Origin of the sequence: Pseudoalteromonas sp. H103 (genome assembly GCF_001469205.1) — a bacterium.
Classification (GTDB): Bacteria; Pseudomonadota; Gammaproteobacteria; order Enterobacterales; family Alteromonadaceae; genus Pseudoalteromonas; species Pseudoalteromonas carrageenovora.
Genome location: NZ_LOFG01000002.1, coordinates 57672 through 115342, shown reverse-complemented (window position 1 = coordinate 115342; position 57671 = coordinate 57672). Strand labels below are relative to the sequence as shown.

At 39.0% G+C, this 57671-nt stretch carries 51 protein-coding genes (2 of these 51 cut by a window edge); 44 read left to right on the top strand and 7 right to left on the bottom strand.

The genetic code is table 11. The annotated features are described in order from the left end of the window. Positions 1-90, top strand: partial view of a bifunctional aspartate kinase/homoserine dehydrogenase II gene (gene metL, locus ATS74_RS03760; RefSeq protein ID WP_058547614.1) — the 3' portion only. It extends 2256 nt beyond the left edge of the window; 90 of the gene's 2346 nt are visible here — the last part of the coding sequence; its start codon lies beyond the left edge, outside the window; its stop codon occupies positions 88-90. A gap of 64 nt (positions 91-154) precedes the next feature. On the opposite strand, the gene ATS74_RS03755 is transcribed toward metL, so the two are convergent. Then, on the bottom strand, positions 155-2647 hold the full coding sequence (locus tag ATS74_RS03755; protein WP_058547613.1) for a penicillin-binding protein 1A: 2493 nt from the start codon (positions 2645-2647) through the stop codon (positions 155-157). A gap of 131 nt (positions 2648-2778) precedes the next feature. Here ATS74_RS03755 and ATS74_RS03750 point away from each other — a divergent pair, with 131 nt between their 5' ends. From ATS74_RS03750 to ATS74_RS03710, 9 genes are all read left to right on the top strand, one after another. Next, positions 2779-3858 carry a pilus assembly protein PilM gene (locus ATS74_RS03750; protein WP_058547612.1) on the top strand — a complete coding sequence of 360 codons (1080 nt, stop codon included), beginning with the start codon at positions 2779-2781 and terminating at the stop codon, positions 3856-3858. Next, positions 3846-4418 carry a PilN domain-containing protein gene (locus ATS74_RS03745; protein ID WP_058547611.1) on the top strand — a complete coding sequence of 191 codons (573 nt, stop codon included), beginning with the start codon at positions 3846-3848 and terminating at the stop codon, positions 4416-4418. Before ATS74_RS03750 ends, ATS74_RS03745 begins: the two co-directional genes overlap by 13 nt. Next, positions 4408-5013 (top strand): type 4a pilus biogenesis protein PilO, encoded by a 606-nt coding sequence (locus tag ATS74_RS03740; protein WP_058547610.1) that lies wholly within the window; start codon positions 4408-4410, stop codon positions 5011-5013. The genes ATS74_RS03745 and ATS74_RS03740 overlap by 11 nt, the downstream gene beginning before the upstream one ends. Beyond that, positions 5010-5549: a pilus assembly protein PilP gene (locus ATS74_RS03735; RefSeq protein ID WP_058547609.1), complete on the top strand. Its 540-nt coding sequence runs from the start codon at positions 5010-5012 to the stop codon at positions 5547-5549. Before ATS74_RS03740 ends, ATS74_RS03735 begins: the two co-directional genes overlap by 4 nt. Next, entirely contained in the window at positions 5536-7629 is a 2094-nt protein-coding gene (locus ATS74_RS03730) for a type IV pilus secretin PilQ (protein ID WP_058547608.1), read from the top strand. Before ATS74_RS03735 ends, ATS74_RS03730 begins: the two co-directional genes overlap by 14 nt. A 184-nt stretch (positions 7630-7813) precedes the next feature. Next, positions 7814-8332 carry a shikimate kinase AroK gene (gene aroK, locus ATS74_RS03725; protein WP_004589350.1) on the top strand — a complete coding sequence of 173 codons (519 nt, stop codon included), beginning with the start codon at positions 7814-7816 and terminating at the stop codon, positions 8330-8332. Between the two features lie 28 nt (positions 8333-8360). Then, entirely contained in the window at positions 8361-9431 is a 1071-nt protein-coding gene (gene aroB / locus ATS74_RS03720) for a 3-dehydroquinate synthase (protein WP_058547607.1), read from the top strand. Further along, positions 9431-10762: an AAA family ATPase gene (locus ATS74_RS03715; protein ID WP_058547606.1), complete on the top strand. Its 1332-nt coding sequence runs from the start codon at positions 9431-9433 to the stop codon at positions 10760-10762. Before aroB ends, ATS74_RS03715 begins: the two co-directional genes overlap by 1 nt. 53 nt (positions 10763-10815) lie before the next feature. Beyond that, positions 10816-11673 (top strand): Dam family site-specific DNA-(adenine-N6)-methyltransferase, encoded by an 858-nt coding sequence (locus ATS74_RS03710; protein ID WP_058547605.1) that lies wholly within the window; start codon positions 10816-10818, stop codon positions 11671-11673. Here ATS74_RS03710 and ATS74_RS19635 read toward each other — a convergent pair. Next, positions 11630-11815, bottom strand: coding sequence for a DUF2970 domain-containing protein (locus tag ATS74_RS19635; RefSeq protein WP_082660556.1), 186 nt, complete (start codon positions 11813-11815; stop codon positions 11630-11632). The two genes, ATS74_RS03710 and ATS74_RS19635, sit on opposite strands and share 44 nt — an antisense overlap. Positions 11816-11818: 3 nt before the next feature. Beyond that, positions 11819-12115, bottom strand: coding sequence for a hypothetical protein (locus ATS74_RS03705; RefSeq protein ID WP_058547604.1), 297 nt, complete (start codon positions 12113-12115; stop codon positions 11819-11821). A gap of 213 nt (positions 12116-12328) precedes the next feature. Between ATS74_RS03705 and rpe the strand changes: the two genes are divergently transcribed. From rpe to trpS, 3 genes are read left to right on the top strand one after another with little or no spacing between them, the layout of a single operon-like run. Continuing rightward, positions 12329-13012, top strand: coding sequence for a ribulose-phosphate 3-epimerase (rpe, locus tag ATS74_RS03700; protein WP_058547603.1), 684 nt, complete (start codon positions 12329-12331; stop codon positions 13010-13012). After that, on the top strand, positions 13012-13677 hold the full coding sequence (locus ATS74_RS03695; protein ID WP_058547602.1) for a phosphoglycolate phosphatase: 666 nt from the start codon (positions 13012-13014) through the stop codon (positions 13675-13677). The genes rpe and ATS74_RS03695 overlap by 1 nt, the downstream gene beginning before the upstream one ends. Positions 13678-13710: 33 nt before the next feature. Further along, positions 13711-14715: a tryptophan--tRNA ligase gene (gene trpS / locus ATS74_RS03690; RefSeq protein WP_058547601.1), complete on the top strand. Its 1005-nt coding sequence runs from the start codon at positions 13711-13713 to the stop codon at positions 14713-14715. A 122-nt stretch (positions 14716-14837) separates the two neighbouring features. Here trpS and ATS74_RS03685 read toward each other — a convergent pair whose 3' ends face one another. Next, entirely contained in the window at positions 14838-15758 is a 921-nt protein-coding gene (locus ATS74_RS03685; RefSeq protein WP_058547600.1) for a TraB/GumN family protein, read from the bottom strand. A 36-nt stretch (positions 15759-15794) separates the two neighbouring features. After that, on the bottom strand, positions 15795-16160 hold the full coding sequence (locus ATS74_RS03680; RefSeq protein WP_058547599.1) for a hypothetical protein: 366 nt from the start codon (positions 16158-16160) through the stop codon (positions 15795-15797). A 280-nt stretch (positions 16161-16440) separates the two neighbouring features. Here ATS74_RS03680 and ATS74_RS03675 point away from each other — a divergent pair, with 280 nt between their 5' ends. Next, the gene (locus tag ATS74_RS03675; protein ID WP_058547598.1) at positions 16441-18585 is read left to right on the top strand and encodes a winged helix-turn-helix domain-containing protein; all 2145 of its coding nucleotides are present in this window, start codon (positions 16441-16443) and stop codon (positions 18583-18585) included. A gap of 76 nt (positions 18586-18661) precedes the next feature. Here ATS74_RS03675 and uvrA read toward each other — a convergent pair whose 3' ends face one another. Beyond that, positions 18662-21481: an excinuclease ABC subunit UvrA gene (gene uvrA / locus ATS74_RS03670; RefSeq protein ID WP_058547597.1), complete on the bottom strand. Its 2820-nt coding sequence runs from the start codon at positions 21479-21481 to the stop codon at positions 18662-18664. Positions 21482-21644: 163 nt separating this feature from the next. Here uvrA and ATS74_RS03665 point away from each other — a divergent pair, with 163 nt between their 5' ends. From ATS74_RS03665 to ATS74_RS03635, 7 genes are all read left to right on the top strand, one after another. After that, positions 21645-23012 carry an MFS transporter gene (locus ATS74_RS03665; protein ID WP_058547596.1) on the top strand — a complete coding sequence of 456 codons (1368 nt, stop codon included), beginning with the start codon at positions 21645-21647 and terminating at the stop codon, positions 23010-23012. Positions 23013-23032: 20 nt separating this feature from the next. Beyond that, positions 23033-23737, top strand: coding sequence for a single-stranded DNA-binding protein (gene ssb, locus ATS74_RS03660; RefSeq protein WP_058547595.1), 705 nt, complete (start codon positions 23033-23035; stop codon positions 23735-23737). Positions 23738-24005: 268 nt separating this feature from the next. Then, the gene (locus ATS74_RS03655; RefSeq protein WP_058547594.1) at positions 24006-26726 is read left to right on the top strand and encodes a response regulator; all 2721 of its coding nucleotides are present in this window, start codon (positions 24006-24008) and stop codon (positions 26724-26726) included. Positions 26727-26900: 174 nt separating this feature from the next. Continuing rightward, a complete protein-coding gene (gene arsH, locus ATS74_RS03650) occupies positions 26901-27617 on the top strand; it encodes an arsenical resistance protein ArsH (protein WP_058547593.1) in 717 nt (238 codons plus the stop codon). Between the two features lie 9 nt (positions 27618-27626). Further along, positions 27627-28643, top strand: a complete 1017-nt coding sequence (gene arsB / locus ATS74_RS03645; protein WP_058547592.1) for an ACR3 family arsenite efflux transporter — start codon at positions 27627-27629, stop codon at positions 28641-28643. Positions 28644-28827: 184 nt separating this feature from the next. Next, positions 28828-29058 carry an ArsC/Spx/MgsR family protein gene (locus ATS74_RS20215; RefSeq protein ID WP_438269811.1) on the top strand — a complete coding sequence of 77 codons (231 nt, stop codon included), beginning with the start codon at positions 28828-28830 and terminating at the stop codon, positions 29056-29058. Between the two features lie 501 nt (positions 29059-29559). After that, complete coding sequence (locus ATS74_RS03635) at positions 29560-31248, top strand: EAL domain-containing protein (protein WP_058547673.1); 1689 nt, start codon at positions 29560-29562, stop codon at positions 31246-31248. Between the two features lie 20 nt (positions 31249-31268). Here the strand turns inward: ATS74_RS03635 and ATS74_RS03630 are convergent, their stop codons facing one another. Next, entirely contained in the window at positions 31269-32177 is a 909-nt protein-coding gene (locus ATS74_RS03630) for a 1-aminocyclopropane-1-carboxylate deaminase/D-cysteine desulfhydrase (RefSeq protein ID WP_058547591.1), read from the bottom strand. A 76-nt stretch (positions 32178-32253) separates the two neighbouring features. Between ATS74_RS03630 and ATS74_RS03625 the strand changes: the two genes are divergently transcribed. From ATS74_RS03625 to ATS74_RS03515, 23 genes are all read left to right on the top strand, one after another. Then, entirely contained in the window at positions 32254-33177 is a 924-nt protein-coding gene (locus ATS74_RS03625) for a hypothetical protein (RefSeq protein ID WP_058547590.1), read from the top strand. After that, complete coding sequence (locus ATS74_RS03620) at positions 33174-33773, top strand: PilN domain-containing protein (protein WP_235591989.1); 600 nt, start codon at positions 33174-33176, stop codon at positions 33771-33773. The genes ATS74_RS03625 and ATS74_RS03620 overlap by 4 nt, the downstream gene beginning before the upstream one ends. After that, positions 33770-34459, top strand: a complete 690-nt coding sequence (locus ATS74_RS03615; protein ID WP_058547588.1) for a hypothetical protein — start codon at positions 33770-33772, stop codon at positions 34457-34459. The genes ATS74_RS03620 and ATS74_RS03615 overlap by 4 nt, the downstream gene beginning before the upstream one ends. Continuing rightward, the gene (locus tag ATS74_RS03610; protein ID WP_058547587.1) at positions 34437-34763 is read left to right on the top strand and encodes a hypothetical protein; all 327 of its coding nucleotides are present in this window, start codon (positions 34437-34439) and stop codon (positions 34761-34763) included. Before ATS74_RS03615 ends, ATS74_RS03610 begins: the two co-directional genes overlap by 23 nt. After that, entirely contained in the window at positions 34747-36405 is a 1659-nt protein-coding gene (mshL, locus tag ATS74_RS03605; protein ID WP_058547586.1) for a pilus (MSHA type) biogenesis protein MshL, read from the top strand. Before ATS74_RS03610 ends, mshL begins: the two co-directional genes overlap by 17 nt. 2 nt (positions 36406-36407) lie before the next feature. Beyond that, positions 36408-37310 carry an ExeA family protein gene (locus tag ATS74_RS03600; RefSeq protein WP_058547585.1) on the top strand — a complete coding sequence of 301 codons (903 nt, stop codon included), beginning with the start codon at positions 36408-36410 and terminating at the stop codon, positions 37308-37310. Next, positions 37307-38437 (top strand): tetratricopeptide repeat protein, encoded by a 1131-nt coding sequence (locus tag ATS74_RS03595; RefSeq protein WP_058547672.1) that lies wholly within the window; start codon positions 37307-37309, stop codon positions 38435-38437. Before ATS74_RS03600 ends, ATS74_RS03595 begins: the two co-directional genes overlap by 4 nt. After that, positions 38434-40161, top strand: coding sequence for a GspE/PulE family protein (locus ATS74_RS03590; protein WP_058547584.1), 1728 nt, complete (start codon positions 38434-38436; stop codon positions 40159-40161). The genes ATS74_RS03595 and ATS74_RS03590 overlap by 4 nt, the downstream gene beginning before the upstream one ends. Next, entirely contained in the window at positions 40148-41368 is a 1221-nt protein-coding gene (locus ATS74_RS03585) for a type II secretion system F family protein (RefSeq protein WP_058547583.1), read from the top strand. The genes ATS74_RS03590 and ATS74_RS03585 overlap by 14 nt, the downstream gene beginning before the upstream one ends. 4 nt (positions 41369-41372) lie before the next feature. Continuing rightward, complete coding sequence (locus ATS74_RS03580) at positions 41373-41963, top strand: prepilin-type N-terminal cleavage/methylation domain-containing protein (RefSeq protein ID WP_152996104.1); 591 nt, start codon at positions 41373-41375, stop codon at positions 41961-41963. Positions 41964-41976: 13 nt separating this feature from the next. Beyond that, positions 41977-42507, top strand: a complete 531-nt coding sequence (locus ATS74_RS03575) for a prepilin-type N-terminal cleavage/methylation domain-containing protein (protein WP_058547581.1) — start codon at positions 41977-41979, stop codon at positions 42505-42507. Positions 42508-42516: 9 nt separating this feature from the next. Beyond that, on the top strand, positions 42517-43008 hold the full coding sequence (locus tag ATS74_RS03570; RefSeq protein ID WP_058547580.1) for a type II secretion system protein: 492 nt from the start codon (positions 42517-42519) through the stop codon (positions 43006-43008). Then, positions 42995-43534, top strand: coding sequence for a type IV pilus modification PilV family protein (locus ATS74_RS03565; RefSeq protein WP_058547579.1), 540 nt, complete (start codon positions 42995-42997; stop codon positions 43532-43534). The genes ATS74_RS03570 and ATS74_RS03565 overlap by 14 nt, the downstream gene beginning before the upstream one ends. Beyond that, positions 43534-44376 carry a PulJ/GspJ family protein gene (locus tag ATS74_RS03560; protein WP_058547578.1) on the top strand — a complete coding sequence of 281 codons (843 nt, stop codon included), beginning with the start codon at positions 43534-43536 and terminating at the stop codon, positions 44374-44376. The genes ATS74_RS03565 and ATS74_RS03560 overlap by 1 nt, the downstream gene beginning before the upstream one ends. Continuing rightward, positions 44366-44857: a hypothetical protein gene (locus tag ATS74_RS03555; protein ID WP_058547577.1), complete on the top strand. Its 492-nt coding sequence runs from the start codon at positions 44366-44368 to the stop codon at positions 44855-44857. Before ATS74_RS03560 ends, ATS74_RS03555 begins: the two co-directional genes overlap by 11 nt. Continuing rightward, the gene (locus ATS74_RS03550) at positions 44854-48594 is read left to right on the top strand and encodes an H-type lectin domain-containing protein (protein ID WP_058547576.1); all 3741 of its coding nucleotides are present in this window, start codon (positions 44854-44856) and stop codon (positions 48592-48594) included. Before ATS74_RS03555 ends, ATS74_RS03550 begins: the two co-directional genes overlap by 4 nt. Before the next feature lie 121 nt (positions 48595-48715). After that, entirely contained in the window at positions 48716-50764 is a 2049-nt protein-coding gene (locus ATS74_RS03545; RefSeq protein WP_058547575.1) for an SUMF1/EgtB/PvdO family nonheme iron enzyme, read from the top strand. A 135-nt stretch (positions 50765-50899) separates the two neighbouring features. Then, the gene (locus ATS74_RS03540) at positions 50900-51943 is read left to right on the top strand and encodes a rod shape-determining protein (RefSeq protein ID WP_002958401.1); all 1044 of its coding nucleotides are present in this window, start codon (positions 50900-50902) and stop codon (positions 51941-51943) included. Further along, entirely contained in the window at positions 51943-52785 is an 843-nt protein-coding gene (gene mreC / locus ATS74_RS03535; protein WP_171038414.1) for a rod shape-determining protein MreC, read from the top strand. The genes ATS74_RS03540 and mreC overlap by 1 nt, the downstream gene beginning before the upstream one ends. Beyond that, complete coding sequence (mreD, locus tag ATS74_RS03530; protein ID WP_002958403.1) at positions 52778-53257, top strand: rod shape-determining protein MreD; 480 nt, start codon at positions 52778-52780, stop codon at positions 53255-53257. The genes mreC and mreD overlap by 8 nt, the downstream gene beginning before the upstream one ends. Continuing rightward, a complete protein-coding gene (locus ATS74_RS03525; protein ID WP_058547574.1) occupies positions 53257-53826 on the top strand; it encodes a Maf family protein in 570 nt (189 codons plus the stop codon). The genes mreD and ATS74_RS03525 overlap by 1 nt, the downstream gene beginning before the upstream one ends. A 1-nt stretch (position 53827) precedes the next feature. After that, positions 53828-55300 (top strand): ribonuclease G, encoded by a 1473-nt coding sequence (rng, locus tag ATS74_RS03520; RefSeq protein ID WP_058547573.1) that lies wholly within the window; start codon positions 53828-53830, stop codon positions 55298-55300. Then, a protein-coding gene (locus ATS74_RS03515) for a YhdP family protein (RefSeq protein WP_058547572.1) crosses the window boundary here: on the top strand, positions 55300-57671 show its 5' portion. 1486 nt of this gene lie beyond the right edge of the window; the window shows 2372 of its 3858 coding nt (coding positions 1-2372); it begins with the start codon at positions 55300-55302; its stop codon lies beyond the right edge, outside the window. Before rng ends, ATS74_RS03515 begins: the two co-directional genes overlap by 1 nt.

Here is a 57671-nt window from a genome sequence, read left to right as displayed (position 1 = left end):
TTAGTTATTCAAGGCCCTGGGGCGGGTAGTGAAGTAACTGCGGCGGGTGTTCATTCTGATTTATATTGGCTTGTGCAAAACTTAAAATAAGCTGTGTATATTGATATAAAAACGGCGGCTTAAATTAAGCCGCCGTTTTTTGTTTATAAATGCTTTAAAATAACTCTTCTTCTGTTTTTGTATCTTCTTCAAATATATCGTTAGGCTGAGATAACACATATTTAGTCGGTGCTGTGCCTTTTTCAAAATATTCAAAGCGGCTTGTATAATCATTTTTATGGCTAAGTAAGCCAGTCGCTAAATCAATACGAATAGAGACAAGCCCTTCGGGTGGTTCAATCGGCGCTTCAGGGGTGCCTTCAAGTGCAGCCCTCATAAATTCAACCCAGGCTGGCTGGGCCGTTTTTGCGCCCGATTCTGCACCAGATATTTGACCGCTATCTAGGTTGTTATTGTAGGTTGAGCGGCCTAGTGGGTTACCCGGGTTATCAAACCCTACCCATACAGAGGTCACTACTTTGCTATTAAAGCCACTGAACCAGGTATCAACAGAGTCGTTGGTTGTACCCGTTTTACCAGAAAGATCGCGACGTTCTAGTGCTTGTGCTCGCCAGCCCGTGCCACTCCAGCCAGTTTTATTTGCCCAGCTTCCACCGCCCCAAATACCGCTGTGCATTGCATCGGCAATTAAAAACGCATTTTGCTTAGATATAATGCGAGGAGCACATTGACGAGGTTGCTCTACTTCATCAGCACTGCTGCTTAACATAAGCTCATTGCTTGGTAGAGTAGTGTTTTCATCACAGGCCATTGCTGGGTTAGCTTTAAATAAAACATTGCCATAAGCATCTTGAATTTCTGAGATAAAGTAAGGTTCTATTAAATGACCACCATTAGCAAAGCTGCTCATACCACGAGCTAGTTCTAGAGGTGTTATAGAGGCGCTACCAAGAGCAAGTGACTCACTACGGTTAATATCTGAGTTTTTAAAACCAAACTTTAATAAGTGATCAGCCGTGCGTTGCAGTCCAACGCCACGTAGTAAACGTACTGAAATTACGTTTTTAGATTGCGCTAAAGCACGGCGAATACGTATTGGACCATTATAAACTGCAGGGCTGTTTTTAGGTCGCCATGCAACGCCTTGGCTTTTATCCCACTGGTTAATGGGGGCATCGTTTAGTATTGATGCCAGCGTATAGCCTTTCTCTAGCGCTGCTGAGTAAATAAACGGTTTAATGTTTGAGCCGACTTGGCGTTTAGCTTGTACTGCGCGGTTGTATTGGCTTTGTTCAAAGCTGTAACCACCTACAATTGCCTTAATTCTGCCATCTTGCGGATCAAGCGACACAATAGCGCTCGCAGCTTCTGGTATCTGGCTTAGTATATAAGAGTCGTCTTTGTTTTTACGTAACCATATTTGCATACCTGGGGTCAAAATGTCGGTGGCGGCTTTTGGCGCAAAGCTTTGACGGTAACGTGTAATGTATTTACGCGCCCACTTTAAATTATTCCAATCAAGAGTGGTTCGTTGGCCATTTTTTAAAATAACATCAGCGGTTTTTTCATTTACTTTTAATACTATCGCGGCGTTTAAATCGCCAAGTTCTTTTACTGGTTTTAATTTATCGATAATTTGCTGCTGTGTTAAAGCTGGTTGTGTTTCTGGATCCCATAAAACATCAACAGGCCCTCTAAAACCATGGCGCATATCGTAGTTATGTAAATTATTAACTAGCGCTGTTTGCGCTGCTTTTTGAACGCGAGATTCAACAGAGGTAAAAATTTTAAAACCAGAATTATAGGCTTTATCAACCCCGTAACGAGATACCATTTCAGCACGAACCATTTCAGAAATATAAGGTGCGTATAAATCTATCTCTGCGCCATGGAAATATGCAGTTATAGGCTGGTTGGTTGCTTCATTATATTGTTCTTGGGTGATGTAGTTTTCAGTTAATAAACGGCCTAAAACAACATTTCGGCGTGCTTTTGCACGAGTCGGGTTACGAATAGGGTTTAAAGCAGAAGGCGCTTTAGGTAGTCCTGCAATCATCGCCATTTGTGCAAGTGTTAAATCTTTTAACTCTTTACCATAATAAACTTGTGCTGCAGCACCAATACCGAATGCACGGTTACCTAATTCTATTTTATTAAGGTAGAGTTCTAAAATTTCGTCTTTAGTTAATACATTTTCTATGTGCAGGGCTATAAATATTTCTTTAACTTTACGGATATATGCTTTTTCGCGTGTTAAAAAGAAATTTCGAGCAAGCTGCATCGTTATAGTACTCGCCCCTTGCTTTTTTTCACCGGTAGAAATAAGCACAATAGCAGAGCGAACAATACCAATGGGGTCAATGCCAACATGATCATAAAACCGATTATCTTCAGTCGCTAAAAATGCATTAATCAGGGGCTGTGGTATTTCATCAATAGTGACAGGAATACGACGTTTTTCACCAAATTGATTGATCAAAAGGCCATCTTTAGTGAATACTTGCATAGGAGTTTGTAATTGCACGTCTTTTAAAACTTGCACACTGGGGATATCAGGTTTAACGTAGTAATAAAGACTGACTAATGTAATCAGACCAATTAACGTACAAATGATAAAAAATTGTAAAGTTCGTTTTAATAAAATCACTTATATTTCCCTAAATGGACTCCCAATTGCGAGTTTTGACTGCTAGTATATATTGATTAAAAAATGAATAATATTTTTTCAGATAAAAATTATAACTTGTTTATTATTAAAACAAAGGCCAAGTTGCAAACATGCTAAGTCAACTATTTCAAAAGCCGTCTCCGATGATGGTAGGGATTGATATTGGATCGCACTCAATTAAGGCAGTGCTTTTACGTGAAATTGAAACTGGATTTCGACTAGAAGCACTTGCAATTGAACCGATGCCAAAAGGCGCTATGAGTGAGCGTACTATTCAGGATATTGAAGCGATTGGTAATATAATTTCAAAATTAAGAAGAAAATTACCGAAGTCGCTAAAATCTGCTGCAGTGGCTGTTTCAGGCCAAACGGTTATTACCAAAGTTATTTTCATGGATGTGTCGTTAACTGATGCTGAACTTGAATCGCAAATTGAAATTGAAGCCGATAGTTTAATTCCATACCCTCTTGATGAAGTGAGCTTAGATTTTGAAAAGCTTTCTACCAATGAGGCCGATCCTACCAAAATGAATGTATTATTATCTGCCGCTAGAACTGAAAGTGTAGAGGCTCGTGTTGGAGCTCTCGAAACTGCAAATTTAGAAGCTAAAATTGTTGATGTTGAAAGCTATGCATTAAGTAGAGCGATGGATGTTTACTATCAACAGTTACCTAGTGATGCATTTAACAAGTGCGTGGCAGTTGTTGATATTGGTGCCGTTTTAATGCTTGTAAGTGTAGTTCAGGCAGGTGAAACCATTTATACCCGAGATCAGGTGTTTGGTGGCGATCAATACACCAACAGTATTGTTAGTTATTACAATAAAGGCTTTGATGAAGCCGAAATTGGTAAAACGTCGGGGGATTTACCGCCAAACTACACCTTTGAAGTATTAGCGCCTTTTCAAACGTCGCTATTGCAGCAGGTTCGTCGTGCGGTACAAATGTTTTTAACAACCAGTGGTAAAGAGCAAATAGATTATATTGTACTTACTGGTGGCACATCGATGATTAAAGGGATAGACCGACTACTTATCGAAGAGTTAGGTATTCACTCTGTCGTTGCAGAACCTTTTGCTAATATGGAAATCTCTCCAAAGGTTGATCGCAATGTAATGCAGCGCCATAGAACGCAATTTGCAATTGCAACGGGCTTGGCATTAAGGAGTTTTTCATCATGCCACATATAAATCTACTGCCTTGGCGTGAACTACAACGTGAAGAATCAAAAAAGAAGTTTGTTACTATACTCATTGGTGTAGTTATAATTTGTTTTGCGAGTATGTACTTACTTAGCTCTTTTTATAGCGGGCTTAAAGATGGACAAAACCTAAAAAATAATTATTTAAGTTCAGAAATTAGCATGCTAGATAAAAAAATAAGTGAAATAAGAAACTTAGATAAAAGAAAAGAAAATTTACAGCAGCGAATGAGACTAATTGAAGAATTACAAAGTAGCCGTAACTTGGGTACACAAATAATGGATGAAGTGGCCAAAATAGTCCCTGCAGGTGTTTATTTAACAAAACTTGAGCGAAGAGGAAGTCAAATTCATGTCTTAGGGCGCAGCGAATCTAATAACCGCTTATCAACAATGCTACGCCAAGTGCAAAGTTCATATTTATTGGAACGTCCATCAATGCAGGGCATTGTTGCAGGCGATCAATCTTCGCGTTTACTCAGTGATTTTAATATGGAGTTTTACGTAAAACCATTTGACCAAATCGGTGAGGTTAGCGATGAACCTTGATTTTAAAGCTTTGAGCGAAATAGATTGGAATGAAATTGAATTAGATAATATTGGCGATTGGCCCATTGCAGTTAAGGCAATTTGCTGCACTTTTGTAGCGGGACTTGTCTTATTTTTTAGCTATAGCTTATTGGTCTCTGATGAAATTGATAGCTATCACAGTGCGGTAGCAAAAGAAATTGAACTACGTACAACGTACAGAACCAAATATGCAGTAGCGAGTAAACTTGATATTTATCGTCAGCAAATGATTGATATGGAAGAAAAGTTTTCTCAGTTATTAAAGCGTTTACCTACGTCAAACGAAACACCAGGTTTACTTGACGATTTATCGTATGTAGGTACAACCAGTGGGTTAACGTTTCTAAAAATAGGCTGGTTACCAGAGGTCGAAAAAGAATTTTATACGGAGCTACCTATCAAAATAGAAGTAATAGGTACGTACCATGAGTTTGGTGAATTTGTAGGAAAAGTAGCCCAATTACCGCGTATTGTAAGCTTACACGACTTTTCTATTTTATCATCGGGTAATAAACAACTAACATTCAGTGTAGTAGCTAAAACATATCGTTATGAAGAAGGGGTGAAGAAATGAACCTTTTACGCATAATGCCTGTGGCCGTTGTTTTAGTTTTAAGTGGTTGTAATGATGACACCTCGGAGCAAAAAGAATTCATAGACCAAGTTAAAGCAAGCACCACGCCTAAAGTAGAGTCTATTCCGGAGCTTACTAAATTTGAAATTTTTGAATACAGCGCTGAGCAATTGCGTAGTCCGTTTGTAGCGCCGCAGCCAGAAATAATTCAAAATAAATTAACGCAAATAAAAAACTGTTTGCATCCAGATCCTGAGCGTCGCCGTGAGCCACTTGAAAAATACCCATTAGATAACTTAGCTATGAAAGGGACTATTGGTTCTAGCGGCCAAGTTTGGGCATTAATAACTGCGGCAGACGATACTTTGCATCGTGTAACTGTTGGAAATTATCTTGGTAGCTACGATGGAAAAGTAAAAGTAGTAAATAACGATTATATAGAATTAGTAGAATTAATCCCTGATGGGTCTGGTTGTTGGAAAGAGCGCCTGACTAAATTAGAAATGTTAGAGGCGGCAACAAATGGCGCAAATTAATAATAAAAAAGGTAAAAATAACATGCATAAGGATGTACTTTGGCTTAAAAGCATTTCACGGTCATTATTGGCGATAGTCGCTTTAATAACCGCAAATGCAGCCATTGCAGGGCCGCTACTTTATGATGTTCGTTACAATCCACTCCTTAAAGGTGAAACTGAATTACAGCTCGTTTTTGATGAAGAATTAACGCTTGAACCAAAAGTGCAGGTTTTTAATAGTCCTGCTCGCATTGAAATGTTCTTCGATACCGCCGAGCTTGAAGTTGGTTTGAATGATGTTGCTGTAAACCAAGCGGGCATTAGTAGCGTTACCAATGTTTTGACTGACAAGGGCTTAAAAGTAAGCGTAAACCTAGATAGATTAAAAATTTACGAAACTGAAGTTCATAATAATTTAGTGTCTATACGTGTTTCAGATAATCCACTTACAGAGTCAGATAGTGAAGATGTTGCTATGGATTCAAGTAATGTAAGTGGAAATTACATTAACCGAATTCAATCAATTGACTTTAGACGTGGTGAAAAAGGCGAAGCAAAGGTACTTGTTTTTTTACAAGACACTCAAGCCGCAATTGAAGTACATGAGAGCGGTGGCAAAATTTATGCAGACTTTCACCATACAGATATTTTAGATGACTTACTTTATGAGCTGGATGTTTTAGACTTTGGTACTGTTGTAAGTAATATCGAAACGTTTAAAGAAGAAGGGTTAAGCAGGGTTGTTATAGAACCTAATGCTCAATTTACATTTACCTATCAGCAAATAGATAATATTTTAACACTCACTGTAGAAAAAGATGAAACGCAAAATGCGTACTTAGATGGTGGTGTTGAGTATCAAGGTCGTCCTATGACCTTAAACTTTCAAGATATTTCTGTACGTGCAGCATTGCAAATTATTGCAGGCTATAACGACTTTAACCTCGTAACAAGTGACTCAGTAACCGGTAATATCACACTTCGTTTAGATGGCGTGCCATGGGATCAAGCGCTTGATGTAGTACTACGTATTAAAGGTTTAGATAAGCGCATGGATGGGTCTATTCTAATGGTGGCGCCTGCAGAAGAACTAGCTGCACGTGAAGCTAAAGATCTAAAAGCTAAGCAGCAAGTTGAAGACTTAGAGCCACTTTATAGTGAATACATTCGATTAAATTATGCTAAAGCGGAAGATTTTGCTGATCTATTAAAAACAGATACAAACAGTATTATCACTGCCCGCGGTAGTGTATCGGTAGATTTACGTACTAATACCTTACTAATAAAAGACACTGTTAAGAGTATCGAAAATATTCGTCGTATGATTGAAACACTCGATATTCCGGTCCAGCAAGTTGTTATTGAGTCTCGTATGGTAACTGTGCGCGATAATGTCACTGAGGATTTAGGTGTGCGCTGGGGCTTTAGCGATCAGCAAGGTAGTGATGGTATTTCTGGCTCACTAGAGGGTGCAGAAACTATATCTAACGGCACCATTCCAGATTTAACCGATAGGCTAAATGTAAACTTACCGATTACTAACCCTGCGGCGAGTATTGGTTTACATATTGCAAAATTGGCTAATGGTACTTTAATTGACTTAGAGTTAAGTGCTCTTGAAGAAGAAAACAAAGGCGAGATTATTGCAAGCCCTCGCATTATTGCAGCAAATCAGCAAAAAGCGCGAATAGAGCAAGGTACTGAAATTCCTTACACAGAGTCTGCTTCGAGTGGTGCAACGACGGTTAGCTTTAAAAAGGCTGTATTGAGTTTAGAGGTTACGCCTCATATAACGCCTGATAATAAAGTTATTTTGGATTTAGTAATAACGCAAGATACTCGTGGTGACACAGTACAAACGGGTACAGGTGAAGCGGTGTCTATTGATACCCAAGAAATACAAACACAAGTGCTTGTTGAGAATGGCCAAACCGTAGTGCTAGGTGGTATATTTCAGCAGCAAATAATAAATACTACAAATAAAGTACCAGTTTTAGGTGACATTCCGTATGTAGGAAGGTTATTTAAAAGTACGAGTGAGTTCAATGAAAAACGTGAACTGCTTATTTTCGTGACACCAAAAATCCAAATAGACTAAAATTTAGTGCTATTTTGTTAATCAACGGGCAATTATTTAGATTAATTGCTCGTTATATGGCTTTTTATTCTAATTGACTTGAAATACCCCGGCAATTACTGAGATAATCCCCTCCTTAATTTTGGGGCCAGGTCGTTAGGCGGGGTTTTATTTCAAATTTTAGAGTTCGTTTGTACTAAAAGATATGGCTGAGAAACGTAATATATTTCTAGTTGGCCCCATGGGGGCTGGCAAAAGCACGATTGGTCGTCACATCGCTGACCAATTACACCTTGAATTTGTTGATTCTGATCAAGAAATCGAACGCCGCACAGGTGCAGATATTGCATGGGTATTCGATCTTGAAGGTGAAGAAGGCTTTAGACTTCGAGAAGAGTCTGTTATTGGCGATTTAACCGAAATGCAAGGTATTGTACTTGCTACCGGTGGTGGTTCAGTAATGAGCAAAGAAGTTCGAAACAAGCTTTCGGCTCGCGGTATCGTTGTATACCTAGAGACACCTATAGAAAAGCAAGTTGCACGCACGCAACGCGATAAGCGTCGCCCATTACTGCAAACTGAAGAAGCACCTCGTAATGTACTAGAGCGCTTAGCAGAAGAACGCGAGCCACTATACAAAGAAGTTGCTGATTTTGTTGTACGCACCGATGAGCAAAGCGCTAAAGTTGTTGCTAACCAAATCATCGAGAAATTAGATTTTTAAAAACTAATAATAAAGGAAATAACAAAGCATGCTTGAATTAACTGTTAATTTGGACGAGCGAAGTTATCCTATTTTTATTGGTCAATCTGCACTTCAAGATAATGGCCGCCTTGTTCACCACATTGGTGATTGTCGGCCTATCATCATCACTAACGACACCGTAGCGCCTTTATATTTACAAGGTTTACTTGATTCGTTAGCTGAACTGAACCCTCTTTCTTTTATCATTCCTGACGGTGAACAATATAAGTCGTTAGAATGGTTTGAAAAAATATCTGCTTTTTTACTGCAAAATAACTGCGGTCGAGACACCTGCTTAATTGCATTAGGTGGCGGCGTTATTGGCGATTTAACTGGCTTTGTTGCTGCGTGTTATCAACGTGGTGTGCCATTTATACAAATTCCAACCACTGTATTATCGCAAGTCGATTCATCAGTAGGCGGAAAAACAGCAGTAAATCATCCATTAGGTAAAAATATGATTGGGGCTTTTTATCAGCCACAAGCTGTTTTTATTGATACTAATACATTGCACACTTTACCTATGCGAGAATTTGCCGCAGGCATGGCAGAAGTTATTAAGTATGGATTGATTTATGATACCGAGCTATTTACATATATTGAGCAAAATGCAGCTAATTTAAAGCAATTAGATGAAAAGTGCTTACAGCATATTATTTTTAGATGCTGTGAAATTAAAGCGCTTATCGTTGCTCAAGACGAAAAAGAACATGGTTTACGCGCACTACTTAATTTAGGCCACACATTTGCTCATGCAATAGAGGCTCAAATGGGTTATGGGATATGGTTGCATGGAGAAGCCGTAGCAACAGGAATGGCATTAGCTGCAAAACTTGCACATACTCGTGGTGACTTATCGCAAAGTGAAGTAAACAGAGTAGTAACGTTACTTAAACTCTATGACTTACCTACTGAAATTCCAAACGAAATGACTAGTGAGCAGTTTTTAACGCATATGCGTAAAGACAAAAAGAATAAAAAAGGCACTATACGCTTTATTTTACCTACTCAATTTGGCCAATGTGCACTTGTAGATGATGTGTCTGACGACCAAGTTAGAGCGTTAATCGAACAATAATGCAGGCGCAAATTTTACCAAGCCGTGCGGCTTTGGTGGATAGGATCGCACTGCAATTTGAGTACGGGCAAAATTTAATTGTTTTACTAGGCACATCAGGGCTTGGTAAAAGCTATATGCTTGAAACCTTCATTACCGATAAGTATAACGACTTTAATAAAGCATTTGTGCATATAAGTGCTCAAACAACTGACGCTCAGCTAATGAGTGATTTATTAGAGCAAAGCTTTAACTCCCCGCTAATCGATCATACCTTGAGCCTGTCTGAAAATTATTATCAGTTATTGCAACAGCAACCGTGTGGGCCTTGTTTGTGGGTACTTGATGGTGGAAGGCAATTATCTGATGAAATGTTAGTTGAGCTTGAGCTACTTTCAAAAAACAGCCCTAATACTCTGTATATTATGATTGCTTCGCAATCTAAACTACCTATCAGTAACGCAGTTGAGATTTACCTAGAAGCATTAACATTTAGAGAAAGTAAGATGTTGATGCAGTGGTACTTTACTGATTTACCTTATGATGAGGACCCTGTATTTAGTACGTTTTTAGCTGAAGCTCATGGTAATCCAAGCTTACTACTTGCTTGGCAACCTAGCGAGCATGTTGCTGAGGTAATTGTTAAGGATAAAGTGTCTTGGCGTTTGCATTTATTGATTTTAATGTTACTGATTATGCTTTTAATAATTGGCTTGCTTTATAAGTCAGATATGACGCAGTGGTGGCAGCAATACTATCAGCAAGAAGAGTCGCAAGTGCTAACCACCGCAATACCTGTAGAGCAAGTTAAAGCAAGTGTCAAAAACGAACAAGTAATAAATAGCCCTGCACCAGATCAAATAGTACCTGAACAATCAGTGTCTGCTGAAGTGCACATCAATGATGTCCCCGCTATTATGCAAAGTCTTACTACTGCAAATAAAAGCCTTTTAAATGACACACAGAGCAATGAGGCGAGTAACTTAAATATTAGTGAGTCTAAAACGCCAATAGATGAAAAAGTAAATGCAATAGAGCAGCTTAAGGTTGATCTAAATAGTAATTGGTACTCAAAGCAAGCAGATACAAGCTTGGTTATACAACTACTTGCAGTAACTCAGCAAAAAGTAAGTGATGAATTTATTGCTCAATATAATCTGCAAGAGCAAACCCATACTTATCAAACAATACGTAATAATAAAATGTGGTGGGTGGTTACTTTTGGTAACTTTACCAGTTTAAACGAAGCAAAGTCGGCGATGGTCAGTTTGCCTGCTGAGGTTAGAAAAAATAAACCTTTCTATAAAAAAATTAGTAAAATAAAACAAGAAATTGCACTTGTTGATCAGTAAAATACACTACTTTAGTGTAAAATCGCGCAACAGCAGATTGAAGTAAAGAGCCAATGCAACAAAAGAGTAGAGCCTTCCTTAAGTGGGCTGGCGGAAAGTACAGCCTAGTTGAAGATATTAATGCGCGATTAAATAAAGCTAGCAAGCATGCTGATACGCTGGTTGAACCTTTCGTAGGTGCTGGCTCGGTGTTTTTAAATAGTAATTTTAAACATTACATTCTCAACGACATAAATGCTGACTTAATTAACTTATACAAAGAACTAAAAAATTCACCAGATGAGTTTATTAGTGATGCAAAAAAGCTATTTGTTGATTTGAATAACCATGCAGATGCTTATTACGAATACCGAGTACAGTTTAATCAAAGTAGCGATGTATATGAAAGAGCCATGCTTTTTTTATATATGAATCGCCATGGCTACAATGGGCTTTGTAGGTATAACTTAAAAGGTATTTTTAATGTACCGTTTGGTAAATATAAAAAGCCTTACTTTCCTGAAAAAGAAATGTACTTTTTTGCAGAAAAAGCACAAAAAGCTACTTTTACCTGCTTAGGTTACGACGACGTTTTTAAGCTAGTACCCAGTAACTCTGTTATTTATTGCGATCCACCTTATGTGCCATTAAGTAAAACGGCTTCTTTTACGTCGTACGCTAAAGGAGGGTTCAATTTAGATGATCAGGCTAACCTAGCTAATTTGGCAGAACAGGCCGCATTTGAAAATAATACACCGGTTCTTATTTCTAACCACGATACGGTATGGACGCGAAAAATTTATAGCCAAGCATCGCTTGATCAAATTCAAGTAAAGCGGACTATTAGCCCTAAAGGCGGATCACGAAATAAAGTTGACGAGCTGATGGCTATGTATTTAGCACCCAAGCAACCATCGCGTAAATTGCGATAACAAAAACTATAAAAAGCAAAATCGCGATTATAATAATAGAAATAGGGGAGTGTTGTTTAAAGTCAGCTTCGCGTTTGTGTTCTGATTGAACACCAAAAAATGCAGCTAGCACACTTTGAAACGCGCTAATAAGCTGCAACATTATTTAAAATAGAGGTTTTAGCGAAGGGGAGTTTTTAGAATCTTCAGAGCTAGTTAGTAGCTCTAGTAAATCTAAATAATGAAACTGAGCGCTGCGGCTATCGCCCGTTAGCCATGAAAACCATGACGAGTCTTCTTCTACTTTTACACACGCTATAGCATTTTGTGTATTAGTGCTTACGGTTTGATGCTGGCAATTATTAACTAAGCTTAAATCTTGCTCAGAGCTTGGTGCAAAACTAAATGCCCCAATAAATAATAACGCCGACGCAATTAAGATCCCTGTTTTAAATGCACGCATAATATTAGCCTAAAATTAGTTACTCCTTTAATAATAACAAAAGCTGTATAAATAACAAACTAATATTTACCTATAATAGCTAAAACCCTTTATTAATAAATACTTATATTATCGACAAAGCTTAAAAATGATTTGTCATTTACTTTGTATTACTTGGGAAACGTCAGCAATTACGTTACATTAAGGCCATACTTAACTGATTGACGGATTACTATGTTAAACCCTGAACAAAAATACTTAATAGCGCCTTCAATTTTATCAGCTGACTTTGCAAAACTGGGTGAGGATGTAGATAAAGTTCTCGCTGCAGGTGCTGATGTAGTGCATTTTGATGTAATGGACAATCATTATGTGCCTAACCTCACTATTGGTCCTATGGTATGTAAAGCACTCAGAGATTACGGAGTAACCGCACCAATTGATGTGCATTTAATGGTGAAGCCTGTAGATAGCATAATCCCTTTATTTGCTGAGGCAGGTGCTTCTATTATTACTTTTCATCCAGAGGCTAGCGAGCATATTGACCGCACAATTCAGTTAATAAAAGATCATGGCTGCAAAGCGGGTTTAGTATTTAACCCTGCAACTAGCTTAAGTTACCTCGACCATGTTATCGATAAACTAGATACAATATTGCTTATGTCGGTTAACCCAGGTTTTGGCGGGCAAAGCTTTATACCTCACACGCTTGAAAAGTTAGCACAAGCTAAGCAACGTATTATTGAATCAGGCCGTGATATTCGTTTAGAAGTAGATGGCGGTATTAAGGTTGATAACATAGCAGCAGCGGCAGAGGCAGGAGCCGATATGTTTGTAGCTGGCTCTGCAATCTTTAATCAGCCTGATTACAAAGTAGTGATCGATCAAATGCGTGAGCAGCTAGGAAGTGTAAAGTAATGAAGTATGATGTAGCTTTGTTCGATCTTGATGGCACCTTAGTTGATAGCGTTTACGATTTATACATAGCTATAAATTTAACGCTTAGCGATTTAGCTTTTCCTATTGTTAGCCAAAGCCTTGTAGAGAGCTGGGTAGGAAATGGCGTTGAAACATTAGTAATGCGTGCACTTAGTGGTGATATGCAAATAAGTGTTCATCTTGATGAAGCACTTAGTAATAAAGCCATTACTTTATTTTATCAACATTATGAACAACAGGTTGGCGAGTACAGTGTACTGTACCAGCATGTAGAAACGGGTCTTAGTGCATTACGCGGCATGCCAAAAGCATTGATCACTAATAAAGCGCGTATATTTACCGAAAAACTACTGGATAAGCTTTCTCTTACTAGCCATTTCGAAGTAATTGTATGTGGTGACGATATGGCAAAAAAACCATCACCAGAGCCTCTGTTATTTGCATGTAATAAGTTAAATGTTGAACCCAGCAAAGCTATTATGATTGGCGACTCTAAAAGCGATATACTCGCCGCACATGCCGCTAAAATTGATGTTATTGCTTTAAATTATGGCTACAACCAAGGCGAAAAGCTAAGCGATTTTAATCCACAGTACCTATGCGATAACTTCTTAGATATAATACCAACACTTACACAGCGTTAAAATTTTTAATTAACTAAACACTAAAGGAAAATCATGAGTAAACCAGTAGTTTTAAGCGGCATTCAGCCAACCGGTGGTATGACAATAGGCAACTATGTTGGCGCTATTAACCAGTGGCTAAAGCTACAGGAAGACCACGAAAGTTTCTTTATGCTTGTTGATTTACACGCTATTACGGTGCGCCAAGAGCCAGAGTTGCTTCGCTCTCGTGTGCTAGACGGTATAGCTTTATATGCGGCATGCGGTATTGACCCTGAAAAGTCTGCGCTTTTTGTGCAATCACAAGTGCCAGAGCATGCACAGCTAGCATGGGTGTTAAACTGTTACGCACAAATGGGCGAGCTTAACCGCATGACCCAGTTTAAAGATAAATCATCTAAGCATGCTAACAATGTAAACGTAGGTTTATTTTCGTACCCAGTATTGCAAGCAGCCGATATTTTATTGTATCAAGCTGATCAAGTGCCAGTAGGGGACGATCAAAAGCAGCACTTAGAGTTAACTCGAGATATAGCTACTCGCTTTAATAACTTGTACGGCGATGTATTTAAATTACCTGAGCCATATATTCCAGAATTTGGCGCACGCGTAATGAGCCTTCAAGATCCGCTTAAAAAGATGTCTAAGTCTGATGAAAACCCAAATGGTTACATCATGTTATTAGATGAACCTAAAAAGATTGAGAAAAAGCTTAAAAAAGCAGTAACCGATTCAGACGAGCAAGCACGTATTTACTTCGATCGTACAGAAAAGCCAGGTGTTTCTAACTTACTTACTTTATTAAGCGTAGCCACTAAGCGCTCAATTGAAGATTTAGTGCCAGAGTTTGAAGGTAAAATGTACGGCCACCTGAAAAAAGATACTGCCGATGCGGTAGTAAATATGATTGAGCCAATCCAAGCACGTTTTAAAGAGATCAGAGAAGATCAAAATCTACTTGATAGCATCATGAAATCAGGTGCTGAAAAGGCCAGTGTACGTGCAGAAAAAACCCTTAAATCAGTTTACGATGCGCTAGGGTTTATTCCTCGTACATAATTTGATTTAGTTTAAAGTAAAAATGCCGCTATATTTAGCGGCATTTTTTTATACAACACTTATCAGCATTAAAGATGCAAAGAAAAGTAGCAGTGACATGGCTAACTTATCTGTTTTATCCATTATTCAGCCTCTTTCGTAGTTGCAGCTACTACGTTATCAACTTCTAATAAAGAAACCGTATAACCTCGGTTTTCAAGCAATGTAAGTAAACTATCTTGGCCTGCCAGGTGGGCCACGCCGACAAGTATAAATTCGCTTTTATCGTTGCCAAACATCGCTTCTACTTTTGGTAGCCAGTTATTATTTCTATCGCTGATCAGTAGCTTATAGGAGTTAGGATCGGTTTTCTGCATTTCTTTTATGGCTACTTGATTTAGTGTGTTGGTATCACCTTCACGCCATGCAGATACGAGTTTTTTAAATATACCACCGTAGTTATTGAGTTGAGCTAAATTATATTTAATAAAATTACTTTCGTTGTTTTGCCCCATGGCTTTGAAAAGTTCTAGTTGAAACTCCATTGTCTCTAAGTAGCTTTTTGTTTTATTATCTTTAGTCGCTTTTTTAGCAAAGTATGCATCAACACCTTCACCTAATAAGTTTTGTTTTTGTAGCTCCATCGACATTAAAACAATGCTAACCATTGCAGGGCGAAAACTATCTAATTTTGTAAGGTTAGCCCCAAATTCGTTCAGTTTATTCTCAAGTGAAGCTTTAACTTGGGGGTCTAATTTTTGGCTCAATTTTTCGTTATTTGAATATGATAGCGCCTTTAGCATTTGTATTTGAGCCGTTGCATCTGATGGATCAGGGGCTGGTGCTTCTAAAAAAATAGTATCTGCTTGTGCATAGGCATGGCCAAACTCTGTAGGTAGGGGCATTTCTGACTTTGGTAAAATGTGTACAGTACCGCCAATAAATAATGAGTCATTCCCTTTACTTACTTGCCATACAGAGCTTTGAGCGTGCGCCGCAGAAGCTAGAAGGCTGCAGCTAAGTAAAACACTGGCTGAAACTATTTTTTTTGTGAAGCTTTTCATATCAATTCCTTAGTGTAATTGGTTAAGTCATTATTTTTAGTTAGATAATAGGGTACTTACATAGGCTGTAATTGATGACGTTACTTGTGACAGACTTTTATCAATCTGCGAATTGATTTTGCTCATAGATGAGTCGATATCAGCTGATATTCTTTCATCTATTTTAGAAAATAAGGTTTGAGTATCTATATTACTTTTTAAAGAGTTGCTGGTACCTACTGTGTTTGTACTTTGCTCTTTATTGTTAATAGACTGAGATGATATTGTACTTTCGCCAATCATGCACTGCTGTGTATTTAATTGAATTGTGTGTTGATTACTTTCAGCTGCAATTACAGAAGTTGCACCAAAGGTAGTTACTAATAGTAGAGTTGGTAGAGCTTTTTTAATTTTATTATTCATAATTAAACCTTTTTATATTTTAAAATGCAGCTAATCCAATATTAAAAATGATTTTTAGAAGCTGCTTGTTGATGACGGTTTAAATAATATTACTGAATTTGTTAAGAGTCGCTTATCTAGTTGTGAGTAATTAATTAGTAAGGTTTTATTGTAATAAAATCATTTTAAATTAAAGAGTTAACCTTAAACCTTATATTGGCATTATAATGTTTCAATATAGGTACTATAAAATATAAGGTGCATGTGGTAGTGTTTTAAAAAATAAAAATATCTAAAGACTATGAATTATCAAATCGGACCTTGGCAATTTATTAGTAATCGATGTGTGATTACTTCAAACAACTTAGAAAGGGAATTAGATCCACTCCTAGTTAAGCTCTTACTGCATTTTATAAGTAACCCACAACAAATAGTTTCTCGCCAAACGCTCATAGAATGTGTGTGGCAGCAAAGCTTTGTTGACGATAACGCGATTAACCGTGCAATTTCAGAGCTAAGAAAGCAGCTTGCTCATCCAATCGAAAAAGCACCACTTTTAAAAACGCATTACCGAAAGGGTTATAGCCTAACGGTTATTCCAGAGCGTATATCGCAAGTTAACGATGCTGATACCTCCTCACAAGTATTGAATGAGCCACCTGTTTTAAGTTCAAAAAATGAGGGTGCTGTAGAAGCAACCTCCACTCAATCTTTTAAAAAAAGCAGTTTAAAAAAGCCCATCTTTTATTCTTTATTAGCCGTTGTATGTTTATGTCTTTTTGCATGGCTAATATGGCTGTCTGTTAGCGCTCCTTCTAAAGATAAGGTTAAACAGATAACGGCAAATAAGGTGGCAAGTACATGGAATATAGGCAGTGAGGTTCACCCTGAATTATCCTCCGATAAACAGTTTTTAGCTTACACGAATGTAGAGCCAGAAAATGACGTAATGCATGCATTTGTAAAACGACTATCTGATCAAAGGGAAGTTGAAATTACTTATCCTGGCTTTCAGGTATCCATTTTATCGTGGCAGTTAAATCAGCACTCGGTATTATTACAAGCTACCAATTTAAAGCTGCAAAAGTGCGAAATGGTACTCGTTGATTTAAGCCAGTTTCCTGTTATAGGAGAGGCCACCTCAATTAAAGAGTGTGATCTTAGATACACAGGTTATGCGCAAGTAGACGAAAGTGGAGAGCATATTTATTACACCGAGTATAAAAATGAGCATGAGGGTTCAGGTTTATATAAATTCGATTTAGAACTTAAAAAAGAATTCATAGTGATCCCACCACCAGGGGTAATGTATGGCGTAATCATGCCGCGTTTATCCCAATCTGGTGATAAAATAGCGTATATACTTAGTCAAAAAGGTAAGCCTTTTTCTGTATTTAGCTACAACTTTGAGACCCATGAAACCAAGCGATTATTTAAAGCAAAGAAAAGCGTAATCAGCTTTGCGTTTGACTGGCTTCCAGATGATAAAGGCATAATAGTATTTGAGGGCTCTGAGCTTTCTAGCATTATGTTTGATGAAAAAAACATTGTTAAACACACGCTAACAGTAACCCCAAAAATAACCCCTTATTATATAGCGGTTCACTCTGATAACAGCCTATTTTACTCGGAAAAAATGACACAGGCATACTCGCTTATTAAAGCTACAGACCCTTTTGGTGATAACCCTGAGTATGAAGCACTTTATAAAAGTGATAAAGACGAATACAACATTGCTGAAATAATTAATAAGGAAGGGACAGCCCATGTTTTTGTATCAGAGCGTTCTGGCAGCAGTCAATTGTGGCTTTCTCAAAATGGTCTTACAAAGCAACTTAGCTTTTTTAATTACGATGATGGCTCATCAACTTTTGTATTAGGAGGACTAAGAGCTTCTCCTAATAAGCAACGCATGATATTCATGAAAAACAAAGGTTTTTCACTTTATGACGTAAACGCTCAAAAATTTTATCCATTTGAAGAATTTAATAAGCATAAAATAGTAAGCTATATTTGGTCAAAAAATAACGACAGCATTATTTATGTTAAGCGACTTGGTTCAAAAAATATATTGGCAGAATTTAATTTAGTAACGCGCGATACACGTGTGATAGAAGGTATAAAAGCTAATAAACTCATTTCAGACAGTAAAGGTAACGGGTACGTAACCAATGATAATCAGTTAATTCGCCTTTCAGATAGGCAAAGCTGGGAATTACCTAAAAACGCCAAAAAGTCAGTTGCGTATGGAGTTAGCAAAGACTATTTCTATTATTCAGATTCTATTTCTAGAGTCGCTAGACTAAATTTACACGATCAAACTATACAAGATATACACGTGGACTTTCGACCTATTGGTTTTATGGTGAGCGAAAACAATGAAATATTGTTTACAGGGTCTAAGTATAAAGACATGCAAATAGTACAAATGAGTTGGGATGAATAGCGAGGTAATAAGGCAAAGCAGTATGCATAAAAAAGCACCAAACAGTTAAACTGCTTGGTGCTTTTTATAATTTATATTAAAGCAATGGCTTTAGGTAATGCCCTGTGTGCGAGCGCTCACATTCGGCTACTTCTTCAGGCGTGCCTGCAATGAGTATTTCACCGCCTCCAGCGCCCCCTTCAGGGCCTAAATCGACCACCCAGTCTGCGGTTTTAACCACATCTAAGTTATGCTCAATAACTACGATGGTATTACCATGATCGCGCAGGCGATGTAATACAACAAGCAGCTGTTCAATATCGGCAAAGTGAAGGCCGGTTGTTGGCTCGTCAAGTATGTACAGTGTTTTACCTGTATCGCGTTTAGAAAGCTCACGAGCCAGTTTTACACGCTGAGCTTCACCACCAGAGAGCGTAGTAGCGGCTTGCCCTAAACGCACATACGATAAACCAACGTCCATTAGCGTTTTAAGTTTACGCGCTATTGCAGGTATTTTATCAAAGTAGTCGTGCGCGTCTTCAACGGTCATTTCGAGTACTTGATGAATATTTTTACCTTTGTATTGTACTTCTAGGGTTTCACGGTTATAGCGTTGCCCTTTACATACATCACACGGTACATATACATCAGGTAAAAAGTGCATTTCTACCTTAATTACGCCATCACCTTGGCAGGCTTCACAGCGTCCACCTTTAACGTTAAAGCTAAAGCGACCTACTTTGTACCCGCGAGAACGTGATTCTTGTGTTCCGGCAAATAACTCACGAATGCCCGTAAAAATACCGGTATACGTCGCAGGGTTTGAACGCGGTGTGCGACCAATTGGGCTTTGGTCAATATCAATTACTTTATCAAAATGATCAAGGCCACTAATTGATTTATACGGCGCGGCTTCTGCAGTGGTTGCGCCGTTTAATTCAGTATGCGCAAGTTTAAATAATGTATCGTTAATGAGTGTTGATTTACCAGAGCCAGATACACCGGTAATACACGTCATTAAACCAAACGGAATTTTTAAATCCACATTTTTAAGGTTGTTCCCTGTTGCGCCAAATAGCTCAAGCCATTTATCGCCGGTTGGGTTACGCTCTTTTGGCACTTCTATTTTGCGCACGCCTGATAAAAACTGGCCAGTTACAGAGTCTTTAGTGGCTAAAATATCGTCACGTGTACCTTGTGCAATAATATGGCCGCCGTGCACACCCGCACCTGGGCCAATATCAATAATATGATCGGCTGCGCGAATCGCGTCTTCATCATGCTCAACAACAATAACGGTGTTACCTAAGTCGCGTAAATGCACCAATGTTTGTAATAAACGGTCGTTATCGCGCTGGTGTAAACCAATTGATGGCTCATCCAGTACGTACATTACACCTACAAGGCCCGCACCAATCTGGCTGGCTAAACGAATACGCTGCGCTTCACCACCAGAGAGGGTATCGGCACTGCGCTCAAGTGATAAGTAATTAAGGCCAACATTAATTAAAAACGATAAACGGTCGCGAATTTCTTTTAGGATTTTTTCAGCTATTTGGGCTTTTTGACCCGTAAGTGATAAGCCTTCAAAAAAGTCCATCGCTTCACCAATGCTCATGGTAGTAATAGCAGGCAGGTTTGTTTGACCTATAAATACGTGACGTGCTTCTTGGCGTAAACGTGAGCCATGACAACTAGGGCATGCTTGGCTAGTTTGATATTTAGCGAGCTCTTCACGCACCGAATTCGACTCAGTTTCGCGATAGCGACGGTTCATGTTGTTTAACACGCCTTCAAACTCGTGGTTGCGTGTTATTAAATCGCCTCTGTCATTACGGTAATTAAAAGCAATTTTAGTTTGCCCTGAGCCCTCTAAAATAATTTTTTGAGATTCTTTAGCCAGCTTTTCAAATGGTACATCTAAATCAAATTTATAATGCTCGGCTACCGCTTGAAGCATTTGAAAGTAATAAAAGCTGCGTTTATCCCACCCTTTTATTGCACCACCGGCCAAGCTTAGCTCAGGGTTATGTACTACGCGGTTAGGATCAAAATATTGGCGAACACCTAAACCGTCACAGCTTTGACACGCGCCGGCAGGGTTATTAAACGAAAATAAGCGCGGCTCTAATTCAGTCATTGCATAGCCACAGGTAGGGCAGGCAAAGTTGGCTGAAAACAGCATTTCTTCAATGCTGCTGTCGTCCATGTAGGCTACATTTGCCACACCGCCAGACATCTCAAGTGCGGTTTCAAATGACTCTGCTAAACGCTGCTGCTGGCCGTCTTTTACTTTAAAGCGGTCAACAACCACTTCAATAGTATGCTTTTTGTGAAGCTCAAGCGTTGGCGGATCGGATAAGTCGCATACTTCACCATCTATACGGGCGCGAATATAGCCTTGGCTTGCAAGCTGCTCAAGCAGTTTAACGTGCTCACCTTTACGATCTTTAACCACAGGGGCTAAAAGCATCAGCTTAGTGCCCTCTGGCAGTGCCAAAACGGTATCTACCATTTGGCTAATTGTTTGTGCTGCAAGTGGTAAGTCGTGGGTTGGGCATCGTGGCTCGCCCACGCGGGCAAACATTAAACGCAAGTAATCGTATATTTCGGTAATGGTACCTACTGTTGAGCGAGGATTGTGCGATGTTGATTTTTGCTCAATAGAAATGGCGGGAGAGAGGCCTTCAATATGATCAACGTCAGGCTTTTCCATTAACGATAAAAATTGCCTTGCGTAGGCAGAAAGTGACTCAACATAACGACGCTGTCCCTCTGCATACAAAGTATCAAATGCCAGTGATGACTTTCCCGAACCAGATAGGCCAGTGATAACAATTAATTTATCACGTGGGATGGTTAGGCTGATGTCTTTTAAATTGTGCGTACGGGCGCCTCGGACTTCAATGTTTTCCATGCTATCTCGTTTATTACCAAAATTATTTGCTCAGTATCGCATAATACGAAACATTATTAATCAATGATCAACGAAAAAATCCTTACTTATAGGCGATTAATTATTGCTAAGCTTGTGGTAGAATCCCACCCTAAATTTTTCATATCGTAAGATTACGCAGATAATGACCGCATCTTCACTTAATTCACGAGAAAAACGCGCCGCTGTATCGCTGGCGAGTGTGTTTGCATTTAGAATGCTCGGCTTGTTTATGCTGATGCCTGTATTGGCTATTTATGGCCAATCGCTTGATGGTTTTTCGCCTATGTGGATAGGTTTTGCAATTGGCGCTTATGGTTTAACCCAAGCAGTACTGCAAATACCTATGGGGCGTTTGTCTGATAAAATTGGCCGTAAAAAAGTAATTGTTGGTGGCTTAGTTGTGTTTGCGCTGGGTTCTGTTATTGCTGCACTTGCCGAATCTATTCAAATGGTTACTGTTGGCCGAGCGCTGCAAGGTATGGGAGCAATAGCCAGTGCATTACTTGCTTTTGCCAGCGACTTAAGCCGCGACGAACAACGCCCTAAAGTAATGGCTGTGATTGGTATGAGCATAGGCATGAGCTTTGCCTTTGCGATGTTATTAGGCCCAATTGTTGCAGCGTCGTGGGGTGTGGCAGGCGTATTCTGGTTAACAGCAATACTCGCTGTGTTTGGTATTGGTATTATTTTATTTTTAGTGCCCAATGCCGTAAATAAAGCCCCCAAAGGTGATACTTTGGCAAGCTTTAGCGACATTAAAAAACTTATTAAGCATCCACAGTTATCGCGTTTAAATGCAGGTGTGTTGCTGCTACATTTAACGCTAACTACTATTTTTGTGGTACTGCCGAGTCAGCTAATAAAAGATGGCTTAGTGGCAAATCACCACTGGTATTTATATATTCCGGTACTGCTATTAGCGTTTATTTTAATGGTCCCAATTATGATTGTTGCCATTAAAAAAGAAAAAGAAAAACAAGCGTTTATTGGCTCAGTAGCCCTGCTTTCTATTAGTATGCTTGCTATGTCTATTTGGGTAAATAGTGTGGTCGGTATTGCCATTTGTATGTTGCTTTATTTTGTAGCTTTTAATTTTTTAGAAGCCACTATGCCTGCGCTTGTATCGCGAATTGCCCCAGCTAGCCAAAAAGGTTCGGCGATGGGCGGGTATTCGTCTAGCCAGTTTTTAGGGGCTTTTTTAGGTGGTATTTTAGGTGGCTACGTAGCACAAACAACAAGTACGCAAGCTGTGTTTGCGGCAGCGGCACTTGTTGGGTTAATATGGCTTATTATTGCGTGGAAAATGCAAGTCCCACCGAAAAGTAAAGTTATTAGTTTAATGACCAATTTAAGTTCTGAAGAGCAAGCCCAAGCACTTGCTTCTCAGCTAGTTGCTTTACCTGGCGTAATAGAAGCAACAGTAGTACGCGACGAAAGCCGCAGCTATTTAAAGATTAATGATAAAGAATTTGACCTAGACCAAGCACGTAAAGTAGCTGGTTTAATCTAACGTTTATAGGAGATGGTTCCATGGCACGCGGTGTGAACAAAGTAATTTTGGTTGGTAATTTAGGACAAGATCCTGAAGTTCGTTACATGCCTAATGGCAATGGTGTAGCAAATATTACCTTAGCAACGTCAGACAGCTATAAAGATAAAAACACTGGCCAAATGGTTGATAAAACTGAATGGCACCGTGTAGTATTTTTTGGCAAACTAGCTGAAATTGTTGGTGAATACTGCCGTAAAGGTTCACAAATTTACGTAGAAGGTAAACTTCAAACACGTAAATGGACTGATCAGCAAGGCCAAGAAAAATACACAACTGAAATTGTTGTTGATGGCTTTACAGGTCAAATGCAAATGCTAGGCGCTCGCGGTGGCGATCAGCAAGGTGGTGGCTATCAAGGTAATCAAGGCGGCCAACAAGGTGGCGGTTACCAAAATAATCAGCAAGGCGGTGGCTATGGTCAAAACAACCAAGGTCAAAACAGCCAGCAAGGTGGATACGCACCACAGCAACAAGCTGCGCCAGCACAGCGTCCAGCTGCAGCAGCGCCTGCACCACAGCAAAATAACCAATATCAGCAGCCAAATAGCGGTTTTGCTCCTGGGCAAAATAGCGCACCACAGCAGCAAGGTGGTTTTGCACCTAAGCCGCAAAATGCCCCACAAGGCGGCGCATCAAACCCAATGGAACCAACTATAGATTTTGATGACGATATTCCGTTCTAGTTTCCGTCTAGTCAAAAAGTGTAAAAATACACTTGAAAACTAGATCGAAAATCATTTCAGTTGATTTAAATAAAACCCAGCATCTGTGCTGGGTTTTTTATATGTTGAATTATCCAATTGTTGCGTCTAATTATCCTTTTGAGCAGTAAAACTGTATAAATTAACTTTAATGTTAATTAAAAGTTTTTATTTACATCTAATTTAATTGATTTCTAAATACTTAACACATACTCTTGTAAGACTTTGTATCTATTACTCTACGAGAAACATGAAAACTAATATTCTATTTTTATTTCTTGTTTTTCAATTTGTTAGCACAGCACTAAGTGCACAGCCTCTCCCTAAAACGACGAATATTTTATTTATAAATTCAACAAATCAAACAATGCCATGGCACAAAAGTGTTGAGTCTGGACTGAGAGCTGAGTTATCACAACGTATTGTAGACTATGAGCTTTTTGTAGAAAATATGGATATAGGACGCTTTGATGAAGTGAACCAAAAACAGTTAATGGAGGAATATCTTAAACAAAAATATAAAAATAAACATATAGATATTATTGTTACTCAATCACCCTCTGCTGCTGAATTGGTATTGCAACTAAATGATTTTTTTACCAATGTTCCTAGAATATATTTAGAGCCGGGCGCTCAGTTTTCTCTTCCTCTAACCACTAACGGTGCTGTAATACAGGCAAAATTAGATTATAAGCAAGCAACCGCAAATGCTGTAAATTTAATGAAGCCTAAAAAGCTGATTGTTGTTTTAGATACAAAAAATGCAATTGGTATGAGTTTTTATCGTGGATTATTCCCGGTTATTAATCGTGATTTTTCTTATTTAAATGTGGAGCAGTGGTTCGATCTACCGCTCGATAAATTACTATTAAAAGTACAAAATGCACCTTCAGACTCTATTATTTTGTTTACGCCCATTTTTAGACGTTATAAAAATAAATCGCTTAGTCCATATCAACTTGTTGAGCTATTAACGCAAAAAAGCACAGCACCTGTTTTTAGCTATTGGGAAGTACTTTTAGGCTCAGGTGTTGTTGGTGGATATGTTTTATCGGGAGATAAAATAGGCAGGCGTATTGCCGAATCAATAATTTTTTACAGTAAAAATAAAGTATTACCGAGTATTAATGGTGAGGGGCTAAGTGTATATGGCTATGATTGGCGCCAATTAAAAAAATATAATATTGCGACACAAAGTTTGCCTGAGAAGTCTGTAATTTCTTATTATAAGCCTACCTATTTTGAGCAAAATAAAACCCTGATTTACACTGCTGCTTTTATCATTTTTATGCTTAGCGCATTTTTAGTATTTGTATTGTTTTTAAATCAGCGTCGTATACAACTTTTAAAGGCGCTTGATGCAGAGAAGCAAAAGCTAGAATCTCGCGTTATGCAGCGCACTGAAGAGTTATTACAGGCTAAAGAAGATGCTGAGCAGCTTACATACGCTAAGTCTGAGTTTTTAGCCAATATGAGCCATGAGATCAGAACACCAATGAGTGGCATTATAGGGTTAACTAATATTCTATTAAATAAAGACTTACCCGCAAAATATCAGCATTATTTGGATAAAATTAAATATTCTTCAGATCAGCTTCTTGTGGTGATAAACGATATTTTAGATTTTTCTAAAATTGAGTCGGGCAATATTAACCTCGAAGAATTTCCATTTTCAGTTAACGCCATAGTAGATTATATCAATACAACGTTTGAAACTAAGGCTCACAGTAAGGGCATATCATTTGATGTTGTTCTTGCTGAAAGTGTTAGCTTTGATTTAATCGGTGATGTGGTAAGAATAAACCAAGTGCTGATAAATTTGTGCTCTAACGCGATTAAATTTACAGCTAAAGGCGGTGTTTCGGTTTTAATAGAGTCTGAGGCTGACTCATACGATCCGAAAGGTATTTACCTGCGCTTTACTGTTAAGGACTCCGGTATTGGTATAAATGAGAATAATCTTCCTAATTTATTTAAATCTTTCACCCAGGCTGACAGCTCGACCACACGAAAATTTGGCGGCACAGGTTTAGGTTTAGCTATTAGCAAACGGTTATGCCAGTCAATGGGCGGAAGTATTTCTGTAAAAAGCACAGAAAATGTAGGTAGCGAATTTACCGCTGTTATTAAAGTTAAACTGAACGAGCGGGCACTAATTGAAGATAGCCCACAACTCGCCTTTATTGATACATTTGATATATTACTTATTGATGATAATGAAGGCGATCTTAAGCTAATAAGCAACGAGCTCATTGCTATGGGGCTAGGATGTACACTGTGTTCTGATGCGAGCGATGCAATTAATAAAATTAAAGATAATAAAGATAAATTTAAGGCAATTATTGTAGATTGGGAAATGCCTACAATGAGTAGCGAAACCTTTTTAACGCGAATTTATAATATTAACCCTCTACTTTGTAACAATATTATTGTACTTACTGCTAGTCAGGAAAATTCAATTAATGAAATAGCGGCAAAAATAGACATTAATACTATTCTGCATAAACCGGTACTGACGAGCATTCTATTCGAGGCAATACAAAGTAAGGTTGTAGGCTCAGCTAAGTTAATAAGTCCATCAAGTGAAAAATCGTTAGCAGGTATAAAAATATTAGTTGTGGAAGATAACTCTATAAACAAGCTAATAGTAACAGAGATACTACAAGCAAGTGGTTCGCAGGTTAGTTTAGTTAGTAATGGCTTAGAGTGTATTGAAACTGAGGATTTAGAGTCGTTTGATATTATTTTAATGGATATTCATATGCCTATAATGGATGGCGTTGAAGCGAGTAAAATAATTCGTAGTGATAATAATAAAGCGGTTGCTAATATGCCAATAATTGCTTTAACGGCTAACGTTATGAAAGAGGATATTACCCGCTATTTATCTATTGGCATGAACGCACATGTTGCTAAACCTATAAAAGCGCAGCAATTACGAGAAACTATAATCCGTTGCTTAAAGCAGTAATTCGTTTATTTACCTCATAAAACTCCTCTACTTAAATCTATCTGAAAAACCTAAATCAAAATTTATAAAAATAGTGTTTGACTCACAAGTTTTTACATATGAAATTTCATATATTCGTTTTTCCATATGTTTAAGTGTTGCTACTAGGCAGCTATTAAATTTAAGAAGTGTGCCATGTCATCAGAAAATAAGTTACCGAATTTAGACTTAACACAAAGTCATATCCCAGCTAGTGAGCACTTTGCGCAGAACTTCTCTGTTCATAAACCAAAAATATTACTGCTGTATGGATCGTTAAGAGCGCGCTCTTATAGCAAGTTAGTAATAGAAGAATGTGCGTGTTTGCTAACGCATTTTGGTGCTGAGGTTAAAATTTTTAATCCTGAGGGTCTTCCACCTACTGATAGTGAAGATGAATCTAACCCTAAAGTGCAAGAGCTGCGAGATTTAATGTTGTGGTCTGAGGGGCAAGTGTGGTGCTCGCCTGAGCGCCATGGCTCAATGACGAGCATATTTAAAAATCAAATAGATTGGGTGCCTTTAAGTCTTGGTGGCGTAAGACCAACGCAAGGTAAAACACTCGCCGTATTACAGGTATGTGGTGGGTCACAATCGTTTAATGTGGTTAATCAGTTACGTATTTTAGGGCGTTGGATGCGTATGATTACCATACCTAATCAGTCATCTGTACCAAAAGCATTTTTAGAATTTGAAGAGAGTGGGCGAATGAAACCGTCTGCTTATTACAATCGCATTGTTGATGTGATGGAGGAGTTGATGAAGTTTACTTTAATACTACGAGATCAAAAAGATTACTTTGTTGATCGTTATTCTGAACGTGTTGAATCTGCAGAAAAACTTAGTGAGCGCGTTAACCAGCGTTCTATTTAGGAGTATAAAATGGGATTATTTGAACGTTATCTTTCAGTGTGGGTGGCCTTAGCTATTGCTGTTGGGATTGTAGCTGGCTCTATCATGCCAGATGCATTTAGCTTAATTGCTGGTTTTGAATATGCACATGTAAATATTGTTATAGCAGTACTTATTTGGTTGATGATTTACCCAATGATGGTGCAAATTGATTTTTCATCAATTAAAGATGTAGGTAAAAAGCCAAAAGGGTTAGTGCTCACTATTGTTATTAATTGGCTTATAAAGCCATTTACTATGGCGCTATTAGGTTGGTTATTTTTTAAAGGTATTTTTGCCGATTTTGTTGACCCACAAACGGCCACCGAATATATAGCTGGCATGATCTTACTAGGTGTAGCACCGTGTACCGCGATGGTTTTTGTGTGGAGCCAACTAACAAAAGGCGATGCTAATTACACCTTAGTACAGGTATCAATCAACGATATCATTATGATCTTTGCCTTTGCACCAATTGCAGGGCTATTACTTGGTGTAACCGATATTACTGTACCGTGGGACACGTTGTTATTATCGGTGGTGTTGTATGTACTTATTCCCCTGGTGGCAGGTGCTATTACTCGTAAAAAGCTTGATAAAGAAGATGACCATACGCGTTTAAATCACTTTTTAAAGGTAATGAAACCTTATTCTATTATTGGTTTGCTCGCAACGGTAGCGCTGTTGTTTGGTTTCCAATCACAAACATTAATAGATAACCCAGAAGCAATTGTCCTTATTGCAATTCCGCTGTTAATTCAGACTTACGGTATTTTTGCTATAGCTTATATTGCAGCTAAAAAAATGGGGCTAGCTCATAACGTTGCGGCGCCGGCATGCATGATTGCCACCTCTAACTTTTTTGAGCTAGCTGTTGCGGTTGCTATCTCGTTATTTGGTTTGCACTCAGGCGCTGCTCTAGCAACCGTAGTTGGAGTGCTTGTTGAAGTGCCTGTAATGCTTAGCTTAGTGTACTTTGCTAATAAAACGCGTCACTGGTTTAACTAGGAGAACACTATGGTTGTTATTCATCATAATCCTGATTGTGGTACCTCTCGAAATGTACTGAATATTATTAAAGCTGCAGGTTATACCCCAACGGTTATTGAGTACCTAAAAGAGGGGGGGGACTAAAGCGCAATTACTGGCTTTATTTGCAGCTACAAATTTAACACCTAAAACGGCGCTTAGAGTGAGCAAATCGCCAGCACAAGAGTTAGGTTTATTAAGCGAAGATGTGACTGAAGAAACTATTTTAGAAGCGATGCTTGAGTATCCAATATTAGTTAATCGTCCGACTGTTTGTAGTGAAAAAGGCGTAAAATTATGTAGGCCAAGTGAAACTGTTTTAGATTTACTTGAAAAATGGCCAGAGGGTGAGTTTTATAAAGAGGATGGGGAAAGGGTAATAACTACCGCTTAATTATATTTCTAACTAGGGTCTGTTGATCTTTGCGGATTAAAATTTGTTCAAATTAAAGGCTATTTAATCGCGGCGCGAGGTTTGTAACCTAGTGGACTAAGTAAAAACCGAGCAACAAAGAGTAAATAGCCCCTAGGAAGAACCCTTTGGGCAGCGCCTGTTTGGCATTAATGCTACGTTATCGCCCACTTATGGGGACATAACCACACTACATAGGCTCTGCCTTGCCTAAATACCAAACAGACTGCTGAAAATTTAATCTCAAAAGATCAACAGACCCTAACTTAAACTTTGTTTAAGAGATTTAATTTATCTGCAGTAGGCACCAGAGCTATTAAGCACAAAAGAATATACAGAGAAATCTACAAATTTTATAAGGCCTCGTTTATACGGGGCTTTTTGTTTAGCGCCTGCGATAAACGTTTAAACTTGGTTTAGAGCCTTGTGCTTATGCGGATCTTGAACAACACTTTAGTTAATAATTTAACGAGTGAGTGCGCAATGCAACACAGCAATATTTGGCATTTAAAACAGTTCAAAGTAATTTATTTTGCTTTTATAGGGCTTGTGCTTGTTAGTTTTAATTTTGTATTAAATGACGCTTTGCATAAAAAAATTCATACATCTGGGCAGCAATTAGTTAAACAAATATATTATTTAAATTTAGCACCCTCTATAAATAATGAAGTGCTAGCAGCACTGGTAAAAAGTGAAGGGTTTATGCTTAAGCCTCAAGTGCCAGCAGAGCATTTTAAGCATTTGGTAAGCGTTGAGCATGACGTATTTACTTATAAAACATTAAGTTTAAGCTTTTATCATTACTCAACTTGGGTAAAGCAAGGCTACTTATTTGTTTTATTAAACTTAGTTATTATAGGCGCTGCTTGTTGGTTTTATTGTTGGTGGAGCTTATTAAAAGAGGCACCGAAAAAGGCCGTGCAAAAGGCTTTAATAAAATCACCTAAACTTATTAAACCAAAACACAAAGAAGTAGGGGTAACTAAGCAAGTAAAAAGCTGTGAATTAAGTTCTTTATATGGGGTGAGCTTAGCGTCTCATAGTTTATTTATACTCATTGAATGCACCTGTAACTTTGACAAAAATACAGATAAAGAAGCCAGCTTTAAAGTTGCGATTATTAAAAACTTTACCGAGCTTAAAAGTGTATCGGTTGAATTACTAAACTCTCATTATTTAGCTGTTACATTACAAAATGTACCTGTTACGCAGTTAGATCGCTACGTTGAAAAACTTCATAAAACTGTATTTTTGCTTTGTCGTAATCATCAAAAAACAATTACCCGTAAAAACATTAAAGTAGGATCGTGTAATTACCGTATAGGTGCAGACCAAATTACAGTTTATCAGTTGGCAAAATCGGCACTCACATTATCTCAAAGTAGTTTGTTGCAGCATTACCATCGCCTTCCTTTAAATCACAGCCAAGAAAAACTACTCTCTAGTGAGCAAGTTATTGAAAATGTGAAAAAGAATAAATTTATATTATTTTTTCAGCCTCTTTTTGAGCTCTCCACTGGCGATATATTACAGCATGAAGCGCTTATGAGAGTTCGCCATAGCCAACATGGCCTGTTAGCTGCACGTTATTTTATTAATCAGGTTTATAGTAATCAGGACGCTTTAATATTAGATAAAGCGGTAATAGGCCAAGTTAAAAAACTAATTTTAAGTGAGGCATCGGCGTTAACCGTGAGTATTAATTTGCATCCTAATAATTGGTTTAATAATGAATTTTGGGAGTGGTTACCCAGTCAGCTTGCTGAGTTAAAGTTAAACGCAAAATTACAATTTGAGATAAGTGAAGCTGATTTTTTTGCCCATAGAGATTCGATGGCAAAGCCATTAAATATAATTAGACAAAGCAACTCACAGCTTGTGATTGATAATGTGCAAAGTAGCGAAAAAATAGCTGCATTAGTGGAGCATAGCGAAGTTTGTGCAATTAAATTGTCGTATGAGTTGGTGCATTTATTAAATGAAAAAACGCATAACCAAAAACAAATAACAAAAATAGTAGAGTCTGCTCGCTATTTAAATTTACCCGTATTTGCAGTGGGTGTAGAAACTCAAAAAGAGTTATTTATGCTCGCAAAGCTAGGCGTTGTGGGAGCCCAAGGGTTTTATTTTTCAGAGCCCCTGCAAGAGTTTACGCAAGCAGTATTTCACTAAGACGTGTTTATATTATAAGGTTAAATTAACCCTCTGTATTTTAGGCCATTTAATCCTTGTAACCCGCCTGTATGCACAGCAATTATTTTACTTCCTGGAGCAAAGTAATCTTGCTCAATAAGTTGCCACAGCGCATACATCATCTTTCCGCTGTAGATTGGTTCTAGCGGGAGGTTGTAGGTATGTTCCATATTTTGACAAAATGCCCAAAGCTCTGATGAAAACTTACCATACCCACCATCATGATGGTCTGTTAGCAACTGCCAATTATTTTGATTTTTGGCCTTATTACTAAGTTTTTTTATATCATTAACTAAGTATTCGGCTTGTTTTAATACAGCTATGCCAATGACTTGTGTGCTTAGCTTGCTCCCCTCAATTAACCCCGCAAGTGTGCCACCACTCCCTGTGGGGCAAATTAAGTAATCATGTGCAGGTAAGCTGTCTACTAATTCTTTACACCCTAATAATGCGTGTTCGTTAGTACCCCCTTCGGGAAGTATAAAAGCATTAGGAAATCGAGCTTGTAGCTTTGCTATGTATTGCTCATCTTGGCGCAGCCTATACTCCATCCGGTTAACAACATGAAGCTGCATACCGCATTGCTTAGCAAATTGAATTGTTGGGTTATTATCGTCAAGTTCTGGGCCGCGAATAATTGCGTGGGTTTTAATATTAAATTCTTTTGTGGCAGCAGCACAGGCATGAATATGATTTGAAAAAGCACCGCCAAAAGTAAGTAATTCTGTTTTATTGAGTTTACGCATATGGGCTAAATTATATTTTAATTTTCGCCATTTATTGCCACTTATTAGCGGGTGCAGCAAATCATCGCGTTTAACACCTAAATAAATGTTTCTCTTTTTTAGAAACGGACTGTTTATCTGTTGAATATAGTTATTTTCATTTATTTCGAATGGTTTAGGCATTTTTATTTGTTTTTAATTTGCAAAATAAAATATGTGTACGACACTTATTTTATATCTAATTAACAATAGTAGCTATATGAAAGAAAAGCTGTTTTCATGGTTAAATCGTAGTTTAGATCGTAATACAGCTATTGGTGTTGCAGCTTATGCAGATACTGTAAACGCAGTCTGCCTGAAAAAAAATCACAGCGAATGGGTTATTCACAGCTCACATAGCGTAAATGTATCTGAGCAAACAGATTATACCACTGCAATGGTGGCTTGTATAAATGAAGTATCTACAGATGTATGTGGCGTAAATTTGGTTATACCCCATTATTTTTACCAAATAGTGCAAATGGATAAGCCAAACCTAAGTGATGAGGAAATTATTCAATCATTACCGTGGACGACTAAAGACCTTGTTGATATAGCCCCTGAAAATATCGTTGCTGATTTTATCGATTACCCGATTACATTACCTATGCAAAGTAGCAAAATGAATGTGTTTATTACTAATAAACTTCAGCTACTCCCTTTTATAGATAGTTTTGAACATACCAAGTCCGTGTTACGCGCAATGACTTCTGAAGAAATGATTTTAGTTACTTTATTTGGATCCCATAAAGAAGCTCATATGCTTATTGTGCAGCATTTAGGGCATGAACCACGAATTTTGATCATCCGCGATGGGCAATTATTACTTGCTAGGCGACTAAATGGTTTTTTAGGTATTTCAGATAAAGATCAAAATCAAGTACTAGTAGAAGCATTAGGGCTTGAGATACAGCGCTCTATGGACTTTTTTGAAAGCCAGTTAAAGCAACCTCCAATACGTAGTATTCAGCTGCAATGTGACGATTTATCGTCATTAGCGCTCAGAGCGGGGCTTGCTGAATTTTTACAAGTTAAAGTGGTTGATTTTGTGCCTACTATTGAGCTTTCGAAGCATTTAGAGCCTAATTTTTACTATGCTTTAGGCGCGGCTTATCAGTTGACCGACCCTGGGTCAGTATTATGAAAATTAGGATTAATTTTTATCAAAAATCACTAAGAGTAAGGCGAGATCCTGTACCTTTATCTGGCATGCTTACGCTTTGGTTTGGGGCTTTATTAATTGTTGTAATCACATGGGCTTTTTATAGCTATAAAGCCCATAACAGTCAGCTCGATTTACAACAAAATAGGCAATACGTTAAACAAGGCAAAGCGCAGCTAGAGCATATAAAGCAGCAGCTTGCAGATAAACAAAATAAAACAGTGTTTATAAATGAGCTAAAAACTCTTCAACAAGAAATTCTACACAAGAAGCAAATTTTTAGTTATTTAGAGCAAAGTTCAGATCAATCAACGGCCGACTACGCACAAGTAATGGAAGATTTAGCGAAGTATCATGAACCTAATATTTGGCTTACACATATTAAGTTTGCAGGACAAAAAGTGACCTTTGAAGGTCAAGCAACACAGTCAAAGTTTTTACCTATTTGGTTTAATAATTTAAAGCAGTCTCCTTTTTTTGTAGGTAAAGAATTTTCTGTACTAGAGTTGTCAACACAAGATGGAGTGAGTGTTTTTAGTGTAGCAAGCGACCTTGCAGATGAGGGCGTAAATCCATGAACCAAGAATTAAACAGCCAGGACAAAAAGGGCTGGCCAATGTGGGTTAAGTATCAAGCGCAGTTTGCATCGCTTCAAAAACGCGAAAAATACTCCACATTATTTGTAGGTTTATTTGTAGTGATTTATTTGGGACTTTGGTTTGTTGTTTTTCCTAAGCAAGACGAAGTTGCCAATATCCGTAGTGAGCAAAACGCAGTGTTACAAGAGTGGCAGCAAATTAATGCGCAGCTTTCGATGCTAAACCAAGCTCTTAATCACGACTACACTAAGGTTTTAAGAGAACAAATAGCGAAAACTAGAAATGAAATAGATGAAATAAATAATCAACTTAATAGCTTTAGTCAGGGATTTGTTGCCGCTAAAAATGTACCTGCTGTTTTAAAAGATTTACTAATTGATAGTAGCGATGTGAGTGTGAGTAGTTTTAATGTAAAGCCAGCACGAGCAATTGATGTAGAAAAGTTAGGGGAGCATGATACTCAAACATTGTTTTTTGAACATCAAATGGTAGTGACTCTAAAGGGGAGTTACTTTAATTTGCAAAAATACCTATCAGCGCTGAAAAGTAGCCAAGATAAATTACTAATTCAAGAGTTTAGTTATCAGGTGCAAACGTACCCACAAGCTGAACTTACTTTACAAATAGCTACGGTGAGCGCGAATGAAAAATTTATTGCGTTATAGTTTTTGTAGTTTAGTGATTATTTGTGCAATTACACCCAATGCATTTGCGCAATTACGCGATCCTACTCAACCTACTAAATTTCTAACTAGCCTCAATAGCAATACTCAAAGTAGTGAGCTTAAATTACAAACTATTATTAAAAGCAGCGCTACATTTAAGGCTATTATTTCTGGCCGAATTTACCAAGTTAATGATGTTGTTGATGATTTTCGGGTGCTAAGCATTAGCTCAAAGCAAGTTGTGTTAGCAAATAACGATAAGCAAATAAAATTAGAATTATATGATTATGAAATTAAAAAATAACTTATCTGGCCCGTGGCTTGCTCTTTTATTAATTCCTACGCTTTTAACAGCGTGCCATAGCTTTAAACCAGGTAAAGAAATTAAACCTCATATAGAGCAAGAACTAGCGCAAGCTCCAGCTAAAACAAAAGAGATTGCACCGTTACAAATGCCCAGTGAGCTTACTCAAAGTTTGCTCTCTTCAATTAATAATGAGCAAACCATAAGTGATGAACTCGCTATTAAACGTTTTGATGTTGCTGCAAATGATGTAGAGGTAGGTGCTTTTTTTGCAGGGTTAACGGATGGAACTCCTTTTAGTGTTGCTGTGCATCCTAAGGTTAGTGGCACTATTAGCTTAAACTTAAAAAGTGTGACCTTTAACGAAGTTATTGCTGTCATTAAGCGTATGTACCCGCTTGATATTGTTAATGAAGGACGAATTGTTCAAGTACTTCCAGCTGAAATGCGTACAGAAACTATACCCGTCAATTATTTAATGATGCAGCGCCATGGTCAATCTACCGTGAGTGTTGTTGCCGGTGGAGTGAGCCAGTTTGGGCAAGATGGTAATAATTCGGGGAGTTCAAATTCTAATAGTAGTAATCAGCAAAATAGTGAATTTGGCAGCAGTAATCAAAATTTAGAGTTAAATGGCTCGCGTATTCAAACTATTAACCAAAACGACTTTTGGAAAGAGCTTGAAGTTGCGCTTAAATCATTAATTGGTGCAAGCGATGGGCGTTATGTTATTGCAAGCCCACAAGCAAGCTTGGTTACGGTTAATGCATTACCGAGTGAAATAAGCCAGTTAAAAGAGTTTTTGAATCAAAGCCAAGAAAACCTCCAGCGACAAGTTATTTTAGAGGCAAAAATTATTGAAGTAACGCTAAAAGATGAATACCAGCAAGGTGTTAATTGGGAGCGTATATCTAGTGGTTTAGAAGGCGGTATTTCGTTTGCTACAACTGCTGGCTCAACAATAAGTAATAGTATTTCTGCTGCAATTGGCGGGGCATCATCATTAACGATTCAAAAAGGTGATTTTAACGGGGTAATTAACTTGCTTGAAACGCAAGGTGATGTGCAAATGCTTTCTAACCCGCGGGTGACCGCGACAAATAATCAAAAAGCCGTCATTAAGGTTGGCCAAGACGAGTACTTTGTTACCAATGTATCGAGTACTACCGTTACCGGCACATCGACTACGACGTCTCCAGAAATTGACTTAACACCGTTTTTTTCAGGGATTGCATTAGATGTAACTCCGCAAATTGATAAATATGGGTCGGTTATTTTACATGTTCATCCTTCGGTTACAGAGACCGAGGAGCAACTAAAAGTAATAACCTTAGACGATCAGCGCTTCGAGTTGCCGCTAGCGCAAAGTAACATAAGAGAGTCAGATACGGTGATCCGCGCACAAAGCGGAGAAATAGTTGTTATTGGTGGGTTAATGCAAACCTCAACAGAAGACGAGGAATCAAAAACACCAGTACTTGGTGATATCCCTATGTTTGGCAATTTGTTTAAAAGTATTCGTAAACGCCAAGAGAAAAAAGAACTTATTATTTTAATAAAGCCGACAGTTGTTATGCCAGACACCTGGAAAAAACAACAAGGCGAAAGCCGTCAGCTTTTAAAAACATGGTATGAAAACTAATCATGTATTTAAACTTTTTTAATTTAAGTGAAATGCCTTTCACGTTGACCCCTAACACCGAATTTTTTTGTGCGCTAGAACCGCATCATGAAGCCATGCAAGTGTTAACAACGGCCATTGATATGGGAGAGGGGTTTATAAAAGTAACCGGAGAAGTAGGAACCGGTAAAACATTACTTTGTAGAAAATTATTAAACCAACTAGAGCCCGATTACATAGTGGCTTATTTACCTAATTCTTATTTAAGCCCAGAAGAGTTACGTTGGGCTATTGCCGTTGAGCTTGGTATGGATGTAGATAAAGCGCTTGATCAGCAGGCGTTAACTCAACTTATTAATCACTACTTGCTAGACCTGCAAGAGGATAACGAACGAGTAGTGTTATTAATTGATGAAGCGCAGTGCTTAAGCTGGGAAACACTAGAAGCACTGCGTTTATTTACAAACTTAGAAACTGAAAGTGAAAAACTAATTCAAGTTGTATTATTTGGGCAACCAGAGCTTGATGAAAAACTCGCAAATAACAAAGTAAGGCAGCTACGCCAACGTATTAGTTTTTCTTATAAATTAAGAGCAATGACAGATGCTGAAGTTATTTATTATATTAACCATCGCCTGCAAGTGGCTGGGTTTAATCAGCCTCCATTGTTTAGTAATAATATGGGATTAAAGATAGCGCGAGCCAGCCGTGGTATACCCCGTTTGGTAAATATTTTATGCCATAAAGTATTATTGCAGGCGTATGGAGAGGGGTTAAATAAAATTACTACTCGACATATTCAGCTTGCTATAAAAGATACTGAAGACTGTGCTAAATACCGCACCGGCCAATACTGGAGCTACAGCGCTGTAGCGATTAGTGTATTTGCTATTGCCGCCATTTGGATATGGAGGCAATGGTTATGAGCGTGATTAATAATATGCTCAAAAACATTGAGCAACGAGAAACAAAGCAGTTAAATATTGAAAACGGTATTACAGTTAAGCCCGTTTATGACATTCGTAACATTGCTTTTAAAGTTATTGTTGTTGTGATTATGTTGTTAGTTATCTATGCCGCATATGTATTTTTGCCCGCTAGCACTGAAACACACTCACTAGTTGTTAAACAAACAAAAAATATTAGTACAAAACCAGATGCGTTAGTTGAGAAGCAGTCCTTAGAAAAACCAATAGTGTATCCAGCAATTAATGATGAGCAGTTAAGCAGTATCCCTATTGAAAATCAGGGCAAGGTTAAAACTAAGCAAGTACCTGTTGAGCAATTCACTGTAGAAAGCGAGGTTCAAGCTCAACCTGTAATTGCTAAAGGCCTTGCTAAAAAAGCTGAGAATGACGTTTTAGTTAAAGCCCCTAATGTTAAAAACACACAAAACGTTAGTAATAATATTATAAAGCCGACTAAAAAATCTCAGCAAAAAAATGTAATGGTGAAGAGTGAAGCGGTAGTTAAATCAGATCAAGTTAAACAGGCTGAGCTATTAACAGGGGTTAAGCAGGCAATACAGTTTGGTTTGTATGATGAAGCAATAAGTGATTTAAATTTAATTTTAATTAAGTCTCCTTTGCATATAGAAGCAAGAAACTTATTAGCAGGTACTTACTTTAAGCAACAAGATATAAATTCGGCTCAACTCGTATTACAAGAAGGTATTGCCTTAAATGCGAATGTACTTGAGTGGCGCGTAATGCTAAGCAAAATATTAATTATGCAAGGTGAGTACGATGTTGTATTGCAATTGTTAAGTGCTGAATTTGAAAGCCAAGCGAACCTTGATTTTTGGGTGCTCCAAGGCACTGCAGCACAAAGTGCTAGCCAACATAAACAAGCATTAAATAGCTTTAAGCACCTTACACAATTGCAACCAAGCCAAGCTAAATGGTGGCTTGCACTTGCTACCTCTAAAGATGCATTAGGAGAGTACCTAGATGCAAAGCAACTTTATAAAGTGGCATTAGACCTAGGCGGATTAAATACAGCCATGACCCAGCATGCATTACAGCGTTTAGTTGCGCTCAAGGAGGCAGTATGAGACCGAGTTTAAAAATGCGTTTAGGGGATTTACTTGTTCACGAACAAATGATTACCGAGGCGCAACTAAGCCAAGCACTTAATGTGCAAGCGTCATCGGGTCGTAAATTGGGTGCCACTCTTATTTCTCTGGGGTTTATCCGTGAGCCGCAACTACTTAGATTTTTAGCTCAGCAATTACAAGTCCCGTTTTTAGATATCTCTCAGCGTAAACTTTCACCCGATGTATCAAAGCTTTTATCTGAAGTGTACGCGCGACGTTACCGGGCTTTAGTTATTGAAGATAATGGTGACTCAGTTTTAATGGGGATGAGTGACCCTGCTGATTTAAGAGGGCTTGACCAACTTGCGCCCATGCTTGCCCCTAAACGAATTGATTTAGCGGTAGTGCAAGAAAGCCAAATATTAGCAGCCTTTGACAACGTATATCGCCGTACCGATGAAATAACAAACTTTGCAGAGCAGCTTCACGAAGAATATGAAGACGTAGAAGAGTTTGATTTAAATTCTTTAGGTGATGAAACATCTGACGCAACAGTTGTTAAGTTACTGCAATCTATTTTTGAAGATGCTGTTCAAGTTCGCGCCTCAGATATACACATAGAACCCGATGAAGGCTTACTTAGAATACGTCAACGTGTAGATGGCGTTCTGCAAGAGCATACCCTTAATCAAGTAAAAATAGCCTCTGCATTAGTGCTACGTTTAAAGTTAATGTCGGGTTTGGATATTTCTGAGAAACGCTTACCGCAAGACGGACGCTTTAATATTAAAGTACGTAGCCATAGTGTTGATGTTCGTTTATCAACAATGCCTGTGCAGCATGGCGAATCAGTTGTAATGCGATTGCTTGACCAATCGGCTGGATTGCTATCGTTAGATGAAACAGGCATGCCTGTACATATACTAAAGCGAGTGCGCAGTATTATTAAGCGCCCCCATGGGATGGTACTTGTTACTGGGCCAACAGGCTCAGGTAAAACAACCACACTTTATGGGGCCTTGAGCGAGCTAAATCAGCAAGAAAGTAAAATTATTACTGTTGAAGATCCCGTTGAATATCGTATTGGCCGCATAAACCAGGTGCAAATTAACAATAAAATTGGTTTGAGCTTTGCGAGCATTTTACGAACGGCGTTAAGGCAAGATCCCGACATAATAATGGTCGGCGAAATGCGAGATCAAGAAACTGTTGATATAGGTTTAAGAGCCGCGCTTACGGGTCATTTAGTTTTATCAACACTGCATACAAACGATGCGATAACCAGTGCAATGCGCTTGATTGATATGGGAGCCCCCGCTTATTTAGTCGCAAGCTCACTGCGGGCTATTATTGCTCAGCGCTTAGTTAGACGCGTATGTAACGATTGCAAAGTACCTTACCTACCAGATCATCAAGAGTTGAGCTGGCTAAAATACCTAGGCGAAGACATCGCTGATGCACATTTTTCTAAGGGGCAGGGGTGTACCGCCTGTAATCATAGTGGTTATAAAGGGCGTGTAGGTATTTTTGAATTGCTAGAAATGGATGATGCGATGATGGATGCGCTGCGTGCAAATGACACTCAAGAGTTTTCAAAAGCCGCTAAAAATAGTGCAAACTTTTCACCACTTTCAACTATGGCATTAAATTACGCTAAACAAGGCATTACTTCTTTAGATGAGGTATTTAAAGTAGCGGAATACATCCCCGAAATTGTAGGGGATGCTGATGCAACTGTATAGCTATAAAGCAAAAGACAGCAAAGGGGCGTTAGTTAAAGGGCAGGTTGAGGCTAACAACCAAGCTGGCGTTGCTGATAGCTTAATGAGGCGCCAGTTTATTCCTATTTCAATCACTCAAATTGAAACCAAAAATAATATTAAAATGTTCGATAATTTATTTATCGAAAAAATAACACTCGATGACATGATCATGTTCTCCAGGCAGATGTATTCTTTGCTTAAAGCGGGAATACCTATTATTCGCGCGATGATGGGCCTGGCAGACACCACACAAAACAAGCAGTTTAAAAATGTACTAATAGAAGTGACTAAACAGCTAGAGCAAGGGCGTGATTTATCAAGTGCTATGGCTATTCACAATGAAGTATTTAGCCGTTTAACAGTGTCGATGGTAATGGTAGGGGAAGGCTCAGGAAGATTAGAAGATGCTTTTTATCAGCTAGCTATTTATTTTGAAAAAGAGCAAGAAACACGCAAACGAATAAAAGCCGCCATGCGATACCCTACGTTTGTTATTTTAGCCTTGGTAGCCGCAATGGTTATTTTAAATATTTTTGTAATACCTACCTTTGCCAGTATGTTCGCAAAATTTGATGCTGAATTACCTCTGATGACACAAATATTAATTGGCACGAGCAATTTCTTTGTTAATTACTGGTGGCTGCTATTAATACTTGGAATTGGCGCTGTATTAGCTGCTCGTCATTATTTAAATACCACCGCAGGTCGTTTTAAGTGGGATCAGCACAAGTTAAAAATTCCTTTTATTGGACATATTTTAAAGCGCACATTACTTGCACGTTATAGCCAAAGCCTAGCTATGGTACTTCGCTCTGGGGTTCCAATGACAACCGGCTTATCACTCACTGCACATGCGGTAGATAACAGCTATATGGAAAAAGCAATTATAACAATGCGCCAAGATATAGAAAAAGGCGATAGTTTGCTTAGGGCATCAAAAAGCTCAACTTTATTTTCTCAGTTAGTACTACAAATGGTAGCCGTAGGTGAAGAAACCGGCCGAGTAGATGAGCTACTGCAAGAGGCCGCGGATTATTATGAACGTGAAGTTGACTATGATCTGCGTAGTTTAACCGCAAAAATAGAACCTATATTAACTGTGTTTGTTGCCATTATGGTGCTCATTTTAGCACTGGGTATATTTATGCCTATGTGGAACATGATGTCGGCAATTAAAGGTAATTAAGCAAGTGATAGCTTCTAGAGTTTACTCAAAAGGTTTTACGTTATTTGAGTTGGTGATAGTTGTTATTTTACTCGCGATTATTATGAGTTTCGCTATACCTCAATATTTAGGTATTAAAAATCAGGCGTATAACTCTAGCGTAGATGCAGTTGCTGGTGGTTTTGCTTCTGCTGTTGGTATGGTTAAAGGGCAATGGGAATTGGAGGGGCGGCCTAGCGGCAAGCTCAATACTACTTTTGTAAATTATGGGGGAGTAATAGTTGGTGTAGATGGAACTAAAGGCACACCAACCAGTGATGAAACTACAAAAACAGATACTCGCGCACTGGCAAGTAATGCACAAAAGTGTCGCCAAGTATTACGTGTAATTTTACAAGACGCACCCAGTAGTACGTTAAGTAATGAAGTATCAATAATAAAAAGTGTAAGTTTTTTAGTTAGGTACAATGCAAAAAATACACAATGCATCTACTATTTAACTAACACCCTTGATACTAAAAATATACCAACCAATGGTGCCGTTGTACCTGGTTTGGCTGGTTTTTCATACTTTCCCAAAACAGGTAAAGTAAAAGTATTTAAATTGAGTAATTAAAAGAGGCTTACTTATGAAAACGCAATCATTAAACAACTTACCACTAAATAAACAAGCAGGTTTTACGCTTGTAGAATTGATTATTGTAATCGTTATTTTAGGCATTTTAGCAGTTACCGCTGCACCTCGTTTTTTAAATTTACAGGGTGACGCAAATGCTTCAACACTTGAGGGTTTACAAGGTTCTATTCGCAGTGGTATGAATATCGTAAATGGTAAATCTATTATTGCGAGTGATCACAAAAAGGCAACGGCAACGGTGACTGTAGATACGGGTGATGCAGTTCCTACTGTATATGGCTACCCGGCAGCTACACTGGCTGCATTTGAAGCCTTTTTGGATGTAGATTTTGCAGCTGATGATTCAGCAGATTTTAACCTTGTAGAAGTGGCTGCTGATGATAAAGCAATTATTTTCCCAAATAGTTATGTACAAACAGATGACTGCCGTATTGAGTACACGCAAGCGGCAGATGCCAATTCAGGAACAGCGCCAGTTAAAGTAACTCCACCTACCATTACTCTTGTAACTACAGGCTGTTAATTAAACTAAATGAAAAGCAGTAGTAAGCAACGGTTGCGTGGCTTCACACTCATTGAGTTAATTATTACTCTAGTGATATTGGGAATACTGTCGGTAACGGCAGTTCCCAAATTTCTGGGAAGCTCAACAGAAGATGCATATTCATATCGAGATAGTGCTTTAAATGCGCTTAGAACAGTGCAATTACGTGCAATGCAAAATACCGCTTTAAGCAGTTGCCATAAGCTCTATATTACTCCCACCCTTATAGCACCTCCCACACCAGATACATGTACCGGTAGCGCAGATGCTAATAATAACGAACACTTAGTTGTTCAAATAAATACGCAGCGCAGCGATATCACTTTTAATGCTTTAGATAGTAACGCAAATACCTTTACTGAAATTAGCTTTGATCCGCTAGGTCGTGCTGATCAAAATTGCGCATCACAGTGCAAAATTGATGTTGGCTTAGCTGCAATATGTATAAGCGGCGAAGGGCTTATTTATGCATGCCCTTAAAGCTAAAGGCTTTACATTAATAGAGCTGATTATAGGTATAGTCATGCTTGCTATTACACTTAGCATTATTACAGCGTTAATTGCCCCTCAGGCACAAAAAAGTGCAGAGCCCATTACCGCTTTAAGGGCTTCAGAGCTAGGCCAGTCTCTGATGAACGAAATTCAAAGTAAATCATTTGATGAACACAGCGATAGAAGCCCCCCTTTTAGGCGCTGTGGTGAAATATTAGTGGGTGCACAAGCGTGTACCGCACCTGCTGAGCTAGGGGCAGATAACTCAGAGACCAGAACCAGCTACAACGATGTTGATGATTATATTGCGCTCTCTAATCAGCCGATTACTAATAGTTTAGGCGAGGTGCTAGCACCATATAGCGACTTTAATGTTGTTATTGCTGTTGAGTACGATAGTGATTTTAACGATTCAACCAATAACGATGGCACCACCTTTAAGCGAATTACGATTGAAGTAACCTCATCTCAAGGTGAGGTTTATGGATTTAGTGCATATAAAGGAAATTATTAATGCAAACAGCTAAGTATCAATATGCATTTACGCTTATAGAGCTATTACTTGTTATGGTGATAATAGGTATTTTAGCGGTAAGTGCATTTTCATTCATTGGTGCAGGTGTCAGCATTTATTCACAAGGTATAGAGCGGCAAGAGGCTGTGGCGCAGGCTCGTTTTGTAATTACACGTATAAGTAAGGAGCTACGCCATGCTACGCCAAACTCACTTAGGCTCTCTTGTGATAATAACACCCGTGGTGCGTGTAGTGCTCAACAGTGTTTAGAGTTTACGCCGTTTTTATCGGCTACTCATTACACTAATTATTTACCCACTGTAGCGCCTTTTAATATTAGCGCTGTTGATTTTGAACTTAATAATTTAACGCAGCCGCAAGCGGGAAGTTGGGCAACAATTTACCCATTAAATAGCGGGGACATATACGACGAAAACAATAATAAGCGTTTACAGGTATCTGCATTTTATAGCTCGGCAACGAGTGCAATTGACGAATGGCAATTTGATAAAGCATTTGCACAGGAGTCGCCAAGTAAACGCCTTTACTTACTCAGCACGCCAGTTAGTTTTTGTATTGAAGGGCAGTATTTATATCGGTATAGCGATTACGGCTTTAGTGCTACTCAATTAAATGCCGTAGGCTTACAAGTATCATCAGGCGTAAAACGAGATTTACTCGGGATTTATATTGCAAATAACTTAGCCTCTGAATTGTTTTTTACCCTTGATTCTATTTCACTGCAAAGAAATTCAGTACTTAACATAAATGCACAAATGCAGTTTAACGAAACCGAAGTTATGAATTTTAATCATGAGGTACATATTCCTAATGTCCCTTAAAAAACCACACGGTACGTGCTCGTTAGCAAAGCAAAGAGGTAATTTAATTATTGTTTCTTTAGTTATTATTGTAGTTTTATTGGCTCTAGGCTTAGCGCTTGTAAAAGTGCTTTCGGGGGCGTCGCAGCAAAATACAATTGAATACTATGGCGCGCGGGCATATATGGCAGCACAAAGTGGAATCGAAAGCGGTTTAACGCAGTTATTCCCTGTAGACGACAGCCCTGCACAAAATTGCGCATCGGTAACATCAAACTTAACCTTTGAAACTAAATATTTAGCTTATTGCACGGTCACTCTTAGCTGTGAAGAATATATAGATTTACCTGATAGCAGCACAACTAACGGGCTTGTGAATATATATTACTTACAAAGCAGCGCAACATGCGCTGCAACAAATTGCCCCGTTGGGAATAGTTGTAGAAAAGATTATTGGCAAACGCAAAGAACGCTAAGCGTAGAGGCTAAAACGTTACCATGATAAAAAATGTCTTAATAATTTTTATTTTTAGCTGTTTATTACTTTGTAATTACGCATACGCTGTCCCCCCTAAAATAGAAGGACGCTATATAGAGCTACAAAACACGTATACGTCGCCTATTTGGACAAAAATAAACTTTCAGCAACAATACATCACGCCTCCAGCTGTATTTATGCTTTCAACAAACCAAGGCGGAAACCCTGCAATAATAAGAATACGTAATATAACCACAACAGGCTTTGAGGCACTACCGCTTGAACCCTCAGGGGAGGATGGGGGGCATATTAGTATGGGCGCGCACTACTTAGCCGTTGAATATGGTGTGCATGTGTTTCCTGATGGAACAGTCATGGAAGTCGGGAGTACTGATCTGCAGCTAGAATTACAATATGGCTCTAAATCAGGTTTCTCCCCTTTGACTCCTAAAGGTTATAAGTCGTTAGTGTTTGCAGAGCCATTTACTCAAAGGCCAAACTTTTTTCATTCTTTGCAAACGCTTAATAGTATTGATAGTAATCCACCTTCTCAGGCATTAATTCCGTTTTTAACCATTGCAGTAGAAAGTGGTTCTTTATCAACCAGTGGTGTAAATGTAGCACTTGAAGCATCAGAAACCGCGCTTGGCATAATAAAAAATGAAACGATTGCTTATATGGCAGTAGAACCTGGAAGTAATCGAACGTTTAGCGACGATAATGGCATTGAGGTATCGTGGGAAACATTTTTTACCGGCTTTGAAGTCGATGGCTGGAGCAACGGCTGTAATTACTTTAGCTTTACTAATGACTTTAGTGTTGCACCTTTAGTGGTTGCCAGTAAAAACTCGCGTTTAGAGGACGACGGTGGTTGGCTACGCAGCTGTAACTTACGAACCGACAGGCTAGGGCTTGTTGTTGATGAAGACCGTGATGGCGATAACGAGCGAAATCACGTAAAAGAAGAAGCGTCTATTCTCGCAATGACCAGTACCTTTGTATTTAATGGTGACATTTTAGATTGCGATACATTATTTCCAGGGGCTATATCCACTTACAATAATGGTGAAGTACAGCTTGTTCAAGGTGTTGAAATAACAGATGGTAATGCTCAGTTTGTAACTACGACCAATTTAATTTCTACAGCACTTACAAACCCTCCTTTGTGTAACGGACAAGGCTGTGTTGCAAGTGGCTATAACTCTTTAGAGGCAAACCAAGCTGCGCAGGTACCAACAGTTACAAACGATGGTAGCTCAACAGGCCCTATCCCTACGTCGCTTGCAGGGGATTATTTTTACGATGAGCTGCAATTGAGCATGCTCGAAACACAATATAAAGTAACCGCCCCTACACGGATTTTTTTAAAAGACACAACATCACTCATTTCCACATCGTTTTTAAATATTGGTAGAACAAATATAGAAGTAGAAACAGGCGCATACTTAGCAATATACGTTGATGGTGCCATAGCTATTGCCGCAGATGCTAATATTTCAGCGTATATTGTTGCCACAGGAGAGGTAAGAATAGCGCAAAACGTTTCATATCAAGGCTCTATTACATCAGCAATACAAGTGATTACCGAAGGCAGTTCAACATTTGACGCAATAACAGTACCCGAAAGCATTCCTGGTTTTTGTGGTATTTATAAACCTGTGACTCTCGATCACTATCGCTTATCTATGAGTGATAATACGGGCTTAACGTGTGAAGCAAAAGAAATGACACTTACTGCCTGTGCAAACGATGCGTGTGATTTATTGTTTGATGAACCGTCTAGTTTGAACTTATCGCCAGATAATAGCGGACAGCAGAGCTGGGTTACGGGAGAGAATATTAATTTTACAGGCTCAACAAGTGTTGAGTTTGCCAAGCGCACAACCGGGAGCGTCACTTTTGGCTATAACACCGCAGACCCTTCAGCACCGCTTCGCTGTTATATTGCAGGTAATAATGTTGGGCTTAGTGGCTGTAATGTTACGTTTTCAGATGCAGGGTTTATTTTTAATAACGAAACCGATGGCAACACAACTATACCTACTCAGTTATCAGCTAAACCTTCGAACACTGGCTTTAACGCTAAAGGGCTCTCAATCCAGGCAGTTAAAACAAATACTACTACCGGCGTATGTGAAGCTGCTTTTCCTGCGGGCGGTGATGTAAACTTAGATTTAGCCTATACATGCAGTGCAGGGGCGAGCTGCACTGACCCTATTGTATTGAGCAATAACAATAATGACTATAGTGTTGAGCAGGCATACCAGACTTTTACTATAAATTTTGATAATGATTCTAAAGCGCCCATTATTATTAATTATCCTGATGCAGGTAAACTCAGCCTAAATGTAAAAACCAATTTAATATTAGATCCCGTAACTAATTTATCGGTTAATTTAACAGGTAGCTCTAATGAATATGTTGTTAAACCATTTGGACTCGCAATGAGTGTTGAAAACGATGGTTATGCAACAGATGCTAATGGCAGTTTGTTTAGACTAACTGGTGAAGCATTTAACTTAAAAATGAATGCTGTGCAATGGCTCTCAGGGCAAGACACTAATAACGATGGCTACCCGGATAACTACAGCAACATTAATAGTAATCCTATTGCTAAACACTTTATCACAGAGCAACCGTTAGTAGCGGCAACAATAAAAGCCCCTTTATCAGGTGTATCAGGTACGCTTGAAGCTATGAGTAATGTTTCCTTTAGTGATACAGGGGACTTAAGCGAATCTGTATCGCAGTATAATTACGACCAAGTGGGTATTGTTGATTTAATTGCCGGATTGCAAGATGCAGATTACTTTGGGGCTGGTGATGTAAAAGGGGCGCTGTATAATGTAGGTCGCTTTGCACCTTCACAGTTTCAAATATTAGGAATACAAGCCGCTGCGCAATGTACGCGCTATGGCAGTAACTTAACTTACCTTGAGCAACCTTTTGAGCTTAGCTTTACAGTACAGGCTCAAAACCAAAATAATCAGTTAATGGCAAATTACCGTGATGGGTTTGATAAATCCTTAGTATCCGTCAACGCTGAAAATAACGAGGCCGGTAATTATATACCTGCAACGAGTTTTACTAGCCGACTTGTACACCTAGGTAATAACAACTGGGGAGATATAGGCGACGGCCAGTGGCAAATGAGCGAACCCAACACCACACTTGAAAGATTAGGAGTAGGACAACCAGATGGGCCATTTGCCATGGTCAGTTTAATGGCAACAGTTACTAATATTGAGGGGGCGATGCTTGTCGATGCTAACGAAAAGCCAAACACACAAGCAGCGTGTACAACTGATTGTGATTCTTTGACGTTAAATACGCTGCCAATACAGTTTAGGTTTGGCCGTTTAGTATTAGGTAACAATGCAGGCTCAGATTTAGATCCATTACTTATTCCCATGCAAGCGCAATATTACAATGGCAGTGGGTTTGTTAATAATGCCGATGATAATTGCAGTGTGTTCGAGCATCCCCAAATTACGCAAGTATCACCTTCGAGCCCGCAACTGAGTTATGAATATGGCGCAGGGGGCGCTGGGCAATTAGAGTCGGGCAGTTATCCTGCAAATAATGGTATTTATGCGCAGCCTAATGGTTTAGGGGAGTTTACCTTAGAATATAATACTTACGATTGGCTAAAATGGGATTGGCAAGGGGATGGCACACAACTTAATCCTCACGCTATTTTACAATTTGGTCGCTTTAGAGGAAATGATCGGGTTATTTACTGGCGTGAAACACGCGAATAGTTGTAAACTAAGATAATAATTGAACAAAGCTTGTGTTTTGTGCTGCAAGTACATAGCATAAGGCTTTAATTATAAAAAATAATAACGACCAAATAATTGCCGCTTTTTGGGACTGGAATATATGCGAATTACTCCTTTATCTCTGTTAATTTCAGCTAGTTTGTTAGCTAGTAGTGCATTTGCACAAGACACTGCTACAGTAACTGGAATTGAGTCAGAGATTAGTGTTAAACAGACAGAATACGATAACTCGACAAGAATACTTGAAAAACATCTTAAAGAAGAAAGTCAGTTACAAAATCAATTAGAGCTACTTCGTTCTCGTTCTACAGAGCTAGATAAAGAAAAAAACCAAGCGCTCGATGCGATGAACGAAATGTACCGTCGTTTAATTGATGATCCAACTATAGATATTAGTGCAGCACAATCGCGCTATCAAAAAGCTGTGGTTGATCATAAGCAAAACAAAGATGATATTTCTATGCAGTTGGCGGCAATTGCATCCCACCGTAAAGACATCGAACAAATCCGCGTGGCTAAACACACGCTTTTAAATACGCTAGAGAGCTTAAAAGAGCAGTTAACTACAGCTCGAGTAGAGCGCTTACGCAACGAGTTTACGCGTGAAGGCACACTTGAAGTTAACCACACTATTAACTGTAAGCGCACCGAAACACTTGCGGCATGTGAGCAACGTGGTCAGCAAATGGGCTTACAAAAAGCAACTAAGCGCTTTGTAGATCAAATATTTGCAAACTTAACAGAAGAGCGCATTGTTGAGCCAAAACGCAACTTAGCCGGCGCTCAAGTGCAAATTTTAAGTAGCCATGTAGTAAATAGTGCCTTTAGCGGACAAGGTAATTATAACGTTAATTTAAGCGTTACTATGCGCGGCGAAGTAAACAGTAGCCGTTTATGTAGCTTATTAAGTATTGATAACCGTTATTGCTCTGAATACGGCACGCCGCTTTCAGCAGCTTACCAACCAGCTTATGGCACAACATTTACCGATAGTCAGTTAACATTCAGTAATACCAAGGATAATGCCAGCACAGTTTCGGTTTCTCGTTTAAATGAACAACCAGTGCTCGATTATTCAGTTAAATCTGCGTCGGTAAAAAGAGATTACCCTAGCATTACTAACAAAAAGCAGGATCAAACAGTAGAGCTAACATTACGTTCTAATGTATATGATGACGAAGTGTTTATTGACGGTGTTAGCTTTGGTTCTACACGTTTAATTACGCGTTTACCTCGCGGTGTGCATAACGTTGAAGTACGTAAGCTGGGCTATAAACCGTTTCAGGTACGCGTGGATCTTAATAAAGCACAAACAATCCATGCAAATTTAGTAAAAAAGCCTGAGTCGATTGCTGCACCGACCTACACTCGTGAGCAACCAGAAGTTAAAACTCGTCAGGTTAGTGAAAACGTTAATGTACTCAATACAAACGTAAAAACGCCTATAGTAGTTATTCCTGCGGGCAAATTTAAAATGGGCGACATAAATGGCAATGGTTTAGCCAATGAACGCCCTGTAATTGAAAAAGTAATAGCGAGTTCTTTTGCTATGCAAAGCAAAGAAGTAACCGTAGGAGCCTACGAAAAATTTGTAGCTAATACTGGTTATAAAACGCAAGCAGAGCAAAATAAAGGGTGTGCGTATTATTTAAATGGCGAACCAGTATGGGAAGCTAATTTAAACTGGCGCAACCCAGGTTTTGAGCAAGGCAGCGATTTTCCGGCTGTATGTTTAACTTATAACGATGCTAAAGCATATGCTGAGTGGTTATCAGGTCAAACAGGCCAACAGTTTCGTTTACCAAATGAAGTTGAGTGGGAATATGCAGCACGCGCAGGAACTGAAACAGAATACCCTTGGGGTAACGAAATTGGTAAAAACTTAGCAAACTGTGGTTGGTGTGGTAGTGAATGGTCAAACAGACGCGCAGCACCGGTAGGGTCTTTTTCTCCTAATGCATTTGGATTATACGATACCGTAGGCAATGTATGGGAATGGACTAACAAAGAATCTGGTGAGTCGGATGTAGCGGTAAGAGGCGGAGCGTGGAACTTTGCACCAAGTCTTGCACGTGCATCTACGCGTTTAATTTTAGCGCCTGACTTTAGATCTAACTACATTGGTTTTCGCTTAGTTCGCGAACGATAAAAACTCAATAAGGAAGCTTTGCTTCCTTTTTTCACAAATTTACAAAGGCAGCTGCGCTTTATATTGCTCATCTATTTAAGCATGTTAAAGTGAGGCAGCTAATATAAGAACGTATTTCAAAGGTCATCCAGCCTCATGTTTAAAAAACTCCGTGGTATTTTTTCTAACGATCTATCGATCGACTTGGGTACAGCCAATACCCTCATTTATGTTAAAGAAGAAGGTATTGTTTTAAACGAACCTTCAGTTGTTGCTATTCGCCAAGAGCGAGCTGGTGGACCTAAAAGTGTTGCATCTGTAGGTACAGAAGCAAAACAAATGCTAGGTCGTACGCCGGGTAATATAAAAGCAATCCGCCCAATGAAAGACGGCGTAATTGCCGACTTTTATGTAACAGAAAAAATGTTACAACACTTTATTAAGCAAGTGCACAACAACAACTTTATGCGCCCAAGCCCGCGCGTACTCATTTGTGTGCCTTGTGGTGCTACTCAGGTAGAAAAACGCGCAATACGCGAATCTGCAATGGGAGCTGGCGCTCGTGAAGTTTATCTAATTGAAGAACCTATGGCTGCGGCAATTGGCGCAGGCTTACCTGTATCTGAAGCAACAGGCTCTATGGTTGTTGATATTGGTGGTGGTACAACTGAAGTTGCTATTATTTCACTAAACGGTGTTGTTTACTCATCATCAGTACGTATTGGTGGTGATAAATTTGACGAAGCAATTATTAATTATGTGCGCCGTAACTTTGGTAGCCTAATTGGTGAAGCGACAGCCGAAAATATTAAACATCAAATTGGCTCTGCGTTTAAAACAGATGAACCAATTGAAATTGAAGTACGCGGACGTAATCTTGCTGAAGGTGTTCCACGCTCATTTACGCTTAATTCTCACGAGATACTAGAAGCATTACAAGAGCCATTAATGGGCATTGTAAGTGCGGTAATGGTTGCGCTAGAGCAGTCGCCACCAGAGCTTGCTTCTGATATTTCAGCACATGGCATGGTACTTACTGGCGGTGGCGCATTATTAAAAGATTTAGACCGTTTATTAATGGAAGAAACGGGTATTCCGGTTGTTGTTGCTGACGATCCACTTACTTGCGTAGCACGCGGTGGTGGTAAAGCACTTGAGATGATCGATGTTCATGGTGGTGATGTTTTTAGTTACGACTAATGAAATTAATGTTTGGACGCACAGTCTCTTTGCAACTGCGACTTTTTGTCGCAGTGCTTTTGAGTATCGTACTCATAGCAGGAGACAAATATACACAAGGTGGTACGGTTGTCCGTACTAGTCTTAATACTCTTGTAAGCCCTCTAATTTACGTTGCTAATTTACCCTACGAATTATTTAGCTTAGGTGCTAAAAGCCTGCACACACGCGACCAACTCCTTACCGAAAATGAAGCGCTGAAAAAAAAGCAAATGCTTCAAAGCGAGCAATTGCAGCAGTACCAATTTTTAGCGAGAGAAAATCAAAAGCTACGTGCTTTGTTAGGCTCATCGGCTAAGCAATCTAATCGTAAAATTATTGCTCAAGTACTCTCGGTACATTCAAACCCTTATAGTCATCAGGTTGTTATTAATCGTGGTACTACTGATGGGCTCAGTGAAGGGCAAGCTGTAATTGACGAAATGGGTGTAGTGGGGCAGCTTACTAAGGTGGGGTCAACTACGTCACGCGTTTTACTGATGACCGACACAACACATGCAACACCTGTTCGCATCTTACGAAATGATGTACGTACCGTGGTTGAAGGCATAGGTAAAATTAACGTCGTCAAGCTTTCTCATGTGCCGCACAGTTTAGATGTACGAATTGGTGATGTACTTGTTACATCAGGCTTAGGCGGAACCTTCCCAGAGGGTTACCCTGTAGCGGTAGTCACTGAAATAAACCGTGATGAAGGACGCCCATTTGCGCAAGTATTTGCAGAGCCTATAGCGCAGCTAGACCGTATTCGATTGCTTGTTATTTTATGGCGTAATCAACAGGAGCAAATCAACGATGATTAACCGTTATTCATTGTTAATTGCACTGAGCATCTTTTTTGCTTTAATAATGGCATTAATGCCACTGCCATTTTCATTTGAACCATTTAGACCCGACTGGGTTTTACTTGTGCTTATGTATTGGTCACTGGCTGTACCGCACAGATTAAATATAGGCACAGCTTGGGTTGTTGGCTTACTCATAGATTTAGCGTCGGGTTCTCCGCTTGGCGTAAACTCGCTCACATTCTCAGTATGTATATTTGTTACCGCGAGTAACTTTCAAAAAATTCGTAACTTCTCGCTTTGGCAACAAAGCTTACTGATTGGTCTATTTTTAACGCTGTATCATTTAATGCAGTTTTGGCTAAATCACTTTTTGTTAGGGGTTTATTTTAATCCTCAGTATTTATGGCCAGTAGCAACCGGTATGGTGAGTTGGTTTTGGGTATTTTTACTACTTCGCAAATATCGTAGACACTTTAGGATCAGGTAATGACTTGTGCAGTATATTTGGCATCAGCCTCCCCACGTCGTAAAGAATTATTAAGTCAGTTAGGTATCGAGTTTACACAATTTAGTGTTGATGCCGATGAAAGTCCATTACCAAACGAACAACCTAGAGCCCTTGTTGAACGCTTAGCAAGGTTAAAGGCGCAAAGTGGGGTTGCACTTGGTTATACCGACCGCCCAGTACTAGGCAGTGATACAGTGGTTGTTATCGATAATCAGTCACTTGGTAAACCACGCGATAAAGACGATTTTACAGCCACTTTAAAACGCCTTTCAGGTAATACACATCAGGTGTTAACTGCTGTTGCATTTGCTAGTGAAACTGACGTCGTTAGCTGCGTAGTAAGTACCGATGTAACCTTTAAAACATTAACCGATCAAGAGATAAATGACTATTGGGAGTCAAAAGAGCCACAAGATAAAGCCGGTGGCTATGGCATCCAAGGGTTAGGTGGTCGCTTTGTAACTCACATTGCGGGTAGCTATTTTGCCGTAGTAGGCTTACCTTTATACGAGACCGAACAATTATTACAAGCATTCTTAAGAAGGTAGCATGAGTACAGAATTACTAATAAATGTCACGCCAAGTGAAAGCCGTGTTGCCCTGATCGAAAATGGTGTACTTCAAGAAATCCAATTAGAGCGAATTGGGAACCTCGGTATTGTAGGCAATATTTACCTAGGAAAAATTAGCCGTGTTTTACCCGGTATGCAAGCCGCATTTGTAGATATAGGCCTAGATAAAGCTGCTTTTTTGCACGCTTCAGATATTGTAAACAGCGCCTCAATTGTTGAAGGTGTTGACGACGAGCCTATTAAAAAAGTACAAGATATTCGCGAGCTTGTCCGCCAAGGGCAATACATTATGGTACAAGTGGTTAAAGACCCATTAGGTACTAAAGGCGCAAGGCTCACCACCGATATCACTATTCCATCTCGCTACTTAGTATTTATGCCAGATGCTACCCATGTAGGCGTAAGCCAGCGTATAGAAACAGAAGAAGAGCGCTCACGCCTTAAAAAAATAGTTGCTGAATATGGCGACGATAATGGCAGCTTTATTGTGCGTACCGCTGCCGAAGGGGCAAGTGAAGAAGAGCTACGTCACGATGCTGGTTTTTTAAGAAAGCTTTGGGAGAGAATTACTTCTCGTAGGCAAAAAACCAGTAAAGCCAGTATTTTGCATGAAGATTTAACGCTCGCTTTTAGAACCCTACGTGATTACGTAGGTGAGGACATGGAGCGTATTAGAGTCGACTCAAAGCTGACTTATGAAGAGCTAAAGTTATTTACAGAAGAGTTTGTACCGCTGCTTTCTCAAGTTTTAGAGTACTACCCGGGCGAGCGACCTATTTTTGATTTGTTTGATGTTGAAACAGAAATTCAAAAAGCACTACACCGTAAGGTAACGCTTAAATCGGGTGGTTATATTATTATTGACCAAACTGAAGCGATGACCACGGTTGATGTAAATACGGGGGCATTTGTAGGCCATCGTAATTTAGAAGAGACTATTTTTAATACCAATGTAGAGGCAACGTCAGCAATTGCGCGTCAGCTTAGACTGCGTAATTTAGGCGGTATTATCATAATCGACTTTATTGATATGGTAAGTGAAGATCATAAGCGCCGTGTATTGCACTCTCTTGAGTCAGCGCTTGCAAAAGATCGCACTAAAACAAATATTAATGGCCTTTCTGCGCTTGGCCTTGTTGAAATGACACGTAAACGAACGCGTGAAAGCTTAGAACATGTTTTGTGTGATGTTTGCCCTGCGTGTTCAGGACGCGGATCGCAAAAAACAGTAGAGACCGTTTGCTACGAAATTTTACGTGAAATAGTGCGTGTAAATCGAGCTTATGCAGCCGACAAGTTTATGGTTTACGCGGCACCAGCAGTGAGTGAGGCATTACTGAATGATGAGTATCATAACCTGGCTGAGCTTGAACTATTTATAGGAAAGCAAGTCAACATTCAAACAGAGAGCTTATACAGCCAAGAGCAGTTTGATGTGGTAATGATGTAATGAAAGCAAAAGCGGTCTGTTTTTTTTGTTTTAGGAAGTTATGGCAAACCTGCGCCATAATTTTAGTATTACTGGCCGTTATTGTTTCAATCTTAAAGTACACTCTTCCTTATGCGAACGATTACAAAGGAAATATAGAAACCTACCTTCACGATAAGTTTGCAATTAGTCTATCAATAGGCGAAATATCTGCAAGCTGGCAGGGCAATGGCCCTGCTCTTGTGCTTGAAGATTTATCGTTTAAAGATAACGAAACCGCCCCTATTTCACTCACCATTGCTAAAACTAGCCTAGAGCTTAATTTGTGGGAAAGCTTAAAATCCTTTCAGCTAAAATCTAATTACTTTGTTATCAATGGTTTTCATACAAGCGTAAAGGTCGAAAATTTATTACAAAGCAATGATGAAGAAGAAGTATCGTTTGAGCAAAAAGAGCTAATAGAAGAGCTATTTTTAGGTGAAACAGGCCACTTTGCAATAGAAAACTCTAGTATTAGTTTTATTTTAGAAGATGGCAAAGAGCGTAAACTACTTTTAAAAAATATTGTATGGCAAAACGAAAATGAGCAGCACTTAGGCAGTGGGAGTTTAGCGTTACCGGGTATCTCCGTTGGAAACTTTGATGCACGCATCGCACTTACTGGCGATACTATTGAGCAAGTAGCAGGCAATATGTATGTACACGCTAATAAGGTCGATGTATCTAATTGGCTAGCGCAATATATTAATACCGAAAAACAGCAGCTGCACAGTGATATTAATTTACAAGCTTGGCTAAAATTAAATAAAGGCTTAGTGAGCGACGTAAAAATGCAGTGGCTACCAAGCTTTGTGCGCTGGCAACGAGAAGAGCAAAGTCAGCAAGTAAGCCTAAGCGAAGGTGGTTTTCATTTATACCCCGAGCAAAATAGTTGGCATTTAAAAAGTACCGGCTTAACGTTTAATAGTAACGATAAAGCATGGCCAAGCCTTGAGTTTGAAGCGCAACTAGGTAAACAAAATAAAGTATGGCTTCAGCAAGTTGATTTAGAGCTATTAAGTAATTTGGCAGGGCTCAGTAATTTTAATGATTTAGAGGCGTTACTTGCGCGCCAACCAAGTGGGCAAATAGATCAAGCTTATTTAAGCTTTAGCAGTGCACAGCATTGGCAGTTATGGTTTGAGGCAAACAATATAGGCTGGCAAGAGTTAAACTCTGTACCAGCAGCACAAGCACTTAGAGTTGATGGATTGCTTACGCAAAGCCGCGGCCGAATAAACCTATTTGGAGAAAATGGTACGCTGGTAACGGGCGAGAGCTTTAGTGGCGATATTAATTATAACCAACTCAATATTGAACTTGATTTAGCTAAACGTACAAACGGCTGGCAAATAAACAGCGATAATATTTGGTTTGATAATAACGAAGTGACACTCGCCGCTGAGTTACAAATTAGCTTAGGCGATGAGCCTCGTTTAGATCTTTACGCTGAAGCATTTGCACCTGATGCCAAAATTGCAGGGCATTACTTTCCATTAAAAGCGATGAGCCCAGGCTTAGTGAGTTACTTAAATGGTGCGATTAAAGGGGGCGAAGTATCTAAAGCGCAAGTGCTATTTGCAGGGCCGCTCTCAGGTTTTCCATTTATAGATGGTAGTGGACAGTTCGATGTTTTAGCACAAATAGATAACGCCACTTACCAGTTTGATCCAAACTGGCCTACGGTCACTAACGCCAACATACAATTACATTTTGCTAATGAGCGAATGGACATTTATAGCCAGCAAGGCCAATTAGTTAATTTAGAGCTCGGTAATAGCGTAAAAGTAAGTATTGCCGATTTAATGAATGCCGATGAACTAATAGTACAAATTGATAAAAAAGCGCCGATGGAAAAGTTACATGACTTTTTTGTTGCCACACCAATAGCAAACCCCCTAGCTAATATTTTTGAAGTTGTGCAAGGAAAAGGCGAAGTCGAGGCCAGTATAGAGCTATTAGTTGGTGATAAATTTAAAGGTGGCGCGAGTGTTAGTGGCAAAGTGGCACTTAAAGACTTACCACTTTACATTGCAAACCCAGGTATTGAACTTGAAAAACTAAATGGCGAACTGACTTTTAAAAACGACAATATTCGTTTAAATAACGCCACTGCAACGTGGCTTGGCATGCCGATAAAAATTGATTACAACAGCCAAAGTGAAGCAAAAGATTACACCGCAAATATTAATATTAAAGCGCAACTAGATGCAGATACGTTAATCGCTAAAGCTCAAGGCATATTAAAAGGCTACTTAAGCGGACAAAGTGAGGTAGATATTGGCCTTACATTAAACTTTACCGAACAAGGCTTTAATTACCGCGCTCAAGTAAACTCTGAACTGCTGGGTTT

Bases quoted from the DNA above. Each gene is read 5' to 3' on its own strand.
- ATS74_RS03750 (WP_058547612.1), top strand. From the start codon at position 2,779: ATGCTAAGTCAACTATTTCAAAAGCCGTCTCCGATGATGGTAGGGATT.
- ATS74_RS03745 (WP_058547611.1), top strand. From the start codon at position 3,846: ATGCCACATATAAATCTACTGCCTTGGCGTGAACTACAACGTGAAGAA.
- ATS74_RS03740 (WP_058547610.1), top strand. From the start codon at position 4,408: ATGAACCTTGATTTTAAAGCTTTGAGCGAAATAGATTGGAATGAAATT.
- ATS74_RS03735 (WP_058547609.1), top strand. From the start codon at position 5,010: ATGAACCTTTTACGCATAATGCCTGTGGCCGTTGTTTTAGTTTTAAGT.
- ATS74_RS03730 (WP_058547608.1), top strand. From the start codon at position 5,536: ATGGCGCAAATTAATAATAAAAAAGGTAAAAATAACATGCATAAGGAT.
- aroK (WP_004589350.1), top strand. From the start codon at position 7,814: ATGGCTGAGAAACGTAATATATTTCTAGTTGGCCCCATGGGGGCTGGC.
- aroB (WP_058547607.1), top strand. From the start codon at position 8,361: ATGCTTGAATTAACTGTTAATTTGGACGAGCGAAGTTATCCTATTTTT.
- ATS74_RS03715 (WP_058547606.1), top strand. From the start codon at position 9,431: ATGCAGGCGCAAATTTTACCAAGCCGTGCGGCTTTGGTGGATAGGATC.
- ATS74_RS03710 (WP_058547605.1), top strand. From the start codon at position 10,816: ATGCAACAAAAGAGTAGAGCCTTCCTTAAGTGGGCTGGCGGAAAGTAC.
- ATS74_RS19635 (WP_082660556.1), bottom strand. From the start codon at position 11,815: ATGTTGCAGCTTATTAGCGCGTTTCAAAGTGTGCTAGCTGCATTTTTT.
- ATS74_RS03705 (WP_058547604.1), bottom strand. From the start codon at position 12,115: ATGCGTGCATTTAAAACAGGGATCTTAATTGCGTCGGCGTTATTATTT.
- rpe (WP_058547603.1), top strand. From the start codon at position 12,329: ATGTTAAACCCTGAACAAAAATACTTAATAGCGCCTTCAATTTTATCA.
- ATS74_RS03695 (WP_058547602.1), top strand. From the start codon at position 13,012: ATGAAGTATGATGTAGCTTTGTTCGATCTTGATGGCACCTTAGTTGAT.
- trpS (WP_058547601.1), top strand. From the start codon at position 13,711: ATGAGTAAACCAGTAGTTTTAAGCGGCATTCAGCCAACCGGTGGTATG.
- ATS74_RS03685 (WP_058547600.1), bottom strand. From the start codon at position 15,758: ATGAAAAGCTTCACAAAAAAAATAGTTTCAGCCAGTGTTTTACTTAGC.
- ATS74_RS03680 (WP_058547599.1), bottom strand. From the start codon at position 16,160: ATGAATAATAAAATTAAAAAAGCTCTACCAACTCTACTATTAGTAACT.
- ATS74_RS03675 (WP_058547598.1), top strand. From the start codon at position 16,441: ATGAATTATCAAATCGGACCTTGGCAATTTATTAGTAATCGATGTGTG.
- uvrA (WP_058547597.1), bottom strand. From the start codon at position 21,481: ATGGAAAACATTGAAGTCCGAGGCGCCCGTACGCACAATTTAAAAGAC.
- ATS74_RS03665 (WP_058547596.1), top strand. From the start codon at position 21,645: ATGACCGCATCTTCACTTAATTCACGAGAAAAACGCGCCGCTGTATCG.
- ssb (WP_058547595.1), top strand. From the start codon at position 23,033: ATGGCACGCGGTGTGAACAAAGTAATTTTGGTTGGTAATTTAGGACAA.
- ATS74_RS03655 (WP_058547594.1), top strand. From the start codon at position 24,006: ATGAAAACTAATATTCTATTTTTATTTCTTGTTTTTCAATTTGTTAGC.
- arsH (WP_058547593.1), top strand. From the start codon at position 26,901: ATGTCATCAGAAAATAAGTTACCGAATTTAGACTTAACACAAAGTCAT.
- arsB (WP_058547592.1), top strand. From the start codon at position 27,627: ATGGGATTATTTGAACGTTATCTTTCAGTGTGGGTGGCCTTAGCTATT.
- ATS74_RS03635 (WP_058547673.1), top strand. From the start codon at position 29,560: ATGCAACACAGCAATATTTGGCATTTAAAACAGTTCAAAGTAATTTAT.
- ATS74_RS03630 (WP_058547591.1), bottom strand. From the start codon at position 32,177: ATGCCTAAACCATTCGAAATAAATGAAAATAACTATATTCAACAGATA.
- ATS74_RS03625 (WP_058547590.1), top strand. From the start codon at position 32,254: ATGAAAGAAAAGCTGTTTTCATGGTTAAATCGTAGTTTAGATCGTAAT.
- ATS74_RS03620 (WP_235591989.1), top strand. From the start codon at position 33,174: ATGAAAATTAGGATTAATTTTTATCAAAAATCACTAAGAGTAAGGCGA.
- ATS74_RS03615 (WP_058547588.1), top strand. From the start codon at position 33,770: ATGAACCAAGAATTAAACAGCCAGGACAAAAAGGGCTGGCCAATGTGG.
- ATS74_RS03610 (WP_058547587.1), top strand. From the start codon at position 34,437: ATGAAAAATTTATTGCGTTATAGTTTTTGTAGTTTAGTGATTATTTGT.
- mshL (WP_058547586.1), top strand. From the start codon at position 34,747: ATGAAATTAAAAAATAACTTATCTGGCCCGTGGCTTGCTCTTTTATTA.
- ATS74_RS03600 (WP_058547585.1), top strand. From the start codon at position 36,408: ATGTATTTAAACTTTTTTAATTTAAGTGAAATGCCTTTCACGTTGACC.
- ATS74_RS03595 (WP_058547672.1), top strand. From the start codon at position 37,307: ATGAGCGTGATTAATAATATGCTCAAAAACATTGAGCAACGAGAAACA.
- ATS74_RS03590 (WP_058547584.1), top strand. From the start codon at position 38,434: ATGAGACCGAGTTTAAAAATGCGTTTAGGGGATTTACTTGTTCACGAA.
- ATS74_RS03585 (WP_058547583.1), top strand. From the start codon at position 40,148: ATGCAACTGTATAGCTATAAAGCAAAAGACAGCAAAGGGGCGTTAGTT.
- ATS74_RS03575 (WP_058547581.1), top strand. From the start codon at position 41,977: ATGAAAACGCAATCATTAAACAACTTACCACTAAATAAACAAGCAGGT.
- ATS74_RS03570 (WP_058547580.1), top strand. From the start codon at position 42,517: ATGAAAAGCAGTAGTAAGCAACGGTTGCGTGGCTTCACACTCATTGAG.
- ATS74_RS03565 (WP_058547579.1), top strand. From the start codon at position 42,995: ATGCATGCCCTTAAAGCTAAAGGCTTTACATTAATAGAGCTGATTATA.
- ATS74_RS03560 (WP_058547578.1), top strand. From the start codon at position 43,534: ATGCAAACAGCTAAGTATCAATATGCATTTACGCTTATAGAGCTATTA.
- ATS74_RS03555 (WP_058547577.1), top strand. From the start codon at position 44,366: ATGTCCCTTAAAAAACCACACGGTACGTGCTCGTTAGCAAAGCAAAGA.
- ATS74_RS03550 (WP_058547576.1), top strand. From the start codon at position 44,854: ATGATAAAAAATGTCTTAATAATTTTTATTTTTAGCTGTTTATTACTT.
- ATS74_RS03545 (WP_058547575.1), top strand. From the start codon at position 48,716: ATGCGAATTACTCCTTTATCTCTGTTAATTTCAGCTAGTTTGTTAGCT.
- ATS74_RS03540 (WP_002958401.1), top strand. From the start codon at position 50,900: ATGTTTAAAAAACTCCGTGGTATTTTTTCTAACGATCTATCGATCGAC.
- mreC (WP_171038414.1), top strand. From the start codon at position 51,943: ATGAAATTAATGTTTGGACGCACAGTCTCTTTGCAACTGCGACTTTTT.
- mreD (WP_002958403.1), top strand. From the start codon at position 52,778: ATGATTAACCGTTATTCATTGTTAATTGCACTGAGCATCTTTTTTGCT.
- ATS74_RS03525 (WP_058547574.1), top strand. From the start codon at position 53,257: ATGACTTGTGCAGTATATTTGGCATCAGCCTCCCCACGTCGTAAAGAA.
- rng (WP_058547573.1), top strand. From the start codon at position 53,828: ATGAGTACAGAATTACTAATAAATGTCACGCCAAGTGAAAGCCGTGTT.